Genomic DNA, 56,668 nt, shown 5'->3' with positions numbered 1-56,668 from the left:
ATCCGGTCGAGCTTGCGCAGCACGTCCTTGCCGAACTTCGGCGTGAGAATGATGCCGACGTACGCGTAAATGCTCGCGTCGAGCACGTCCTGACCGAGCCGCACGCTGTATCCGGCGATCACGTTGGTACGCTCGAGCCGCGCGATGCGCGCGACGACCGTCGTGCGGGCAACGTCGAGCTGTCGCGCGAGATCGGCGACGCTTGCGCGCGCATCCGCTTGCAGCAGCGCGACGAGTTGCCGGTCGAGGTCGTCGAGTTGGTCGAGGCGAGGAGGACGCATGAGGCTGGGCCGGCGTGCAACGCGCCGGCGAAATGGAACGTGACGCGATGATAGCGCCGAACGCCGGTGCGCCCAAACGACATCGCACGCGGTCACGGGTTCACGCGTTCGCATCGCCCCGCCTCGTTCGCGCGCGGCGCCCGACGCGCCGATCGAACACCGTCGATCGTCGCCTTCGCCATGTCCCTTTCAATTTCGATTCGTATCGGATGTAAGCAAGTGTCGCTTTCGCTGCTGCACTGCACGCAACGTGCTACTAATAAGGTGCGACGCGAGATGCGCGCTCGCGGCACTGACCGCCGCGCCCGCTCGCACGACACCACCCCGGAGAGCCACCCATGAAGAATATCTCGCTCACCCTCGCTACGCTCGCCGTTGCAGCCAGCGCATTCGCGCAAACCCCGCCGCAACCGCAGACGCCCGCTCCGGCGGCGGCAACGGCCGCGTCGGCCCCGAGCGCCGAGCAGCGTGCGGCGCGCCACGAAGCGCGCATCGAGCAGCGCATCAAGTACCTGCACGACCAGTTGAAGATCACGTCGGCGCAGGAACCGCAATGGAAGACGTTCGCCGACACGATGCGCGAGAACGGCGACACGATGGGCCGCCTCTATCGCACCCGGATGGAAAGCCACAACGTGTCCGCGGTCGACGACATGAAGCAGTACGCGGAACTCGCGCAGGCGAACGCGGACGGCGCGAAAAAGCTCGCCGACGCATTCGCGCCGCTCTACGAGCGCTTCCCGGCCGACCAGAAGGCGCTCGCCGACACGACGTTCCGCAGCTGGCTGCACCACGGCGGCGAACACCGCGGCAAGGGCAAAGCCGCGAGCAAGGAAGGCAAGGCAGCAGCCGCGCCGGCCGCCAGCGCGCCCGCGCAACCCTGACGTCCGCCCCGCCGGCGCCGCGCTGCCCGTCCGGGCCGAACGGCGTCGCGCATCCCGCCGGGAATCCGGCGCGTCACACGGCGCGCCGGATTCGGGATAAGCTCCCGGCTTTTCCCGCACTTCCCCCCTGCCATGCTCGAACTCAAGCACATCGATCTGCGTACCGACCCGCAGGCCCGTCGCGTCGTGAAGGATGAAACCGTCACGGTCGCATTCGCGGATGCCGACGGCGAACTGATGAGCCTCGAAGGCCCGAACCGCTATGTTGCGGGCGACGCGCTGATCACCGGCTCGACCGGCGACCGTTGGGTCGTGTCGCGCGCGCGCTTCGACGCGAAGTACCTGCCCGCCGATCCGGCGCTCGCGCCCGGCGCGCCGGGCGCCTACCGGAACCGGCCGGCCGTCGTGCTCGCCCGCCGCATGGACGAGCCGTTCACGATCGTCCGCTCGGAAAACGGCGACACGCTGAGCGGCATGGCCGGCGACTGGGTCATGCAATATGCACCCGGCGACTATGGCGTCGTGCAGGCGCAGCGCTTCGCGCAGGTTTATCGCGACGCGTAAGCGCGCGTCGCGTGACACGCGCTGCGCCGGCATCGTGCCGGCGCGCGCCGACGTCATCGCTCACGCAAAGTCTTCGTCGAGTTCGAGTTCCGCGTCGCGTTCGACGGCTTCACCCGCCGCGTGCCGCTCCTCGAGCGAGCCCAGCATCGCTTCCGTGTACGCATGCAGCACGGCGTGGCTGCGGGCGCGCTGCATCTGCCTGAGCGCCAGATAGCGCGCCAGCGCGGCCGGCACGATGCGGATATCGAGCGTCATCCGTTTCGGCGTCGAACCGAAACGCATCGCGAGCCACTGCACGGACAGGAAGCGCCCGCGTTCGTCGCTGCTTTCGGCAAAACGCGTCTGCTCCGGAAAGAGATCGCAGATCACGCGCGCGAGCGCGTCGAATTCCGCGCTCTGGCATTCGATCAGATAGTCGTCCATTCCGCCTCTCCCGTCAGGCCGCCGTGCGCGGCGACCGGCACGTCTTCACCAGCACGGCGACCAGGATCGCGGCCAGCACGAAATACACGGCCTCGAGCGATCCGGCCGGCAGCACGCGCACCTGGTACAGCAACGCCGGTGCAGCCGCCAGCGCATGCAGCACGATCGCGAGCGGCAGTACGCCCGCGCGGCCGGCACGCACGCCGCGCCAGACCAGCACCGACAGCGCGAGCTGCACCGCAAACGCCGCGCAGCGCTCGATCAGCAACAGCAGGATCGACTGTGCCGACAGCGTCGCCAGCATCACGTGCAGCCGCACGACGGTATCGCCCGGCAGGTCCGCGAGCTGCGTCTCGAGCTGCCCGCGGCTCGCGAGCCACGCGAGATACGACCACTGGCCCCAGACGAGCACACCGACGAACCAGACTTCGGCACCGGCATGGCCGATCCCGTAGCCGATGCCGCGCCCGTCGCCGGCCGACGCGCCGTAGCGGCGGTTCAGGAACCGCATCCCGAGATAACGGCCGACTTCCTCGAACACGGCGGTCGCGAGCGCGCTGTACGCAACGAATGCGAGCGGCTGCGTGAGCCAGCCGCCGGCGGGCGTCTGGCTCAGCACGAGGCCATGGAATGCACGTTCGACGATCATCGCGAACAGCGTGAAGACGGCGACGCCGACGATCGTGTCGCGGCGGTCGAGCGCAAGCGGCTTGCGCAGGATACGGAAGAGAATGAACGGCAGTAGCGCGATGATCAGCGTGGCGGCGATCAGCACCGCCAGCGTGACGGGAGCGACAGTCATGAATTTCCTTGTTCGGGGCAGCGCACCTGACGCGCCGCGTGCCCCGCATGATACTCAGCTTGCGGTCGACGCGCGCGCAATCAGCTCGCCCGGCAGCATCGCGACGCGCACGTCGCCGACCGCGCCGTCGATGCGCTCGTGCACGAATTCGACGGCCTTGTAGCCGATCTCGTAGGTTGGCTGGCGGATCGTCGTGATGCCGATCAGCTCGGCCCACTCCGGATCGTCGATCGACAGCAGCGCGGCCTGTTCCTGCCACGCGGCGCCGAAGCGTGCGCGCAGGTGGCGCGCGATCGCGAGCGCGACCGGCGCGTTCGCGGCGAACAGCGCCGCCCGCACGCCGCGCTGCGTGGCCGCGTCGACGCGCGCGTCGAGGTCGGCGAGCGCCGCGGCGGCCGCGGCCGGCTCGTTCAGGTCGAGCACGACCGTCGGCGGCACCGGCAGCCCGCGCGCGTCGAGCGCCGCGCGGAACGCGGCCTCGCGCAGGCGCCGCGAGCTGACGTGCTCGAACGGTTGCACGACGAAATGAATCGCATCGAAGCCGCGCGCGATCAGGTGCGCGAGCGCCGTCTCGATCGCATCGGTGTTGTCGAGCCCGATCAGGTCCGCCTCGAAGCCCTCGACCGTGCGGTCGACGAGCACGGCCGGGATGCCGCCGCCGCGCAGCGGGCGCAGCACGTCTTCCTCGGCGCCGAGCGCGTTGACGATCAGCCCTTCGACCCGGTAGGTCGTGAGCAGCTGCAGGAAGCGCCGCTCCATCTCGACTTCATTCGCCGCGTGGCAGATGAGCGGCATGTAGCCGAGCGCGTGGCACGCGGCCTCGACGCCCTGCAGCACTTCGACGGTATAGGGATTGGTCAGGTCGGCCGCGAGCATGCCGAGCAGCCGGTTGCGGCCGCGCTTCAGCCCGCGCGCCATCTGGTTCGGCCGGTAGTTGAGGCGCGCGATCGCCGTCTCGATCCGCTGGCGCAGATCGGCGGACAGCACGTGCGTCTCGCCGTTCAGATAGCGCGAAACGCTGGTCTTGCCCGTGCCGGCTTCGCGTGCGACGTCGCTGATCGTCGCCGGACGCTGCGTGGAAGGTTGCGAATCGCTCAAGTCGTGCCTCGCGACGTACGATCCGCGCCGCTTCGTGTGCGGACGGACCTTTGTTGTTGGATACGAAAGCCACCCGGCGCACGCCGCCGCTCCCCTGCTTCGCGGTCGATCGAAGCCGGCGCATTCGCGCCCGCTCCGGTCGCCTGACACGCACGGCGATCGGCCGCACCGGGCTGGCGCGGATGCCCGCCGCCGGACGCCGCCGGCCGCGTGGCCGGGTCGTCGATGCGCGACGAGCGGGCGATCATAACGCAGCCTGCCCTCCCGCACCAAGACCATCGACTCTAACGGCAGCGGCGGCCCCCGGCCGGCCGCCGCCGCTCAGACGCGCGCGAGCGCGTCCGGATTGACGAGATTCGTGCGCAGCGTGCCGGCCAGCGCGCCGACCAGGTTTTCCGCGGCGCAGCGCGCCATTGCATGGCGCGTCTCGTGGGTCGCCGAGCCGATATGCGGCAGCGCGACGACGTTGCTCATCCGCAGCAGCGGCGAGTCCGCCGCCAGCGGCTCCTTCTCGAACACGTCGAGCCCCGCGCCGCGGATCGCGCCGGCCCGCAGCGCGTCGATCAGCGCGGCCTCGTCGACCACCGGCCCGCGCGACGCGTTGATCAGGATCGCGCCGCGCTTCATCTTCGCGAATTCGGCCGCGCCGATCAGGTGATGCGTTTCCGGCGACAGCGGCACCTGCAGGCACACGAAGTCCGACTGCGCGAGCAGTTCGTCGAGCGTCACGCGGCGGGCGCCGTACTGCGTCTCGGCTTCGGCGTGCGCGGCACGGTTCGTGTACAGCACCTGCATCCGGAAGCCGAGCGCCGCGCGGCGCGCGACCGCGCCGCCGATCCGCCCGAGCCCGACGATGCCGAGCGTCTTGCCCTGCACGTCGGTGCCGTACAGATCGGGGCCGATACTGCGCTGCCAGTGGCCGGCCTTCACCCACTCCGCCAGTTCGACCACACGCCGCGCGGACGCGAGGATCAACGAGAACACGGTATCGGCGGTCGATTCGGTCAGCACGTCGGGTGTATGCGCGAGCACGATCCCGCGCCGCGTGAGATCCGCGACGTCGAAGTTGTCGTAGCCGACCGAGATCGTCGACCAGGCCTTCAGCCGCGGCGCGCGATCGAGCATCTGCGGCGTGACCTTCAGGCTCGCGCCGATCGCGCCGTCCGCGTCGCCGAGGGCGTCGGCGAGCGCGTCGGCGCCGTCGGCCTGCACGAGCTCCGCATGCTCGCGCAGGTACGCGAGAATGTCATCGGGCAGCGGCTTGTACGCGACGATACGAGGCTTCATCGTTTTCATTTTCCTTGCAGCGGCGTCGCGAGCGGGTGCGCATCGCGCGCCTGGGGTTTGACGGACAGCGTGAGGATCACCGCGGCGATGAGCGCGACGCTCATGAACGCATACGATGCGACGGGAGACCCGGTCGCCCCGTTCAGGTAGCCGACGAAATACGAGCCGACGAACGAGCCGAGCGCGCCCATGCTGTTGATCAGCGCCATCGCGCCGCCGGCGACGTTCCTCGGCAGCAGTTCCGGCACGATCGCGAAGAACGGGCCGTACGGCGCGTACATCGCGGCGCCCGCAACGACCAGCAGCGCATACGAGATCCAGAAATGCGACGAGCCGAGCGCATACGACGCGGCGAACGCGGCCGCGCCGACCAGCAGGAACGGCCACACGAAGCCGCGGCGCGAGCCGACCTTGTCGGACGCCCACGACGCGACCAGCATCGCGATCGTCGCCGCGAGGTACGGCAACGCCGACAGCCAGCCGGTCGCGACCATCCCGAGCTCGGAGCCGTTCTTGACGATCGACGGCAGCCACAGCACGAAGCCGTACACGCCGATGCTCCAGCAGAAGTACTGTGCGCACAGCTTGATCACGGCCGGCGAGCGGAACGCCTCGCCGTAGTTGCGCACGGGCTTGATCGCCGCCTGTTCGGCCGCGAGCGCGGCGTCGAGGTCGCGCTTTTCCTGCGCGGTGAGCCACGGCGAATCGGCCGGCTTGTCCTGCACGAGGAACCACCAGCATACGGCCCAGATGATGGCCGGCACGCCTTCGGCGATGAACATGTGGCGCCAGCCGAATTCGTGCACGAGATAGCCCGACACGATCGACATCCACAGCACCGTGACCGGGTTGCCGAGGATCAGGAACGTGTTCGCGCGCGAGCGCTCGTTCTTCGTGAACCAGTTGCTGATGTAGATCAGCATCGCCGGCATCACCGCCGCCTCGACCACGCCGAGCACGAAGCGGATCGCCATCAGCGACGGGATGTTGGTGACCACCCCCGTGAGCGCCGCGCACGCGCCCCACAGCACGAGGCTGACGAACACGAGCTTCTTGACGCTGCGGCGCTCCGCATAGATCGCGCCCGGAATCTGGAAGAAGAAGTAGCCGAGGAAGAACAGCGCGCCGATCAGCGACGACAGGCCCTTGCTGATCCCGAGGTCCTGGTTGATGCCGGCTGCGGCCGCGAACCCGTAGTTCGCGCGGTCGAGGTAAGCGAGGCTGTAGGTGATGAACACGATCGGCATGATCGTCCACCAGCGTCGTGCTGCGAGATTGGCTGCCATCAGAGTGTCTCCTTGGGTGATCGGAGTGGGCGGGTCAAACGCCCGGCTCCGCTCCCGTCCTTTCGGGAATCGACCGGCGTCGGCGCGATGGCGCCTGCTCCGGCCTCATGCAAAACCGTGCACGAAGCACGAATTGGGTCCGCGGATTGTGCCGTGTCCGGCCTCTCATTGCGCGGTGACGGTTTCCTCTAAGCGATCGGCGCGATTGCTGACGTTTTCGAGCCGATCGAGCGCCGTGCGGGTCGGCAAACCTTCCGAATCGCCGATCACCTGAATCGCGAGCGCCCCGATGCGATTGCCGCGCGCGACCGCCTGCTCGACGGAGCGGCCTTCCAGCAGCGCGCTGACCACGCCGACCGCGAAGCCGTCGCCGGCGCCGACCGTGTCGACCACGTTCGCGACACGCTCGCCCGCCACCGTGCCCTCGCGGCCGTCGGCCGTGCGGAAGTACGCGCCCTCGGCGCCCAGCTTGATCACCACGCCGCGCGCCCCCTGTGCCAGGTAGAAGGCCGCGATGTCGGCCGGCGTGTCGTGCCCGGTGAGCTGCTGCCCTTCGGCCAGGCCCGGCAGCACCCAGTCGGCGAGCGACGCGAGCGCGTTCAGCGTCTTCGCCATCACGTCGGCGGACGGCCACAGCGTCGGGCGCAGGTTCGGATCGAACGAGATCGTCTTGCCGGCCGCACGCATCTCGCGCGCCAGCCGGAACGCAAGCTCGCACGACGTCGCGGAGATCGCGGGTGCGACGCCCGTCAAATGCAGGTGCCGTGCGCCGAGCACGTAGTCGGCCACGTAGTCGTCGCACGACAGGTGGCTCGCGGCCGAGCCCTTGCGGAAATATTCGACGGTCGGGTCGCTGCCGTCGTCGTTGCGCGACTTCAGCTGGAAGCCGGTCGGATAGCGCGGATCGACGGTCACGCACGACGCGTCGATGCCTTCGCGCGCGAGCGTGTCGAGCACGTAGCCGCCGAACGAATCGCGGCCCACCCGGCTCATCCAGCCGACCCGGAAGCCGAGCCGCGACAGACCGATCGCGACGTTCAGGTCCGCGCCCGCGATCCGTTTCGTGAATTGCGCGGCGTGCGCGAGGTGGCCGGGCTCGGCGGCGACGAACATCGCCATCGCTTCGCCGTAGGTCACGACATCGAGTGCTGCCTTCATGAGTGCATTCCTCCGTATCCTTCGGGCGTCACGCGGCGGCGAGCCACGCGACGCGCCGGCCGGCATCGCCCGCCAGGTCGGCCGCATCGAACGGGAATTCGATGCCGCGCGGCGCCGCTTGCGGCAGGGCCGCGAGCACGCCCGTGACGAGCGTGTCGCCCGCCGCCGGCGCCACCGCGAAACGGCGCGCGCCCTCGCCAACGACCGCCTTGCAATGAATGTATTCCACATGCGGCGCGAGTGCGTGCGCGCATGCGAGCGGCGCTTCGCCCGGCCACTGCCAGTTGCCGATGTCGAACGTCATGCCGAGCGCATCGGGCGCGCCCGCCTCTGCCAGCGCCGCGAACAGCCCGCTGAATTGCGCGAGCGCGCCGCCCACCGGCAACTGGCCGTTCTCGACCACCACGCGGGCACGCGCGCCGCGCGACAGCGCGACGATCTCGGCTGCGTGCGCGTCGCCGGCGAAGCCGCCGAGCTGGAACTTGACGAAGCGCGCGCCGAGCGCGTCGGCTTCGACGAGCGTGTCGCGCAGCGCGTCGGCATCGAGCGCGCCGGTTTCCGTGTACAACGTGGCCGGCGTCGAATAGACCGACCACAGCCCTTGCGCGGCGAGTGCCGTGCCGAGCTCGGCCAGCGCGCCGGGCGTCGCATCGTCGTCCGATGCGAACAGTTCGCGCCGCACCTCGAAACCGGTCGCGCCGGATGCCGCCGCGGTCGCGATGAATGCACGGTGGCCCTCCTGACGCACGCGGTCCATTCCGAATGCGCTCGCCACGATCACGATGTCTGCCATGTCTGCCCTTTTTTTTCCGGAATGGAACCGGTTCCATTTGCTTGAGACGGATGGTGCGCTTCGCTTCAGGCGCACGCCATAGAGGAAATCCCTAGGACGGGCCGCCGCGCGGAACGGCGCTTGCGCACGTGCATTCGGCTGCGCCCGACCAGCGTCGGCGCCACCTACTCGCCGTCGCGCGTGACGCACATGTCGAGGAACTGGGCGGCCACGCGCGACGGCGCCGCGCCGTGCGGCACCAGGATCGAGAAATGACGCGTGAGCGGCGCGGGGGCGAGCGAGCGCGGCACGAGCACCGCATCCTCGTGACGCAGCGACATCGCGGACACGAAGCCGACGCCCATCCCCGCGCGCACGGCCTCCTTCACGGCCTCGACGCCGGCGATCTCGAACGCGACACGCATCGGCGCGCCGCCGTGCGCGAACGCGCGTTCCACGAGTTGCCGCACGCCGGAGCCCTCCTCGCGCAGCACGAGCGGATGCGCGGCGAGTGCCTCGAGCGTGACGCCGGCTTCGTACTCGGGCGCGGCGAGCGCATGCCCGGCCGGCACGACCGCGACGATCTCGTCCTCGTGCCATGCATGCACGGCGGTGCCGGGCGGCAGCGCCTCGCCAGGCGGCCCTTCGATCATTGCAATGTCGAGCGATGCCAGCGCGGCGACCACGTCGGCCGTGTTGCCGCTCATCGTGTGGATCGCCACCCGCGGCACGCGCGGCTGGAACGCCGCGATCAGGTACGGCAGCAGGTAGCTGGCCGGCGTCGTGCTCGCGCCGATCCGCAGCGTGCCGGCGTCGAGCCCGCGCACCGCGTCGCGAAACGCGCGCGCCTGCGCGAACGTGTCGCGCTGGGCCTTCGCGTACTGCGCGAGCTGTTCGCCGACCGGCGTCAGGCGGATGCCGCGGCCGTCACGCTGGTACAGCGGCTCGCCGAACTCGTCCTGCAGCAGGCGCAGCTGGCCCGACACGGCTGGCTGCGAAAGATGCAGCGCCACGGCAGCGCGGCTGATGTTCAGATGTTCGGCGACGGCCGCGAACGTTATCAGTTGATCCGGGGTCATGGGGATGAATTATCGGCTTTCCGGATAGTTTACGTCACAAATCACAATTTCTCATATCGATATAACCAAATTAGGATTAGGCCATCGCAACCTGTTTTCATCACGGTGCCCCATGTCCACTGCTCCGACTCCTCATCTCAGCCACGCCGCGCCGTCGCTGCGCGGCCAGTTGAACGGCGTGCTGTTCGTCGCGCTGTTCGCCGCCGCCGTCACCAGCCTGTCCGAACTTCCGGCGATCGCCGGGCTCGGCCTGTCGCCGCTGATCGTCGGCATCGTCGCCGGTGCGCTGTACGGCAACGCGCTGCGCGACGGCATGCCCGCGAGCTGGGCGGCCGGCGTCAACTTTTCCGCGCGCAAGCTGCTGCGCATCGCGGTCGCGTTCTTCGGCCTGCGCGTGAGCCTGCAGGAGATCGCGCAGGTCGGACTGCCGGGCCTGACGGTGTCGGTGCTGATCGTCGTCAGCACGCTTGCGATCGGCACCTGGGTCGGCATGAAGGTGATGAAGCTCGATCGCGACGCGGCGCTCCTGACCGCCGCCGGCAGCGCGATCTGCGGTGCGGCCGCCGTGCTCGCGTTCGAGTCGACACTGCAGTCGAAGCCGCACCAGAGCGCGATGGCCGTGGGCAGCGTGGTGCTGTTCGGCACGCTGTCGATGTTCCTGTACCCGTTCGCGTATCACGCCGGCCTGCTCAACCTCGACCCGACCGGCCTCGGCCTGTTCTTCGGCGGCACGATCCACGAGGTCGCGCAGGTGGTCGGCGCGGCGAGCGACATCAGTCCGGAAGTCACGCACGTCGCGACCATCGTGAAGATGACCCGCGTGATGCTGCTGGTGCCGGTACTGCTCGCGCTCGGCTGGTGGCTCGCCCGCTCCGCGCGCTCGGCCGATGCGACCGCCGACGGCGCGCAAGGCAAGCGCAAGGTGGCGGTGCCGTGGTTCGCGCTCGGCTTCCTCGGCTTCGTGATCGTCAATTCGCTGAACGTGCTGCCCGCCGATGTCACGCACACGCTGAACCTGCTCGACACCTTCGCGCTGACGATGGCGATGACCGCGCTCGGCATCGAGACCCGCGTGTCGCAGATCCGCGAGGCCGGCCCGCGCGCGCTGACCACCGGCCTGATCCTGTACGTGTGGCTGATCGCCGGCGGCTACGCGATCACCTGGGCGGTACAGCGCTGGCTTGGCTGAGCCGCGCAGCCACGCCGCGACACGCGCCGCGCCCGACGGGAAGGTCCCGCGGGCGCGGCGCAGTGCTATGCTTCGCGTCGTTTTCCTTCGTCCTCTTCATCACCTTCTTTCAGCCGTGCTCTCGTTCCTGCTGAAGCTGCGCACTCGCGCCCAGACGCTGTTCCGCCTGTCGGACGCCCATACGATGCTGATCTGGTCGGCCGTCGTCGGCGTCGGCGGCGCCTTCGCCACCATGGCGTTCCGCGAAGGCATCGACCTGATGCAGCACCTGATCTCCGGGCACAGCGGCAGCTTCGTGCAGATGGCGAAAAGCCTGCCGTGGTACGTGCGCTTCTGGATGCCGGCCGCGGGCGGCTTCCTCGCCGGCTGCGTGCTGTTGCTCGCGACGCGCGGCGACCGAAAATCCGGCAACACCGACTACATGGAAGCGGTCGCGCTCGGCGACGGCGTCGTGCCGGTACGGCAGAGCCTGTGGCGCAGCGTGTCGTCGCTGCTGACGATCGGCAGCGGCGGCTCGATCGGCCGCGAAGGCCCGATGGTGCAGCTCGCGGCGCTCGCCGCGTCGCTGGTCGGCCGCTTCGTGCACTTCGACCCGCCGCGCCTGCGCCTGCTCGTCGCGTGCGGCGCGGCAGCCGGGATCACGTCCGCGTACAACGCGCCGATCGCCGGCGCGTTCTTCGTCTCCGAAATCGTGCTCGGCACGATCGCGATGGAGAGCTTCGGGCCGATGGTCGTCGCGTCCGTCGTCGCGAACATCGTGATGCGGGAATTCGCCGGCTACCGGCCGCCGTACGAGATGCCGGTGTTCCCGGCCGTGACGGGCGCCGAAGTGCTGCTGTTCGTCGTGCTCGGCGCGCTGTGCGGCGTGCTCGCTCCGCAGTTCCTGCACCTGCTCGATGCGTCCAAGAACCAGTTCAAGCGGCTGCCCGTGCCGCTGCCGGTGCGGCTCGCGCTCGGCGGCCTCGTGGTCGGCGTGATCTCGGTGTGGATTCCGGACGTGTGGGGCAACGGCTACAGCGTCGTGAACCACATCCTGCATGCGCCGTGGACCTGGCAGGCGCTCGTCGCGGTGCTGGTGTTCAAGGTGATCGCGACCGCCGCGACCGCAGGCTCCGGCGCGGTCGGCGGCGTGTTCACGCCGACGCTGTTCGTCGGCGCCGTGTTCGGTTCGCTGTTCGGGCTCGCGATGCACGCGCTGTGGCCCGGCCACACGTCCGCGTACTTCGCGTATGCGATGGTCGGGATGGGCGCGTTCCTGGCCGGCGCCACGCAGGCGCCGCTGATGGCGATCCTGATGATCTTCGAGATGACGCTGAGCTACCAGGTCGTGCTGCCGCTGCTGGTGTCGTGCGTGTTCGCGTATTTCGTCGCGCGCGCGACCGGCACGACGTCGATGTACGAGATCACGCTGCACCATCACCAGGACGCACAGGAACGGCTGCGGCTGCGCACCACCCAGATGCGCGAGCTGATCCAGCCCGCGCAGACAATCGTGCCGCTCACCGCGAGCGTCGCCGACATGACGCGCGTGTTTCTCGAATATCCGGTGAAGTATCTGTACGTGACCGACGACGCCGGGCGCTTCCGCGGCGCGGTCGCGCTGAAGGACATCACGTCCGACCTGCTCGACAAGCGCGACACGACCGACAAGACGGCCGCGCACTACACGCATACGCCGTTTCCGCTGCTCACGCCCGACATGCCGCTCGCGACCGCGCTCGAACGCTTCATGGCGTTCCAGGGCGAACGGCTGCCGGTGATCGAAAGCGAAGCCGAGCCGACGCTCGCGGGCGTCGTCTACAAGACGTCGCTGCTCGACGCGTACCGGCGGATGACCGGCGAGCGGTGACGGGACCCCTGCGTGGCGCCGGACGTGGCGTCGCGGTCTTGTCGATCGCAGCGCCGGCGCAGCACCCGTGGGCCGCGCCCGCTTCTCCGTCCGCCCGCCCGACCGTTCAGTCCGGCGCGCGCCCCAGCACGACCCGTGCGAAGAACCCCGCGAGCACCGATTCGGCCACGTCGGCCGACACGTGCTGCGGGTCGGCCGTGTAGTACGACTGCACGCCGTCGCATAAGCACATCAATCCGAACGCGAGCGTCTCGGCCGGCAGCAGCAGCGGCGTGCCCGCGCGCTCGGCGAAGCGCTGGATGAATTCGGCCATCTGCAGCCGCTTGCCGTGCAGGAACTGGTTGAAGCGCACGCGGAACTTCGCGTCGCGCGCCGCCTGCAGCTTCGCCTCGCCCCACAGCAGCGAATATTCGTCGTCGCGAAAGAGTGTCCGGTAGTACGCGAGCGCCATCGACTCCATCTGCTCGCGCGACCCGCCTATCTCGAAGATCGCCTCGAAATCGGCCTGCACCGAATCGTGATCGCGCTCGAGCAATTCGAGCAGCAGTTCCGACTTGCTGCGGAAGTTCGAGTAGAACGCGCCGCGCGTGTAGCCGGCCGCCGCGGCGATGTCCTCGACGCTCGCCGCGACATAGCCTTTCTTCATAAAAATCCGGTGCGCGGCAGTCAGCAGACGTTCGCGCGTCTGGTCCCTGCTCTGCTCGCGAGTTAAGCGCTGTGGTTTCATGGCGCGCAGTCTAGCACCAACTCCCTTTCAGATTCATCTTTGCACTCAGATACAGGTGTGTATTAGAATCCGCCACAGTTTCCGAACGATCTCGTTCGGCTGTGTTCGTGTGCGCCGGACTGGCGCCACTTGGGGCAAGCGCCCGCCGCGCTTGCCGGCTTCGTTCCGCTCTCACCTCATCTGGGGGTTTCGTGAATCGCTCCGGTTCCCGCGCCGTGCTGCTGATCGGCACCGCGCTCGTCCTCGCCGCCTGTCATCCGAAGGAAGCCGCGCCGCCCGCGCCGCGCCCGGTCGTCGCGCTGCCCGCGCGCGCCGACGGCGCCGCGGCCGCCGCCACGCTGCCCGGCGAGATCCAGCCACGTTATGCGACGCCGCTGTCGTTCCGCATCGCGGGCAAGATCGTCGAGCGCAAGGTGCGGCTCGGCGATACCGTCAAGGCAGGCCAGGTCGTCGCGCTGCTCGATCCGTCCGACGTCGAGAAGAACGCCGCGAGCGCGCAGGCGCAACTCGATGCCGCGTCGCACAGCCTCGCGTTCGCGAAGCAGCAGCGCGATCGCGATCGCGCGCAGGCGCGCGAGAACCTGATCGCAACGGCGCAGCTGGAGCAGACCGAGAACAGCTACACGTCAGCGCTCGCGCAGCGCGACCAGGCGCAGCAGCAGCTTGCGCTTGCGAGGAACCAGCTCCATTACGCGACGCTCGTCGCCGATCATGCCGGCACCATCACCGCCGAACAGGCCGACACCGGCCAGAACGTATCGGCCGGCCAGGCCGTCTACCAGCTCGCGTGGTCGGGCGACGTCGACGTCGTCAGCGACGTGCCCGAAGCCGCGCTCGCATCGCTCGCGCCCGGTCACGCGGCGAGCGTCACGCTGCCGTCACTGCCGGGCCGCCAGTTCGCCGCGAAGGTGCGCGAAATCGCGCCGGCCGCCGATCCGCAAAGCCGCACCTGGCGTGTGAAGCTCACGCTTGCCGCGCCCGATCCGGCCGTGCGCCTCGGGATGACCGCGAATGTCGCGTTCGACGGCGCGCCGGTTGCCGGCAACGCGCCGAGCATCACGCTGCCCGCGACCGCGCTGTTCCACGACGGCCCGCATCCGGCCCTGTGGGTCGTGCGCGCGAAGGACGACACGCTCGAGCTGCGCCGCGTCGACGTCGCGCGCTTCAACGAACGCACCGTGACCGTGTCGAGCGGGCTGCAACCGGGCGAGCGCGTCGTGCTGCAAGGCGTGCACACGGTCAGCGCGGGCGAGAAGGTGCGGCCGGTCGCACCGCTGCATCCGGAGGAATTCCCGTCATGAGCGGCCCCCGCGAAGAAGGCCGGTTCAACCTGTCGGCATGGGCGCTGCGCCACCAGGCGCTGGTCGTCTACCTGATCGCGCTCGCGACGCTCGCGGGCATCCTCGCGTACACGCGGCTCGCGCAATCCGAAGACCCGCCGTTCACGTTCCGCGTGATGGTGATCCGCACGTTCTGGCTCGGCGCGAGCGCGCGGCAGGTGCAGGAACAGGTGACCGACCGGATCGGCCGCAAGCTGCAGGAAACGCCGGCCATCGACTTCCTGCGCAGCTATTCGCGGCCCGGCGAATCGCTGATCTTCTTCACGATGAAGGACTCGGCGCCCGTGAAGGACGTGCCCGAGACCTGGTACCAGATCCGCAAGAAGGTCGGCGACATCGGCTATACGCTGCCGCCCGGCGTGCAGGGCCCGTTCTTCAACGACGAGTTCGGCGACGTCTACACCAACATCTGGACGCTCGAAGGCGACGGCTTCACGCCCGCGCAGCTCCACGACTATGCGGACCAGCTGCGCACCGTGCTGCTGCGCGTGCCCGGCGTCGGCAAGGTCGACTATTTCGGCGATCCTGACCAGCGGATCTTCATCGAAGTGAACAATGCGCAGCTCACGCGCCTCGGCATCTCGCCGCAGCAACTCGGGCAGGCGATCAACGCGCAGAACGACATCTCGTCGGCCGGCGTGCTGACGACCGCCGACGACCGCGTATTCGTGCGGCCGAGCGGCCAGTTCGACAACGTCGCCACGATCGCCGACACGCTGATCCGCATCAACGGCCGCACGTTCCGGCTCGGCGATCTCGCCACCGTGAAGCGCGGCTACGACGATCCGGCCGTCACGCAGATGCGTGCGAACGGTCATGCCGTGCTCGGCATCGGCGTGACGATGCAGCCGGGCGGCGACGTGATCCGGCTCGGCAAGGCGCTCGACGCCGAATCGAAGGATCTGCAGGCGCAGCTGCCGGCCGGCCTCAAGCTGACGCTGGTGTCGAGCATGCCGCATGCGGTCGCGCATTCGGTCGACGACTTCCTCGAAGCCGTCGCCGAAGCGGTCGCGATCGTGCTGGTCGTGAGCCTCGTGTCGCTCGGCCTGCGCACCGGGATGGTCGTCGTGATCTCGATTCCGGTCGTGCTCGCCGTCACGGCCCTGTTCATGTACCTGTTCGACATCGGGCTGCACAAGGTGTCGCTCGGCACGCTCGTGCTCGCGCTCGGGCTGCTCGTCGACGACGCGATCATCGCGGTCGAGATGATGGCCGTGAAGCTCGAGCAGGGTTACAGCCGCGCGCGCGCCGCCGCGTTCGCGTACACGAGCACCGCGTTCCCGATGCTGACGGGCACGCTCGTCACGGTGTCGGGCTTCCTGCCGATCGCGCTCGCGAAATCGAGTACCGGCGAGTACACGCGCTCGATCTTCGAAGTGTCGGCGATCGCACTGATCGCGTCGTGGTTCGCGGCCGTCGTGCTGATCCCGCTGCTGGGCTTCCACCTGCTGCCCGAACGCAAGAAGCACGCGCACGAAGCGCACCTGCCGGACGATCACGAGCACGACATCTACGACACGCGCTTCTACACGCGCTTGCGCGGCTGGATCGACTGGTGCATCGAGCGGCGCTTCGTCGTGCTGCTGATCACCGGCGCGCTGTTCGTCGTCGCGCTGCTGGGCTTCTCGCTCGTGCCGCAGCAGTTCTTCCCGAGCTCCGATCGCCCCGAGCTGCTGGTCGACCTGCGCCTGCCCGAAGGCGCGTCGTTCGCGGCGACGCTGCGCGAGACCGAACGCCTCGAGAAGGTGCTCGACAAGCGGCCCGAGATCGACCATTCGGTGAATTTCGTCGGCAGCGGCGCGCCGCGCTTCTACCTGCCGCTCGACCAGCAGCTGCAGTTGCCGAACTTCGCGCAGTTCGTCGTCACCGCGAAATCCGTCGAGGATCGCGAGAAGCTCGCAGCCTGGCTCGAGACCACGTTGCGCGACCGCTTCCCGGCCGTGCGCTGGCGCCTGTCGCGGCTCGAGAACGGGCCGCCCGTCGGCTACCCCGTGCAGTTCCGCGTGAGCGGCGACGACATCGCGACGGTGCGCGCGATCGCCGAGAAGGTCGCGGCGACGATGCGCGGCGACGCGCGCACGGTGAACGTGCAGTTCGACTGGGACGAGCCGGCCGAACGTTCGGTGCGCTTCGAGCTCGACCAGAAGAAGGCGCGCGAGCTGAACGTCACGTCGCAGGACGTGTCGAGCTTCCTCGCGATGACGCTGTCCGGCACGACCGTCACGCAATACCGCGAACGCGACAAGCTGATCGCGGTCGACCTGCGTGCGCCGCGCGCCGATCGTGTCGATCCCGCGCAGCTCGCGGGCCTCGCGATGCCGACGCCGAACGGCCCCGTGCCGCTCGGTTCGCTCGGCCGCTTCACGCCGACGCTCGAATACGGCGTCGTGTGGGAACGCGACCGCCAGCCGACCATCACCGTGCAGTCGGACGTGCGCGTCGGCGCACAGGGCATCGACGTCACGCATGCGATCGACGGCAAGTTGAATGCATTGCGCGCGCAACTGCCGGTCGGCTACCAGATCCACATCGGCGGGTCGGTCGAGGAAAGCGCGAAGGCGCAGACGTCGATCAACGCGCAGATGCCGCTGATGGCGATCGCCGTGTTCACGCTGCTGATGATCCAGCTGCAGAGCTTCTCGCGCGTGCTGATGGTCGTGCTGACCGCCCCGCTCGGCCTGATCGGCGTGGTCGGCACGCTGCTGCTGTTCGGCCAGCCGTTCGGCTTCGTCGCGATGCTCGGCGTGATCGCGATGTTCGGGATCATCATGCGCAACTCGGTGATCCTCGTCGACCAGATCGAGCAGGACATCGCGGCCGGACACGGACGCTTCGACGCGATCGTCGGCGCGACCGTGCGGCGCTTCCGCCCGATCACGCTGACGGCCGCGGCCGCCGTGCTCGCGCTGATCCCGCTGTTGCGCTCGAACTTCTTCGGGCCGATGGCGACCGCGCTGATGGGCGGCATCACGAGCGCGACCGTGCTGACGCTGTTCTACCTGCCCGCGCTGTACGCCGCGTGGTTCCGCGTGAAGCGCGACGAACGCGACCCGCGCGACGCCCCGCCGCACGACGGCGGCACGCCCGCCGCGCCGTCGGGAGCCTGATCATGGAACTGTCGATGAACCTGAAAACGAAGGCCGCGCGGGTGCTCGCGGCCGCGAGCCTCGCCGGCCCGCTCGCCGGCTGCGCATGGTTCGCGCCGAGCGGCGAGCCGCCCGCGATGCCGTCGCCCGCGCATTACGGCGCCGCGCCGCAAGTGCCGCAGACCGTCGCCGCGCAAGGCGTCGCGCAGCAGTTCGACGTCGGCGCGCAACCGGTGCCCGACTGGTGGACGCAGTACCGTTCGGATGCGCTGAACGCACTCGTCGACGAGGGGCTGCGCAACAGCCCGACGCTCAGTGCGGCCGCGCACTCGCTGGATGCCGCGCGCGAGCAGCTGCGCGGGCAGATCGGCAGCTCGATGCTGCCGTCGATCGACGCCGGCGGCCAGGCCACGCGCCAGCGTGCGCTCGGCGTGCCGATCCCCGCGCTCGGCGCACCGACGTTGCTGTACGACACGTTCGTCGGGCAACTGCAGGCGAGCTATACGGTCGACCTGTTCGGCGTATCGCGCTTCGCGAACCGTGCACTCGCGAAACGCGTCGACGTCAGCGCGTTCCAGCTCGAATCGGCACGCCGGGCACTCGCCGCGAACATCGTCACCGCGTCGATCACGGTGTCGGTGCTCAATGCGCAGATCGCCACCACCGAACGGCTCGTCGCGCTCGCGAACGACCAGGCGCACGACGCGCAACGCCGCTACGCGCTCGGCTCGGCGTCGCGAAGCGACGCACTGAACGCGCAGCAAAGCGCGGACACCTTCGCCGCGAGCCTGCCCGCGCTGCGCCAGCAGCGCGATTCGGCACGCCATGCGCTGGCCGTGCTGGTCGGCCGCACGCCCGACCGGCCGCCCGCCGACCTCACGCTCGCCGACCTGCACCTGCCCACGCAGGTGCCCGTGGTCGTGCCGTCGGACCTGCTGCAAAGCCGCCCCGACATCCAGGCCGCCGACGCGGGGCTGAAGGCGGCCGCCGCCGAAGTCGGTCTCGCGACCGCGCAGCTGTTCCCGCAGTTGTCGCTGTCGGCCGCGATGGGCAAAGGCGGTTTCAGCTGGCCGGCGATGCTGTCGGGCGCCGGTTCGATCTGGAACGTCGGTGCGTCGCTCAGCCAGCCGCTGTTCCACGGCGGCGCGCTGCTCGCGCAGCGCCGTGCGGCGAAGGCGACCTACGAGGCGGCGGTCGACCAGTACAAGCAGACCGTGCTCGCTGCCTTCCAGAACGTCGCGGATTCGCTCGCCGCGCTCGAGCACGACGCTCAGGCGCTCGATGCGTCGTCGCGCGCCGCGCTGTCCGCGCGCGGCGCGTACGACGACGCGGCCGCCCGCGTGCGGCTCGGCGCGCTGCCGCCGTCGGCCGCGCGAGCAAGCGAGCTGCAGTACCGCAACGCGCGGCTCGACGAGATCCGCGCGACCGGCGCACGCTTCGCGGATACCGCGCGGCTCTATCAGGCGATGGGCACGCCGCCGGTCGACCCGACCGGCAAAGCCGGTAAGGCTGAAAAAGCTGAAAAAGCTGGAAAGGCTGACCCGGCCGGCGACATCGGCGACGCGGCTCGAATCGCCCCCACCGCCCAGGCGCGCGCGGCCACGCCCGACGCGCCGCCGTCACCGCAATGACCGCAATGACTGCAATAGCGCGCCGTTTGCGTCAGGCGCGCGGGACCACCCCCGCGCGCCGATCCGCGATCTTCCGCTTGACCCTCACGTAGCGTAACGTTCGAGACTCCAGTGTGCGCACCGAACGGAGGACACCATGCGGCTGAAAGTGGGAGAACTGGCGAAACGCAGCGGCCTGACCGTCCGCACGCTTCATCACTATCACGCGATCGGCCTCCTGACGCCTTCGGCGCGTGCCGACAACGGCTACCGGCTGTACGACCGCGACGACATCGCCCGGCTCCACCAGATCCAGGCCCTGCGTCGCTTCGGACTGTCGCTCGCCGAAATCGGCGACTACCTGAACCGGCCCGGCACCCCGCTCGTCGCACTCGTCGCGAGGCAGATCGCGTCGCTCGACCACCAGCTCGCGCAGACCGCGCAGCTGCGCGAGCGGCTCGTGCACCTGCACGCGCAACTCGCCGCGGGCACGGAGCCGGAGCTGGCCGATTGGCTCACCACACTGGAGTTGATGACCGTGTACGACAAATACTTTTCCGAGGAAGAACTCGCACGCCTGCCGATGTATCGCAAGAGCCAGGCCGGCGACGCGGAATGGACGGCGCTCGTCGCCGACGTGCGTGCGCTGCACGACGCGGGCGTGCCGCCCGAGGACGCGCGCGCACGCGCGCTTGCCGGCCGCTGGATGGCGCTGCTCGTGCGCGACACGAACAACGATCCGCGGCTGCTGGCGAAGCTCAACCTGATGCACGAGCGCGAACCGTCGATGCAGTCGAAACTCGGCATCTCGACCGTGCTGCGCGACTATGTGCTGCGCGCGTCCGCGGAAACGAAGATGCGGATCTTCGAGAAGTATCTCGCGCCGGACGAGATCCGCTTCATGCGGGCGCACTTCGGTGAACGCTCGATGGAATGGCCGCAACTGATGGGCGATGTGCGCGACGCGATCGATGCGGGCGCGCAGCCCGATTCGCCGGAAGGCCGCGCGCTCGCGCAACGCTGGCTCGACCTGTTCCGCAGCTACGCGGGCGACGACCCGGCCACGCACGCAAAATTCCGCAAGGCGATGATGACCGAGCCGGCGCTGACGAAGGACTCGTGGGTCGACGACACGCTGCTCGGCTTCATGCGCGAGGCGATGGCGCAGCTTGCGCCGGCGCGTTGAGGGTCCAACGCCCCGGGGGGCCCGGGCGGTGCGTGGCCGTTGCGCGCCGCCCGGACACGTCGTCAGGCGAACCGGCTCGTATCCGGCCGCGCGTCGAAAACGCCGCGCGATCACGTCTCACCGGCAGCGCCGAGCCGCGTGCTTCCTCACCACTTGCAGCCCGTATCGCGAACCGCATCCAGCGCGAGCATCGGGAGTGCGAGCAAGCCGGCGCCCGAATACGCGCGCCGGCAATCGGCACGCCGTGCGTCCGACACCCCGCTTGCCAGCGTCTCGTCGACCGAATGGCGACGCGCGGCCGGGAGGCCGGACGATGCGCCCAGCGCACCGACCGTGGCCGCCGCAGGGCTGCGCCCCGTCGGGCGACGCGTGCCGATCGTCGCCAGATCACGCCCCCAGTCGACCTCGGGGGTCGGCGCACGCACCGGGCTGCTTTCACCCGAATCCGGCGGGCCGCCGGTCGTTGCCTGCGCCGGCGCGGCCGAAAGCGAACGTGTCGCCCTGCGCGGCGTCGCCGCTGCGCCGGGACGGCTCTTCGGTTCGCGCGTCCCTCGCATGGCGGCTGTCGGACCGGTGCGCCGGTCGACCTCGGTTGCGGGCGCAGGTTCGGGCGTCACGGGAATCAACCGGACGCTCAATGCAATCCGGCCCGACGACGCATCGACCCGGGCTGCAACCGGCCCGCGCGCCGCCGGCATCCGCTGCAGCGCATACCAACCGATCGCATGCAGCAACACGGCGACCACGCCTGCAACTGCCACGATGCCCGGCCGACGCCGCCGCGCCGCATCGACGACCGGCGGTTGCGGCACGTCAATCCGGCTCGCCGCCGCCGTCATCGCTGAACGCGAGCAGGTCGCCCGGCTGACAGTCGAGATACCGGCAGATCGCCTCCAGCGTCGCGAAGCGGATGCCCTTGACCTTGCCTTGCTTGAGCAGCGACAGGTTCGGTTCGGTGATCCCGACGGCCGCCGCGAGATCCTTCGAGCGGACCTTGCGGGTCGCGAGCATCACATCGAGTTTGACCACGATCGACATCGCGCGCCTCAGACGAACTGCCGGTGTTCGGCATCGAGCTCGCTCGCCTGCCGCAGGATGTGCGCGATCACCGCGATACAGGCCGCCGTGAACAGCGCGACGACGTACGGCAGGCTGAAGCCGATGCTGACGACGCGATGGCCGACCGGTTCGCGAAACGTCGCCCACACGCTCAGCAGCGGTTCGCACAGCAGGCTCAACAGCACCCACAGACCGATCGCGCGCCCCGTCTTGCCGAGATGGCCGGCCGCCTGTGCCGAGAAATAGTCGCGCCGTGCGTAGGTCCGGAACAGCTCGCGCAAATGGCGCAGGCCGCCCGCGAGCGCAACGAGCGGGACGCTCGACAGCAGGATGCCGACGGCCTTCTGCCACCACGGGAACGCGCCGACATCGACGCCCAGGTTCGTGACCACCGAATCGGTGAGGCCGAATACGAAGCCGGGCCCGGTGGCCGCGCTCAACGACGGGAACGCCCAGCACGCGGCGTTGAGCACCAGCATGCCGACGATGAACCACAGCGTGACGGTAGCCATGCGCTGACTGATACGGGCAATACGATTGGAATGCATGCGAACCTCCTCGACAGGGTGTGAACACGCATCGATTGTAAGCCAAATAATTATCGTAAAACGATAATTATTTTGTGTAGATCAGTCATTTTTTATCGTCAATCATGATAGACGACTTCCAGGTACGACGCGCCCGCTCACCGGTCGCGCACCCCGAGCCCGAGCGCCTTCATCCGCCGGTACAGCGTGCGCTCGCTCATCCCGACGTGCTCGGCCAGTTGTTTGCGGGTGCCGTCGAACGTGCCGGCAAGCCGCACGAGTTCCGCGTCCGACACGCCGCGCGCGTCCGCCGCACGCGCCTGTGGCGTCGCCGAAGCCGCGACCAGCTCGGCCGGCAGATGCTCGACGCGAATCGTGCCGTCGTCCGCGAACAGGCACGCGCGCTCGAGCACGTTGCGCAGCTCGCGGATGTTGCCCGGCCATGCATACGCGTCGAGGCGCGCGCGCGCCCGCTCGGTCAGCACGAACGTCCGGGCCGCGAACGGCCGCACGCTCGCGTCGCCCGCGCCGGCGCGCGCATTCGCGATGCGCCGCAGGATCGACTCGGCCAGCAGCGCGACGTCGCCACGCCGCTCGCGCAGCGCGGGCAGCGGAATCGGGAACGCGTTGATCCGGTAGTACAGGTCCTGGCGGAACCGGCCGTCGTCGATCATCTCGCGCAGCGGCTTGTGGGTCGCCGCGACGAGCCGGAAATCCGCGCGCAGCGCCTCGACACCGCCGACGCGCCGGAACGTCCCCGACTCGATCAGCCGCAGCAGCTTCACCTGCATCGGCAGCGGCACGTCGCCGATCTCGTCGAGAAACAGCGTGCCGCCCTGCGCGGTCTCGACGAGGCCCGGCTTGCGCTGGTTCGCGCCGGTAAACGCGCCCTTCTCGTAGCCGAACAGTTCGCTCTCGAACAGCGTCTCGGCGATGCCCGAACAGTCGACCACCACGAACGGCCCCATCGCACGCTCGCTCGCCTCGTGCAGCGCCCGCGCGAACAGTTCCTTGCCCGTACCCGATTCGCCGAGCAGCAGCACGGGCAGCATCGACGGCGCGACGCGCTGCAGCGCGCCGAGTGCCGCATTGAACGCGTCGGCGCCGCCGACGAGCCCTTCCGCACTCGGCTGCGCCGACGCGCTGCGCACCGTCGTCAGCCGCTCGACGTAGGCGATCACGTCGCCGCGCGCATCGAAGATCGGCCGCAACTCCACATCGACGTGCTCGGGGCCGCGCGGCGTATGGTGAATGTGCAGCACGCGGTTCAGGCTGCGCGACTCGCGCGCCTGCTTCATCGGGCAATGCTCGCCCGCCTGGTCGCACGGCACGTCGTAATGATGCGAAACCTGGAAGCAGTGCCGGCCGACGTGCTCGACGCCCGCCACGCCGAACTGGCGCCGGTACGCATCGTTCGCGGCGAGGATGCGGTAGTCGGGATCGACGACGATCATCGGCTGCGGATCCTGTTCCAGATACGCGACGAGCGCGCGCACGTCGGGCATGACGTCGCGCGACGGCGCGGGAACGATCGGAATGGTGTCGTGCGGATTCATGGGGAGGCTCGGGAACGGATGGGCGGACGGACTGCCAAGTGGGCTGCCAATTCTGCCATGACACTGCCAGATATGGCAGTCGTCATCGACGGCACCCCGTCGGCGGCGCCCGCGACACACCGCGGCCACGCGAAAAATACGAACCGAATCAAGCACCTGCCACATCGCCCGGCATCGCGGCGCGAATTGGCATGCTTCTTGAACATGGGATGCCCGATTGCAGACGCAGAACCCGATCGAGGACATCCCGTGAGCCATGCCCCCCTGCTGTCGGTCGAAGGCTTTTTCGACCCGGCGACCCACACCGTCAGCTATCTGCTGCTCGACACCGAAAGCCGCGCGTGCGCGCTGATCGACAGCGTGCTCGACTACGACCCGAAATCCGGCCGCACGCACACCGCCAGCGCCGACCGGCTGATCGCACGCGTCGCCGAACTCGGCGCGACCGTCCACTGGCTGCTGGAAACGCACGTGCATGCCGACCATCTGTCGGCCGCGCCGTACCTGAAGGCGCATGTCGGCGGACAGATCGCGATCGGCTCGCACGTGCGCCGCGTGCAGCACGTATTCGGCACGCTGTTCAACGCCGGCCCCGGCTTCGCGCAGGACGGCCGCCAGTTCGACCGCCTGCTCGACGACGGCGACACGCTCGCGCTCGGCGCGCTGACGATCCGCGCGCTGCACACGCCGGGCCATACGCCCGCGTGCCTGACCTACTGCGTCGACGACGCGACGCAGCGCGCGGCGTTCGTCGGCGACACGCTGTTCATGCCCGACTACGGCACCGCCCGCTGCGACTTCCCGGGCGGCGACGCGCGCACGCTGTACCGTTCGATCGCGCGCGTGCTCGCCCTGTCGCCCGACACGCGCCTGTATCTGTGCCACGACTACCAGCCGGGCGGCCGCGACGTGCAGTTCGTGACGACGGTGGCCGAGCAGCGTCGCGCGAACGTGCACGTGAAGGACGGCGTGACCGAGGACGATTTCGTCGCCATGCGCACCGCGCGCGACGCGACGCTCGACATGCCCGTGCTGATGCTGCCGTCCGTGCAGGTCAACATGCGCGCCGGCCACCTGCCCGAGCCCGAAAACAATGGCGTGCGCTACCTGAAGATCCCGCTCGACGCGATCTGAGCCGCCGCCCCGACCGGAGAACCCCGACATGACCATCCGCCCGCTGACCGACCTGCTGTCGGTCTCGCCCCAGATCGCCGCGACCGACCTGCCCGCACTGCACGCGGCCGGCATCCGCACGATCGTCTGCAACCGCCCGGACGGCGAAGGCGCCGACCAGCCGACCGTCGCCGAGATCCGCGCCGCCGCCGCGCCGCTCGGCGTCACCGTGCATTACCTGCCCGTCGATACCGGCAAGGTCACCGACGACCAGGCCGCGCAGTTCGGCACGCTCGTCGCGTCGCTCGCCGGCCCGGTCCTCGCGTACTGCCGCAGCGGCACGCGTTCGGCGACGCTGTGGGCGCTGTCGCAGGCAGGCCGGCGCCCGGCCGGCGACATCGTCGCGATCGCCGCCACGGCCGGCTACGACCTCGGCGCGCTCGCACCGCGTCTCGCACGAGGCCTCGCGCAAGACGGCCGCCAGGCCGCGCCGGCCGTCGACGCGCGGCACGACATCGTGATCGTCGGCGCCGGTGCGGCCGGCGTCGCGGTCGCGTCGAGCCTGCTGGCACGCGACGCATCGCTCGATATCGCGGTGATCGACCCGGCCGATACGCACTACTACCAGCCGGGCTGGACGATGGTCGGCGCGGGCGTGTTCCGGCCCGACACGACCGCGCGCCGGATCGTCGACCTGCTGCCGCGCGGCGTGAAATGGATCCGGGCCGCCGTCGCCGGCTTCGAGCCGGACGCGCACACGGTGGTGCTCGACGGCTGCCGGCGCATCGGCTATCGCAAGCTGGTCGTGTGCCCGGGGCTCAAGCTCGACTGGCACGCGATCGACGGCCTCGCGGAAACGCTCGGCCGCAACGGCGTCACGTCGAACTATCGCTACGATCTCGCGCCGTACACGTGGGAACTGGTGCAGGCGTTCCGCGGCGGCAACGCGCTGTTCACGCAGCCGCCGATGCCGATCAAGTGCGCGGGCGCGCCGCAAAAGGCGATGTACCTGTCGTGCGATCACTGGCGGCGCGCGGGCCGCCTCGGTGCCGCGAACGTCGAGTTCCTGAATGCGGGCGGCGCGCTGTTCGGGGTCGCCGATTACGTGCCCGCGCTGATGGAGTACGTGAAACGCTACGACATCGCGCTGTCGTTCGGCCACAACCTCGTCGCGATCGACGGGCCGGCGCGGCGCGCGACGTTCCGGCGCGCGCTGCCCGACGGCGGCACGGAAACCGTCGAGCGTCCGTTCGACATGATCCACGTCGTGCCGCCGCAGAAGGCGCCCGATTTCGTGCGCGCGAGCCCGCTCGCCGACGCGGCCGGCTGGATCGACGTCGATCCGGCGACGCTGCGGCACAAGCAGTTCGCGGACATCTTCGCGCTCGGCGACGTCACCAACACGACCAACGCGAAAACTGCCGCGGCCGCCCGCAAGCAGGCGCCCGTGGTCGCGCACAACGTGCTCGCATCGCTGGGCCGCGCGCACGGTGACGCCGCGTACGACGGCTACGGTTCGTGCCCGCTCACCGTCGAGCGCGGCAAGATCGTGCTCGCGGAATTCCTGTACGGCGGCAAGGTCGCGCCGACCTTCCCCGCGTGGCTGATCGACGGCCGGCGCCCGTCGCGGCTCGCGTGGCTGCTCAAGGAGCGCGTGCTGCCGCCGCTCTACTGGAAGGCGATGCTCAAGGGCCGCGAATGGCTCGCGAAGCCCGCGATCGCACGCTGACCGGAACCCGATGACACCATGCTGATTTCCCTCGTACTCGGCGGCTTCGTCGGCGCCGTGCTCGGCCTCACCGGCGCGGGCGGCGGCATTCTCGCGGTGCCCGCGCTCGTCGTCGGGATGGGCTGGCCGATGCAGCAGGCCACGCCCGTCGCGCTCGTCGCGGTCGCGGGCAGCGCCGCGCTCGGCGCGCTCGAAGGGTTTCGCCGCGGGCTCGTGCGCTATCGCGCGGCGCTGCTGATGGCCGTCGCCGGCGTGCCGCTCACGACGCTCGGCGTGAAGCTCGCGCACGTGCTGCCGCAACGCGTGCTGCTGGCGCTGTTCGCGCTGACGATGCTGGTCGTCGCGGGCCGCCTGCTGCGGCAGGCGCTGCGTCACGCGCCCGGCGACGCGGACGCGTCGCCGCTGTGCGTCGGCCGCGTGAATCCCGACACGGGCCGGCTCGTCTGGTCCTGGCCGGTCGGGCTCGCGCTCGCGTCGACCGGCGCGGTGACGGGGCTGATGACGGGCTTGCTCGGTGTCGGCGGCGGTTTCGTGATCGTGCCGATGCTGCGCAAGTTCACGAACGTGTCGATGCACGGCGTGGTCGCGACGTCGCTGATGGTGATCGCGCTGGTCGGCACCGGCGGCGTGGTCGCGACGCTCGTGTCGGGCACGCGCGCGCCGCTCGACATGATGCTGTGGTTCACGGTCGCGACCGCGTTCGGGATGGCGATCGGCCGCAGCGCGTCCCGGCACCTGTCCGCGCGGCACGTGCAGGCCGGCTTCGCAGCGGTGCTCGTCTGCGTCGCGCTCGGGTTGCTCGCGAAGGCGGCGTTCGGCGCATAAGCCGCACGCGGCTCGCACACCAAACAAAACGCCCAGGCCGACTCATCGTCGGCACCGGGCGTTGTTCGTTGCGTCGGCAACCTGTGCGCGAGCGCGTCAGACGGCGAACGCGGCCATCCGCTTGCGTTCCTGGCGCAGCATCACGAAGTTCGCGATCACGACGCCCGCCGTCACCGCGACGATGAACAGCGTCGCGAGCGCGTTCATCTCCGGGTTCAGGCCGAGGCGCACGCGCGAGAACACGACGAGCGGCAGCGTCGTCGAGCCGGGGCCCGACAGGAACGCCGACAGCACGAGGTCGTCGATCGACAGCGTGAACGACAGCAGCCAGCCCGCGATCAGCGCCTGCGAGATCAGCGGCAGCGTGATCGTGAAGAACACCTTCAGCGGCGTCGCGCCGAGATCGAGCGCCGCTTCCTCGAGCGACGGGTTCAACTCGCGCACGCGCGACTGCACGATGATCGCGACGTACGAGATGCACAGCATCACGTGGCCCAGCCAGATCGTGAACACGCCGCGCTCGGCCGGCCAGCCGATCCACTTCGCGAGCTCGATGAACAGCAGCAGCAGCGAGATCCCCTGGATCACCTCGGGGATCACCAGCGGTGCGTTGATCATCCCGCTGAACAGCGCAAAGCCGCGAAAGCGCCCCATCCGCGCGAGCACAAAGCCGGCCCACGTGCCGATGAACACCGACGCGAACGCGGTCAGCACGCCGATCTTCAGCGACAGCCACGCGGCCGTCAGCAGCTCGTCGTCCTCCACGAGCGCCGAGTACCAGCGGAACGAGAAGCCCGACCACACGGTGACGAGCTTCGACTCGTTGAACGAATAGACGATCAGGCTGATGATCGGGATATACAGGAACGCAAAGCCGGCGAACAGCGCCGCGAACTGCAGGTAACGATTCGGCTTCATCGACGGCGGCCCTCCTGCTCCTTCGCCTGGAAATGCTGGAACATCGCCATCGGCACGAGCAGCAGCAGCACCATCGCGCAGGTCACGGCCGACGCCATCGGCCAGTCTGCGTTGTTGAAGAACTCATTCCACATCACGCGGCCGATCATCAGCGTGTTCGCGCCGCCGAGCAGTTCCGGAATCACGTACTCGCCGACCGCCGGAATGAACACCAGCAGGCAGCCCGCGATGATCCCGTTCTTCGACAGCGGCAGCGTGATCTGCACGAACGCCCTCCACGGCTTCGCGCCGAGATCGTACGCGGCTTCGAGCAGGCGCAGGTCCATCTTCACGAGATGCGCGTACAGCGGCATCACGAGGAACGGCAGGTACGAATACACCATCCCGATGTACACCGCGTAGTTGGTGCGGTACAGCTCGATCGGCGTATGGGTCAGGCCGATCCACATCAGGAAGTTGTTCAGGAGCCCGTTGTTCTTCAGGATCCCGATCCACGCGTACACGCGGATCAGGAACGACGTCCAGAACGGCAGCATCACGCCCATCATCAGCAGGTTGCGGGTCGCCGGGTTCGAACGCGCGATGTAGTACGCCATCGGATAACCGATCAGCAGGCACAGCAGCGTCGTGATCGCCGCGACCACCACCGAATTCACGTAGGTCGCGAAATACAGGCTGTCGGTGAGCAGGAACGCGTAGTGCGACAGGTTCAGCGCGATGTGCACCACGCCGTCCGCAAACGACGCGAGTTCCGTATACGGCGGGATGCCGAGCTGCAGCTCCGCGAAGCTGATCTTCACGACCAGCACGAACGGCACGAGGAAGAACAGCACGAGCCACGTGTACGGCCCCGCGACGACCGCCGAGCCGCCGGTCAGGTTGAAGCGTCGCACGGGCCATGCGAGCAGGGACTTGAGCGTGCTCATGACGTCAGCACCACGCCAGCGGTCGCGCTCCAGCGCACGTAGATCTCGTCGCCGAGCGCCGGCGTGTCGAGCTCGGAGATCGCGAGGCTCGACACGTTCGCGATCACCGTCTTGCCCGCGTCGAGCTTCACGTGATACAGCGAGTAGCCGCCCATGTACGCGACGTTGGTGATCTTGCCGTGCGCCCAGTTGAACGCGCCTTCGGGCGGCTTGCGCGTGAGCGCGATCCGCTCGGGGCGCACCGACACCGTGACCGGCATCCCGAGCGGACCCGTGATCCCGTGGCTCACGTACAGCCGGCTCGGCAGCTCCGGCGATTCGATATACACGTAATCGGGTTCGTCCTCGACGGTGACGCCTTCGAACAGGTTGGTCGAGCCGATGAACTCGGCCGAGAAGCGGCTGTTCGGATATTCGTAGACTTCGTTCGGCGAGCCGATCTGCACGATCTGCCCTTCGCTCATCACGGCGAGCCGGTTCGCCATCGTCATCGCCTCTTCCTGGTCGTGCGTGACCATGATGCAGGTGACGCCGACCTTGTTCAGGATGTTGACGAGCTCGATCTGCGTGCGCTGGCGGATCTGCTTGTCGAGCGCCGACATCGGCTCGTCGAGCAGCAGCACCTTCGGGCGCTTGACGAGCGAACGCGCGAGCGCGACGCGCTGCTGCTGGCCGCCCGACAGCTGGTGCGGCTTGCGCTTCGCGTACTTGCTCATCTGCACGAGCTCGAGCGCCGTGGCGACGCGCTCCTTCAGCTCCGCCTTCGGCGTGCCTTCCTGCTTCAGGCCGTAGGCGACGTTCGATTCGACCGACATGTGCGGAAACAGCGCATACGACTGGAACATCATGTTCACGGGCCGCTTGTACGGCGGCATCTGTGCGAGGTCCTCGCCGTCGATCAGGATCTTGCCCGAGGTGACCGTCTCGAGGCCCGCCAGCATGCGCAGCAGCGTCGACTTGCCGGAACCCGAGCTGCCGAGCAGCGCGAACAGCTCGCCCTGGCGCACCGTCAGGTTCACGCTGCGCACCACTTCGGTCTCGCCGAACTTCTTGACGACGTCGACGATCTGGACAAAATTCTCGGCGCGCGTATCGGCGCCGGACGAAGGAACGAAGGACGGTGCGCCCGCGACCGGCGCACCCGACTGGCTATTCATGATGTGCTGCTTCTCTCCTGCGTTTGACGAACAAAGCCCCCGGGGACACCAGGGGCTTCATGACTGCTGGCTGACTCCGGTTCGCTTCAGCGGCCCGATTTCAGCTCGGTCCACAGACGCGTCTGCAGACGCTGGATTTCAGGCGGCAGCGGCTTGAGCAGGAACAGCGTCTTCACGACGTCGGCCGGCGGATAGACGGCCGGGTCGTTCGCGACGTCGGGCCGCACGTACTTGCGCGACTCGGCGTTCGCGCTCGGGTAGTACACGGCATTCGTGATCGCCGCGTGCACCTTCGGATCCTCGATGTAGTTGATCCACTGCAGCGCGGCGTCCTTGTTCTTCGCGTCCTTCGGGATCGCCATCACGTCGAACCACACCGGCGCGCCGCCCTTCGGAATGTAGTACTCGACCTTGTACGGCTTCTTCGCCTCGATCGCGCGATGCTTCGCGATCACGACGTCGCCCGACCAGCCGAACGCGAAGCAGATGTCGCCGCCGACCAGGTCGTTGATGTAGCCCGACGAGTTGAACTGCGTGATGTACGGGCGGATCTTCTTCAGCACCTCCATCGCGGCCTTGTAGTCGGCCGGGTTCGTGCTCATCGGATCCTTGCCGATGTAGTGCAGCGCCGCCGCGAACATCTGGTCCGGCGCGTCGAGCACCGACACGCCGCAGGTCTTCAGCTTCGAGATGTTTTCCGGCTTGAACAGGATGTCCCAGTTGTCGAGCGGGACCTTGCCGAGCGCCTGCTGCGCCTTCGTCAGGTTGTAGGCGAGACCGGTCGTGCCGTACGCCCAGGGCACCGAGTACTTGTTGCCCGGGTCCGCGCCGGCGACGAGCGCCATCAGTTGCGGATCGAGGTACTTGAGGTTCGGCAGCTTCGACTTGTCGAGCGGCGTGAAGATGCCGGCGGCGATCTGCTTGCCCGCGTAGTTGCTGGTCGGCACGACGATGTCGTAGCCCGAGCTGCCCGTCAGCAGCTTCGCCTGCAGCGTGTCGTCGCTGTCGTAATTGTCGTAGCGGACCTTGACGCCCGCCTGCTTCTCGAAGTTCGGGATCGTGTCCTTCGCAATGTAGTCCGACCAGTTATAGACATTGAGCTGCGTATCCTTCGCCGCCGCCGCCGATGCACCCACGCACAGCGCGAGCGCTGCGAACCGGCCCACTACGTTTGCTTTCATCCCGTTCTCCCTTCGGCCGGACCGCTTGTCCGGCTGCCGTCTGCCTCGTCATGGCGGCGCGTTCCGGCACGCCGCCCCTCGAAAACCCCGAACGCTACCACCATTCGCGCTCCGTCACAAAAAAATCATGCCCGTGTCGCGCAAACGGAACAGATTCCCGCCGCCGGCCGCTCGGGCGGCCCGCGCAGCGGGGCGTTCCGGGGGAATTCTATCGGGTAATCGGCGTCTGTCCATCGGGAAAAGAAAGCGGTGGCGAAACCGCGTCCGCATACAGCACAAGCGGCACGCGCAACGTGCGGTGTATGCGGCCGTTTCACAGGTGAAATCGCGACACGCTGCGACACGCGCCGCACGCCCTGTCCTGTCCGGCACGGCACGGCGGACCAGCCGTCGCCGGCGGCGATCCGGCCACCGGCCGACCGTACCGTCACGGCAACGCGACCGTACGGCACGGTAGCGGCGTCCGCCGGCCGCCCCGTCCCGATGCATTAAAATGACGCCCTGACGATTTCACTGCGCGAACCCTTCCGATGGCCTCCAATCTCCACGACCTGCCCGACAGCCCCTGCATCGGCGTGTGCTCGACCCTCTTCGACGAAGTCTGCAAGGGCTGCGGCCGCACGGCCGGCGAAGTGTCGAACTGGGTGTTCCTGAGCGACGCCGAGAAGCAGGCGGTGTGGGAGCGCATTACGCGCGAAGGCACCGCGATGCGCTTCCAGTACGACAAGCTGTAAACCGGCCGCACAAAAAAAGAGCGGCATGCCGACTGCCATGCCGCCAACCCCAACTCTGTTCTTGTCCTCGAAGCTTTAGAACTTCATCCCGACGCCCACGCCGACGATCAGCGGATCGATGTGCAGCGTGCCGATGCCCTTGTCGCCGAGCGTCGCATCGGTGCTCATCCAGATCTTCTTCACGTCGACGTTCATGAACACCTTCTTCGTCAACTGCACGTCGACGCCGAACTGCAGCGCCGGACCGAAGCTGCTCTTGTTGATCGACACGCCTTCCCCGCCGACGTTGAGCCCGTTGTTGTAGAAGTACGTGTAGTTCAGGCCCGCGCCGACGTACGGACGCACCTTGCCGGCATGGTTGAAGTGGTACTGCAGCAGCAGCGTCGGCGGCAGCACGCCCACGCCGCCCAGGTTGCCGAGGCTCGACGTCATCTGGTGCCGCGACGTGCCGAGGATCAGCTCCACGCCCAGGTAGTCGCGGATCATGTAGGTGAAGTCGAGTTCCGGCACGATCGCGTTGTTCACGCCGGTATTGATCGCGCCGAGCGTGTCGCTCGCGCGCTCGTTCGGCTGGATGCTGATCGCGCGCAGGCGGACCAGTACGTCACCCTGGTTGATCCCGTCGCCCGGAGACGCCGCGTGCGACAGCGTGGGTATCGTGACCAGACTCGCCGCGACGGCGGCAGCGGTGACACATGTTCGAATCGTTTTATGCATGGTAAAGACCCCTGAAGAATGCATTCCATTTTCCTCGTAGGGTCTTTTCGTCGTTTTGATATCCGTCAAGCCAGCGTAAACCTCGGACGGTTTGTCGCAGTCGCCGCGGCACGGCCCGTCAGCAGCAGATCGAGCAGATCACGCACGCTGCGGATCGCGTTGCCGAACGGCAGTGCTTCGCGGCCGCGGAAGAACAGGCCGTTCGCGACGTCGCCTCGCAACGCGGCCGCGAGCCGCGTGTCGATGCAGAAATGGCCGAACTTTTCGATGCCGTCGCGCAGCCCGCAGACGCTCAGGCACTCGAGCGCGGTCGGGCAGCGCTGCCTGAACGCGCCAAGCTTGTCGCGAATGCGCGTTTCGTTGCGCAGGTAGCGATCGAGCCACGGTGTCTTCACCGCGCGCGCCGGCAGCCCCGTCACGCTGACGAATTCGACGATGTCGTCGGGTAGCGCGTCGGCCAGTACGCGCTTGAAGTTCGGATGCGCGTCACCTTCCTCCGTCACCGCGAACGGCGTTCCGACCTGCACGCCGTTCGCGCCGGCTGCGAGTGCCGCACGCACCGTGTCGTGACTGTTGATCCCGCCCGCGACGATCAGCGGGATCGTGTCGCGCGCCACGCCGAGCGACGCCATCACCTGCGCGGCCTCGTCGAGCACGCGCGCGAAATCGAAACGCGCATCGTGCATGTCGTCGATCTGCGTGACCCCGAGGTGGCCGCCCGCATGCGCGGGATGCTCGATCACGATCGCATCCGGCAGCCGCCCCTTCTTCATCCACTTCTTCAGCACCAGCGCGATCCCGCGGCTGTCCGACAGGATCGGGATCAGCGCGATGTCGCGTCCCTGCGTGAGATCGGGCAGATCGAGCGGCAGGCCCGCGCCCATCACGATCGCGTCCGCGCCTTCGTCGCACGCGACGCGCACGTAGTCCGCATGCGCGCGCACCGCCTTCATCACGTTGACCGCGATCATCCCGCGGCCTTCGCCGTAGGTCTTCGCGAGGCGAATCTCGCGCGCGAGCGCGTCGAGGTTCGCGGCCTCGAGCGTCGCGCGGTCGGGATTCGCACGACAGCGCGCGAGCAGGTCCGCGTGGTGGTGACGCAGGTCGATGCTCGCGATCGTGCCGAGCGCGCCTTCGCGCGCGACGCTGCCCGCGAGGCGGTGCGCGGAGATGCCGACGCCCATGCCGCCCTGCACCACGGGCAGCAACGCGCGGCCGCGAATCGTGAGCGGCGGGAAGGAAGTGCGTGCGGTCATCTGAACCTCGTCGAAACATCGGAAATCGGAAACGCGATGATCGACGATCCACCGACGCGCATCTTGACGGCCGTCAATAAAAAAACGGCACGCGAGCGTGCCGTTTCGGGTCAGGCGCGGTGAGACGCTCAGGCCGGATTCGCCGGCTTGAGCTGCATCGACTTGTATTCGAGATACTCTTCGAGCCCGTACACGCCGTTCTCGCGGCCGTGTCCCGACTGCTTGTAGCCGCCGAACGGCGCGGCGCTGTTCCACGTGCCGCCGTTGATGTCGACCTGCCCCGTGCGGATGCGGCGCGCGACGCGCATCGCGCGTTCGTCGCTGCCCGCCCACACCGCGCCGCCGAGCCCATAAGGCGAATCGTTCGCGATGCGCACGGCTTCGTCTTCGTCGCGATACGTGATGATCGACAGCACCGGCCCGAAGATTTCTTCCTGCGCGATCGTCGATTTCGGATCGACGCGGCCGAACACCGTCGGCTTCACGAAGAAGCCCTTCGCGAGCCCTTCCGGCAGGCCCGTGCCGCCCGTCACGAGTTCCGCGCCGTCGTCGATCCCGCGCTGGATGTAGGCCTGCACGCGCTGCTGCTGCGCGGCCGATGCGAGTGCGCCGAGGCGCGTCGTTTCCTGGCGCGGGTCGCCCGCGACATACGCTTCGGCCGCCGCCTTCGCGAGCGCGCGCGCCTCGTCGTAACGCGCTTCCGGCACCAGCATCCGCGTGTGCGCCGAACAGGTCTGGCCCGCGTTCAGGTAGCACGCGTTGACCGTGCCCTTCACCGCCGTCGCGAAATCGGCATCGTCGAGAATCACCGACGCCGACTTGCCGCCCAGTTCGAGCGCGACGCGCTTCACGCCCGCGGCCGCGAGTTCGGCCACGCGCTTGCCGGCGCGCGTCGAACCCGTGAACGACACCATGTCGACGTCCGGATCGGTCGCCAGCACCTCGCCGACGACCGGGCCGTAACCGCATACGAGGTTGAACACGCCCGGCGGCAGGCCCGCTTCGTGAATCGCCTCCGCGAGCATGAACGCATTGAGCGGCGCGACTTCGGATGGCTTCAGGACGACCGTGCAGCCGGCCGCGAGCGCCGGCGCGACCTTCAGCGTGACCTGGTTGAGCGGGTAGTTCCACGGCGTGATCGCCGCGACGACGCCGACCGGCTCGCGCACCACCAGCGAGTTGCCGACCGTCGCCTCGAATTCGAACGATTCGGCGAGTTTCGCGTATGCCTTCCAGTTGTAGATCGGGCCGCCGACCTGGATCGCACGCGACAGCTTGATCGGCATCCCGACTTCGCCGGTGATCGACTGCGCGAGTTCCTCGCTGCGCGCCTGCAGACGCTCGACGATCTTGCGCAGGTAGTCCGCGCGCGTCGCGGCCGGCGTCGCGGCCCACGCGTCGAACGCCGCGCGCGCCGCGCGGATCGCGTCCTGCGCGTCCGAGGCCGTGCCCTCCGGAATCCGGCCGATCACGGCCTCGGTGCCCGAGTCGATCACGTCGATCGTGCCCGTTCCGGCCGGCTTGCGCCATGCACCGTCGATGTAGAACTGGTTGTAGATTTTCATCGCTTCCTGTCTCCCGGAAAACGGCCATTCTAACGAGTGTGGCGCCGCCCGGCGATGACGCCGGACCAGACCGCGAGCGCCGCCGAACGGTCCGCACGGGCGCCGGCGAGCGGGTGCCGGATACCGGACGCCCGCGGCTGCGGCATCCGCGCCACGCCGGCACGCCACGAGGCCGCACGACGTGGCCCGCATCGTGCTATGTTTTTAGTATCGGCGCCGGCCGCTGCAGGCCGCGCCACCCGGAATCGATGCCTTCGTGAGCGCTGCCATGACCGACGCATCCCATATCCTCGGCTCGCAAGATCGCCTGGAGCTGCTGTGCTGGCTCACCTGCGGCAATCTCGGCGCGTTTTACCTGAACGAAACCTGGCCGGACGCATCGTTCCAGGTGCAGGCCGCGCACCGCTGGCTCGACCGCCATCACCGGCAGGCCGACTGGCTCGCGATCGCGAAGCTGGCCGCGCTGGCGCAGGACATCGCCAAGCGGCACGCCGACTTCGTCGATGCGTCGTGGGCGCGTGACGCGGTCGAGGAAATCGTCGATACCGACGATCTCGATTACCGGGCGAAACTCGTGCAATGGGTATACGAAGACTGCTGCAAGGCGCTTGCCGACAAGCGGCTCGCGGATTGACGCGACGGCACTGGGCGGCGGGCGGTGCGCGAGGTGATGCGCCGGTTGCGGTCGCGGCGGCTGCCGGCCGGAAACGGCGCCGGCGCGTCGAATCGTCATCGAAGGTGCCGCACTCGACCTGACATTTTCCCTTCAATGGCCCGTCGTGCCGATCCGGTAACGGCGAACATCTGCCCGGATACGAAAAACCCGCCAGGCTTGCACCTGGCGGGCTTCCGGTACATCAGGTCGGGCATGGCCGCCCGGGCAATTACTCCTGCCCCTGACTCGTCAGGAACTCCTCGTAATTCCCGCCGAAGTCGAACAGCGTGCCGTCCGTGCGCACTTCGATGATCCGGTTCGCCAGCCCGCTCACGAATTCGCGGTCGTGCGACACGAAGATCAGCGTGCCTTCGAACTGCTCGAGCGCGATCTGCAGCGACTCGATCGACTCCATGTCCATGTGGTTGGTCGGCTCGTCCATCAGCAGCACGTTGTGGCGGCCGAGCATCAGCTTGCCCCAGATCATGCGGCCCTTCTCGCCGCCCGACAGCACCTTCACCGACTTCTTGATGTCGTCCGACGAGAACAGCAGGCGGCCCAGCGTGCCGCGCACCATCGTTTCGTCGTCGCCGTCCTTGCGGTACTGGTCGATCCAGTCCATCAGCGTGATGTCGTTCGGGAACTCCTCGTACGTATCCTGCGGCATGTAGCCGACGTTCGCGTTCTCCGACCACTTCACCGTGCCGTGATCGAGCTGCAGCGCGCCGAGCAGCGAACGCAGCAGCGTCGTCTTGCCCGCGCCGTTCTCGCCGATGATCGCGATGCGCTCGCCCGGCTGCACCGACAGGTTGAAGTTCTGGAAGATCGTGCGCTCGTACTTCTTCGTGATGTCTTCGGCGACCACCGCGACGTTGTGCAGCTTCTTCTCGAACTCGAAGCGGATGAACGGGTTCTGACGCGACGACGGCTTGAATTCCTCGATCTTGATCTTGTCGATCTGCTTCGCGCGGCTCGTTGCCTGGCGGGCCTTCGACTTGTTCGCCGAGAAGCGGCGCACGAAGTCCTGCAGCTCGGCAACGCGCTCCTTCGCGCGCGCGTTCGCCGCGGCCTGGCGCTCGCGCGCCTGTGCCGACGCGAGCATGTAGTCGTCGTAGTTGCCCGGCCAGACCTTCAGCGTGCCGTAGTCCATGTCGGCCATGTGCGTGCACACCGAGTTCAGGAAGTGACGATCGTGCGAGATGATGATCATCGTCGAGTTGTACTCGTTGAGCGTGTGCTCGAGCCAACGGATCGAGTTGATGTCCAGGTTGTTGGTCGGTTCGTCGAGCAGCAGCACGTCCGGCTTCGAGAACAGCGCCTGCGCGAGCAGCACGCGCAGCTTCCAGCCCGGCGCGACGTCGGCCATCGTGCCGTTGTGGAACTTCTCCTCGATGCCGATGCCGAGCAGCAGCGCGCCCGCGCGCGCCTCGGCGTCGTAGCCGCCGTATTCGGCGAACTTGCCTTCGAGCTCGGCCGCGTGCATGTAGTCGTCGTCGGTGGCTTCCGGGTTCGCGTAGATCGCGTCGCGCTCGGTCATCGCGGCCCACATTTCGGTGTGGCCCATCATCACGACGTCGAGCACGCGCACGTCTTCATACGCGAACTGGTCCTGGCGCAGCTTGCCCAGGCGCACGTTCGGCTCCAGCGCGACGTTGCCGGCGCTCGGCTCGAGGTCGCCGCCCAGGATCTTCATGAAGGTCGACTTGCCGCAGCCGTTCGCGCCGATCAGACCATAGCGGTTGCCCTCGCCGAATTTGACCGAGATATTCTCGAACAAGGGCTTCGGCCCGAATTGCATCGTGATGTTGGCAGTAGAAAGCACGGCAGGTCCCGTAAGAGAGAAATCGACGGAAAACCGTGTATTTTAGCAGGTGTCGGAGAAACTGCCGACCGCACTGTTCCGGCCCCGCCAGCCGGGCCGCCGCGCGCGGCGCCGGCGCCTCCCTTCGTGGCCCCTACTTGCCTTCCTTCGCCGCGCGCTTCTGCGCCGCCTTCTCCTTCATTTGCCCGAACAGCTCCGCGCACGGCACGTCGCGGTTGTTGCTCGGCGCGATCAGCGGAATCAGCGCCGCGAACGGGTTGATCAGGCCGAGCCCGACCATCGCGCCGGCGCGCAGCGCGAGCGCGCCCGCGTCGACGCCGACCTTCGGGTTCTTGAACGTGCCCTTCGCATACAGCGGCGAGCGCAGCGAGAAGACCCGGAAACCCTTCGTGTGCGGGTGGATCTTCAGGTCGATCGATTCGTCGCGCAGATTGACCGGGCCGTCGACGTTGATCAGCGCATCGTCCGTATCGAGCGCGAACACCTTCGGGTCGAGCATCCCGTCGGTCGCGACGAAGTCGATCGCCGCGCAGTTGATGTTCACGTCGCGGGTGCCGAACAGCTTCTCGTAAACGACGTTCGCGACGTTCAGCCCCGCCGCCTCCATCAGCAGCAGGCTGATGCGGCCATCCGTGATGAGCGCCTTCACTTCGCCGGTCGAGGTACCCGCGAGCGCGGCCGGCGAGTTGCCGGTCGCCGACAGCGACGCGTCGCCGTTGATCTCGCCGAGCGCGGTCTGCATCACCTTCTGCGTCGGGAACAGCTGCTTGAGCCTCAGGTGACGCGCGGACAGCGTGAAGCGGCCCTTGAGCGGCGTGCGGCTGCCGTCCAGATGCGCGGTCGTCGCGAGCGTGCCGCCCGCGACGCCGAACTTCAGCGGCTCGAGCGTCAGCACGCCGTCCTGCATCAGAACGTGCGTGTACAGGTCGGTAATCGGCAGTTGCGGGCTCTTGATCAGCTTGCGGCCGGTGAACTTCACGTCCGCGTCGATCGCGCTCCAGCGCTCGGTGCGGAACCTCGAAACCGGCAGCACGCGGTCCGGCGGCTGGCGCGTCGTGTCGCCGCGCTTCGCCTTGCTCGCGGCCGTGTCGGCGCCGATCACCGGCGCGAGGTCGGAGAACTGCAGCAGTTTCGACTCGAGCTCGCCCGACAGCTTCGGCCGCGGCTCGCGCTGCGCCCAGGTGAGCGTGCCGCGCAGATCGCTGCCGCCCACGCGGCCGTTGAAGTCCTCGTAGCGGAACGTGCTGGCGCCCTGCTTGATGTTGCCGATCAGCCGCCCTTCGGTCGCATACGGCGGCGTGTCGGGCAGCGTGATGCCGGTAATCTGGTAGAGGTGCGACATCGACGTGCCCTGCAGCCATAACCGCAGGTCGAGCGCCGCGAGATGCATCGGGTCGGTCAGCGTGCCGACGATCGCGAGCCGCGTGTCGCCGGCCTTCACGTCGGCCTGCAGCGGGAACGGCTGCGTCGACTTCTCGATCGCCAGCACGCCGCCCACCTTGCCGGTGCCGCTGATCGGCACGTTCTTGTAGCGGCCGTCGACCTTGAGCCCGAACGCATAGGTCGGGCCGGACGGCTTCGCGGGCGCGGCGGCCGCCGACGCACCGGATGCACCTGACGCACCGCTCGCGCCGGATGCCGGCGCGGCCGTCGATGCAGAGGAAACCGAAGTAGCCGGAGCGGCGCCGGACACTCCCGACGCCGCAACGGCAGACGCCCCGCTCGCCGCCTGCGGCGCCGACGCACCCGACGCGGCTTCCGCATTCGCCTTCGCGCTCAATTGCGCGGCGCCGTGCTTGCCGACGCGCTGGGCCGATGCCGCACGCGACCTCTGTTCCTGTTCCTTCAGCACGTCGCCGAGCGGAATCGGCTGGCCGAGCGTATCGATCGCGACCGTGAGATCGGCCTTCGTGATCGCATCGCGATACGTGACGATGCCCTTCGCGAACCCGAAGCTGTCGAGCCGCACCTTCCACGGCGACGGCTGCGCGGATTGCTTGAACTGGAAGGTCCACGTATTGCGGCCGTCGGCGAGCCGCTCGAGGTCGACCGCGGGATTGACGACATCGATCGACGGAATGACGATTTCGTGCGCGAGGAGCGGCAGGATGGCGAGATCGAAATGCGCGGCATCGACCGTGACGAACCTGGGCCCCTTCGCCCAGTCCGGATTGCCGATCTCGAGTTGCGTGGCCGAGAAGCTCGGCCAGGGTACCCATGCGCGCCAGCCGGTCTCGCCGTCGGGGCGACGCCAGCCGACCTTGAGATCGCCGTTGATCGCAAACGAACGGCCAAGCGCGGTACTCACATGTTCGTTGACCCACGGTTTCGCGCGGTTCCAGTCGAACGTGACGATAAAAATGCCGGCGGCCGCGATGATCAGTGCGACGATGCAGACGATCCATGCAGCCGATTTGCCGATGGCTCGGGCTAGCGTCATGGCGATTCCGTTGTTGTTATGCAGAGTGTGCACGCCATGTCGGGCCACGTGCGTGAATGAACGAAGCACGACACTGGCGGCTTTTCAATCTGTATTATGACGCACGCTCCGACGACGCCTCGGCGCCATTAACGCTTTTTTTCATTTTCGACATGACAGCCCCGACCGGTCTCATCGATGCGCAGCACATCACGCGCCGCGACGCCAGCAGCGGCAAGACCTTGCTGGCGCCGACCGACTTCAGCCTCGCCGCGGGATCGCGAATTGCTATCACCGGTCCATCGGGTTCCGGCAAGAGCGTGCTGCTGCGCGCGCTCGCGCTGCTCGATCCGCTCGATGGCGGTCAGATCCTGTGGCGCGGCCAGCGGATCAGGCGCGGCGCGATTCCGCGCTACCGGCGCAGCGTCGCCTACGTGCGCCAGCGACCCGCGCAGATGGACGGCACCGTCGAGGCACAATTGCGCTATCCGTACTCGCTCGCGATCTATCGCGACGCGACGTTCGACCGTGCGCGCGCCGAAGCGCTCGCGGCCCGCGCCGGTCGCGGCGCCGATTTTCTCGACAAGCGCGCGAGCGAACTGTCGGGCGGCGAAGCGCAGATCGCCGCGCTGCTGCGCGTGCTGCAACTCGACCCCGACGTGCTGCTGCTCGACGAGCCGACGTCCGCGCTCGACCCCGACTCCACGCGCGCGATCGAAGCGCTCGTCGGCGCCTGGTTCGACGCGGCACCCGATGCGCGCGCCTGCATGTGGATCTCGCACGATCCGGCGCAGGCCGCACGGATCGGCACGATGCGGCTCGTGATGCAGGCCGGCGTGCTGCACGCCGCGAGCACGACGGAGGCGGCACGATGAGCCCGGCACTGCAGGATCTGAGTCTCGTCGACGTCGGCATCGCCGCCGCGCTCGTCGCCGTCAATGGCGCGATCTCGGCGGCGCTGTCGCTCGGCCTCGGGCGCAAGCTCGCGCTCGCCGCCGTGCGCACCGTCGTGCAGCTGCTCGCGATCGGCTACGTGCTCGGCTGGGTGTTCGGCCATCCGCACTGGACGGTCGTGTTGCCGCTGACCGCGTTGATGACGCTGATCGCCGGCTTTGCGGGCGCCGGCCGCGGCAAGCACACGTATCGCGGACAACGCGTCGACAGCATCGCGTCCATCTGGTTCAGCAGCTGGTTCGTCGCGGCGATCGGGCTGTTCGTCGTGATCCGCATTCATCCTTGGTACGCGCCGCAATATACGATCCCGATCCTCGGGATGATCCTCGGCAATACGCTCACGGGCGTGTCGCTCGGCGTCGAACGGATGATGGAGGAACTGACGGCACGGCGCGACCGCGTCGAGACCGCGCTCGCGCTCGGCGCGACGCGCTGGGAAGCCGCGCAGGACGCCGCGCGCCAGGCCGTGCGGGCGGGCATGCTGCCGACGCTCAACCAGATGGCCGTCGTCGGTGTCGTGAGCCTGCCGGGGATGATGACCGGCCAGGTGCTGGCCGGCCAGTCGCCGCTGCAGGCCGTGCGCTACCAGATCGTGATCATGTTCCTGATCGCCGCGGCGTCCGCGCTCGGCACGGTCGGCGCGGTGCTGATGACGTATCGCCGGCTGTTCTCCGCCGATCACCGCTTTCTCGCATCGCGGCTCGAGGAACGCGCGCATTGACGCGCGGCGCCGCGACCCGCGCGGCATTGGCGCGGCGTGCGGTCAGCGGGCGCTGCGGCGTTTGCCGAGGGCCTGGCGCAACGCGGCCGTGACGTCGGCATCGGGCGCCAGCCCGTCGACCGACGCGACGAGCCGCACCGCGCGTGGTGTCGTCACATAGGCCTGCGCGCCGACATAACCGCCGCTGCCGGCCGAGCGCGTCGTGACGACGAGCGCCTGCGGCGCACGCGCACCGAGGTCGGCCGTGAAGGCGTCGGCGACGGTGCCGTCACGCGCATGCAGCACGCCGGTTACGTAGTCGTCCGTATCGAAGCCGGGCGCGGCATGCGCGGTCGAATACACGCGCACCGCATAGCTGCCGGTCGAGCACGGCTCGAGTGCGCCGCTCGACACGACGGCGACCTGCTGTCGCGACGGCAGCTCGACTTTCTTCGCGAAGCTGCAATCGTCGGCCGCCTGCGCATGGGTGGCGACGAACGCAGCGGCCGACAGCAGCGCGCGCATGCAATGTTTCATCGGGATGTCGTACTGGGAGAGGGAGAAGCCCGGGAGGATAGCGCGACATCCGCATCACGTCACGCGCGCCGCGGGGCGAATGGCCGCGCTGTCGGTGCGCGCCGGACACGACGCACATCAAACCTCAAACAACGGAAATACGCGAAGCCGCGCGCCACGAAACCGTCACGCGCGGCCCTGCCCGGATCACCGGATACGCATCGCGGTTGGTTGCGCACGCACCGGACGTCTCGCCGGCCCGCGCGCACCGCTCAGCGCTTGATCGACACCGTCACTTTCGTGCCGTCGCTCATCGAGACGGACTTCGACCCGCCATTGGTCGAAATCGACACCCACTTGACCTGGCTCACCGACACGACATCCGGGCACTGCAGCGACTTGCCGCCCGCGCTCACGTTGCGCGTGCCTTTCGGCGCGGCGGCCTGGAAGCTCATCTGCACGTTCGCGATCCCCTTCGCGTCGACCGACGGCGCGAGCCGCACCTGGGTCTGGCGCACCATCGCGCCGTTCGCGTCGCGCGGCAGGTTGTCGGCGTTCGGGCAACCGTCCGGCATCGCGACCGCGCCGCCCGGCGGCACCGACTTCCAGTTGAAGTCGTCCGTTTCGCCCGAGCGGATCTTGCGGGTCTCCTGCGTATTGCCGAAGGTCTTCGAATCGACCTTGACGGTGTATTCGAGCTGCCCTGTCCCGCCGCCCTTCAGGCTGCCCTTGACCGGCGGCGCCGCGAATACGCTCGCGCTGACGCACGCCGCCGCGAACACGGCAGACCACGATGCGGCGACTGACAAGCTGCGTTGGCTCATGCTGACCTCCTTGTAATGCGGCGGCACGCGCGTGCCGCGCGGTTTTCGATGCATGATGCGTTGCCAGTCTACCGCCAAGCGGCATGCAATGCGCCGCAAACGCATCGGGTGTTACCCCGCTTGCGTTCGCGACGCGGCATCCCGTACGCGCGACGCCGGCGCTCGGGAACACGCCGGGCAGACCCAGGTTTTCCGCCCCGAAGGAAGTCCCCTTGGGGGATGCCCATCGGCGCCTGGCGCGAAGCGACGCGTCTGCGGCACTCAGAAGCCGCTCAGCACCAGCTTGCCGATCGCGCGCCCGGCTTCGAGCAGCTGATGCGCGCGCCGCACGTTCGCGGCGTTGATCGTGCCGAGCTGTTCGCCGAGCGTCGTGCGCAGCGTGCCGCCGTCGACGAGCCGCGCCACCTCGCCCAGGATCTTGTGCTGCTCGATCATGTCCGGCGTCTCGAACATCGCACGCGTGAACATGAATTCCCAGTGAAACGCGGCGCTCTTCGCCTTCAGTTGCTCGACCGGAATCGGCTTCTCGTTCTCGACGATCGTGCAAATGCCGCCCTGCGGGCGAATTACTTCCGCCGCGGCAGGGAAATGACGGTCCGTGTCGTTGAAGATCAGCACGTAGTCGACGCTCGGGTGGCCGATTTCACGCAGTTGCGCGGGCAGGTCGCCGAAATGATCGACCACGTTGTCCGCGCCGAGCGAGCGCACCCATTCGGCCGACGCCGGCCGCGACGCGGTCGCGATCACGCGCAGCCCGGCGAGCGTCTTCGCGAGCTGGATCGCGATCGAACCCACCCCGCCCGCGCCGCCGATGATCAGCACCGACTTGCCCGCGTCCGCGCCCTGCGGCGACACGCGCAGCCGGTCGAACAGCGCCTCCCAGGCGGTCAGCGCGGTGAGCGGCAACGCGGCCGATGCCGCGAAATCGAGCGAGCGCGGCTTGAGCGCGGCGATCCGCTCGTCGACCGCGTGGAATTCGCTGTTTGCGCCGGGCCGCGTGATGCTGCCCGCGTAGAACACCTCGTCGCCCGGCCGGAACAGCGTGACCTCGGCACCGACCGCGACGACCGTGCCGGCCGCATCCCAGCCGAGCACGCGCGGCGTCTCCTCGACCTGCGGTTTCGGCGCGCGCACCTTGGTGTCGACCGGGTTCACGGAGATCGCCTCGACCTTCACGAGCAGGTCGCGCGGGCCCGGCACCGGTTGCGGCAGTTCCACGTCGACGAGCGCCTGCGGGTCGTCGATCGGCAGGTAACGGGTCAGTCCAACGGCTTTCATCACGAAACTCCTTCAGGGAAATCGGGCGGGCCGCGGCGCAGCCCCATGCATGCCATCGTAGGCGCCCCGATCCTTCGAGAAAACCGCTATATTTCCTGAAACATTTTCAGGAATTTCAGAATAATGAGGTCCGATCCGATTCCAGCCCCCGACAAGCCGCTCGACCTGCTCGACGTCGGCCTGTTCGTGCGCGCCGCGCTGCTCGCGAACGTGAGCGCGGCCGGGCGCGAGTTCGGCGTATCGGCCGCGGTCGCGAGCGCACGCATCGCGCAGCTGGAGCGCCAGCTCGGCGCGCGGTTGCTGCATCGCACCACGCGCCGCATCAGCCTGACGCAGGACGGCGAAGTCTTCATGGCCCGCGCCGAGGCGCTGCTGTCGGCCGCAGACGACGCGCGCGCCTCGGTCGGCCACGGCCGCAGCGAGCCGTACGGGCGGCTGAAAGTGTCGATGTCGTCGTCGTTCGGCCGCCAGCACGTCGCGCCCGTGATTCCCGCGTTCCTGCGCCGCTACCCGTCCGTGTCGCTCGACCTGCGGCTGTCCGACGAGATCGTCGACCTCGTCGACGACGGCTACGACGTCGCGATCCGCCTCGGTGCGCTGAAGGACTCGACGCTGGTCGCACGCAGGCTCGCCACGAACCGGCGCGTGCTGTGCTGCTCGCCCGCGTATCTCGCCGAACACGGCACGCCGCGCCATCCGGCCGACCTCGCGCAGCACGAATGCGTGATCCTCGGCGACCAGCGCGACTGGTCGTTCGTCACGCCGCAAGGCCCGCTCACCGTGCGGGTCGGCGGCCGGCTCGTCGCGAGCAACGGCGAGGCGATCCGCGAAGCGCTCGTCGACGGCTTCGGCATCGCGATCAAGTCGACCTGGGACGTCGGCCCGCTGCTCGCGAGCGGCGCGCTCGTCACCGTGCTCGACGACTACCCGTTCGCGAACGACGTCGCGATCTGGGCCGTCTATCCGAGCCGCGCGCACGTGCCGCTGAAGACGCTCGCGTTCATCGCGTTCCTGGCCGAACACTTCGGCGATCCGCCTTACTGGGATCGCGACCGGCAATCGCACGAATCACCCGAATAACCCGCACCGTCCGCCGAATCGCCGTGCGTGCGGCACCCGGCACGGCGCCCGCGCCGGCTCCCGGCGGCGATCCGGTCGCGATCGGATACCAACCGGCTACAATGGCGCGTTCGCGACGCAACGGCCCGACGCCGAACGGGGCCCGCGCTCGCAGGCGGCCGCATGCCGGCCGCGCACGCGTTTCATTCGCTTCCAAACATTCCGTCATGACCCACAACCTCGTCATCCAGAGTCTCGCGCCGTTGTCGGACGCGCATCACAAACCGCTGCTCGCGCTGTCGCGCGGCACCCGCATCGTGCAGACCGACGATCACGCGCTGCGCATCGAAAACGCCAACCCCGCGCAGCGTCTCGACATCGACGCGTACTGCGGCACGCATGCGCTCGACTTCGGCTTCGTCGAAGCCGGCCGCGCGCTGAGCGATTTCGGGCTCGTCGTGATGGACATGGACTCGACGCTGATCACAATCGAATGCATCGACGAGATCGCCGATTTCTGCGGGCTGAAGACGCAGGTCGCCGAGATCACCGAGGCGGCGATGCGCGGCGAGATCCGCGATTTCAACGAAAGCCTCACGCGCCGCGTCGCGCTGCTCGCGGGGCTCGACGCGCAGGCGCTCGAGCGCGTGTACGAGGAACGGCTGCAGCTGTCGCCCGGCGCGGAGACGATGCTCGCCGGCGTGAAGGCCGCGGGCCTGAAGACGCTGCTCGTGTCGGGCGGCTTCACGTTCTTCACCGAGCGCCTGAAGGCGCGCCTCGGCCTCGACTTCGCGCACGCGAACACGCTCGAGATCGTCGACGGCAAGCTGACCGGCAAGGTGCTCGGCGAGATCGTCAACGCCGACGTCAAGGCGCGCCTGCTGCGCGACACCTGCGCATCGCTCGGCATCGAGCCGAGCCGCGCGATCGCGATGGGCGACGGCTCGAACGACCTGAAGATGATGGCCGAAGCCGGGCTGTCGGTCGCGTTCCACGCGAAGCCCGTCGTGCGCGATGCGGCCACCGTCGCATTCGACCACGTCGGCCTCGACGGGCTGCTGCGGCTGTTCTGATTTCCGATCCGCGCAAGCCGCCCATGAAAAACGCCCGCGCGATGCAACATCGCGCGGGCGTTTTGTTGTTCCGCTCGGGGTTCGGTGCTCAGCCGAGCGTGGACTGCATCGCGCGCTCGATATCCGCGCGCAGGTCGGCTTCGTCTTCGAGACCGACGTAGAAGCGTACCAGCGTGCCGCGATGCGGCCAGTCCGGGCGCATCGACGCCACGTCGTAAGGCATCGCGAGGCTGCACGCGCCGCCCCAGCTCCAGCCGATCGCGAACAGCTCGAGCGCCTCGACGAAACGATCGATCTGCTCGGCACTGTAGCGCTCGTCGAACACCACCGAGAACAGCCCGCCCGCGCCGGTGAAGTCGCGCATGAACGATGCGTGCCCCGGACAGTCCGGCAGTTGCGGATGCAGCACGGCCGCGATCTCCGGACGCGCCTTCAGCCATTGCGCGAGCGCGAGCGCGCTCTTGCTGTGCGCATCGAAGCGCACCTGCATGCTCGGCAGGCTGCGCAGCACGAGCGAGCAGTCGTCGACCGACACGCCGATCCCGCAGCGCATCCGGGCGAGCTTCAGTTGCGCCTGCAGCGCCGCGCTCGCGGTGATCGTCGCGCCCATCAGCACGTCGCTGCCGCCCGATTGATACTTGGTCAGCGCCTGCACCGAGATGTCGACGCCATGCTCGAACGGCTTGAACGCGAGCCCGGCCGAATACGTGTTGTCGATCGCGGTGACGATGCCGCGCGCCTGCGCGACCGCCGTGATCGCACGCACGTCGGGCACTTCCATCGTCACCGAGCCCGGCGCCTCGATCCAGATCAGCCGCGTGTTCGGCTGGATCAGGTCGGCGATGCCGGCGCCGACGAGCGGATCGTAGAAGCGCGCGGTGATGCCGAAATCCTTCGCGAGCCAGTTGCCGAAATCGGCATTCGGCCCGTAGACGTTGTGCGGGATCAACACGTCGTCGCCCGCCTTCACGATCCCGAAATAGACGTTCATGATCGCCGCGAGACCCGACGGCTGCAGCAGCGCATGCGAGCCGCCTTCGATCTCGGCGAGCCGCTGCGCGAGCGCGAGCGACGTCGGGGTCGCATGCAGCCCGTAGCGCCACTGGTTGTCGTCGTGCCAGACCAGCGCGCGCATCGTCGCGAGATCGGGGAACACGACCGTCGATGCACGCTCGACCGGCGGCACGAACGAACGGAAGCCATCCGGGATGTTGTCGTCGGGTTGAACGATGCGGGTCTGGAGTGCGCGCTTCGGAGTGGATGCAGTCATGGCAGGAGGCCCGGAGAAAGGCCGTTCGGTTGCGGAATAGGTCGCTAGGTTAGCCAAAATCGGCGCTGTTGGCCCGGTACAATGCGCGCCGCATGCGCCGAGCCAGCGCGCGCTCAGTCGTCGGTGCGCAGATTGACAACGTTGCCGACCGTCTCGATTTCCTGCACGCGGCCGTCGCGTACCTGCAGCGCCGCGCGCTTGCCCGGCGCCAGGCGCAGCACGACGGGTTGCGGATCCGATTCGTCCGAGTTCATCCGGTCGGCCTTCAGCTCGCCCGTCGCGTCGAAGCGGCCGATCCACACGCCCGTGATGTTCGTGCCGTCGTTCGATTCCTCGATCTCGAGCGTGTCGCCGTCGCGATCGCCGGCGAGCAGCACCACCTCGCCCGTGTCCGCGAACTGGTATTCGCCGTGCACGCCTTCCTCGTCCGTCTTCGGGCCGAGATGCACGACGATCGGCCGATCGCCGAGCGTGCCTTCGTAACGCGGCAGGCGGGCGAATTCCGGATTCGGCCGCAGCGGCCGGGCGGGCGCCGCTTCATCCTGCTGCGCGCCCGACGCGGCAGCCTGTGCCGCGACCACGCCCGGCATCGTGAGGCCCGCCGCCAGCGCGCCGGCAATCACCAGCGCCCGTTGCCATTGCGAATATCGACCCACCTTGTGTTGCTCCTTGCTTCAGATTCGCTCGAAAATCGCGGCGACATGCTGCGCGTCGCCGCTGCACATCGATCGCCACGCGCACGTGGCGACCGCCGATGCGCAGGCGCCGAGCGCGGTACGCACACCGCTCGCCAGCCGTTCACGTCGCCCGTCATCCGGGCGTTCGAGTGAACACGTCGCGTCGCCGGCGTGCGGGAGCCGCGTCAGCCCTGCATCAGGCGTTCCACCGCGTCGCGGCGCGGAATCGGCGCGACCGCGCCGTAGCCGGTCGTCGACAGTGCCGCCGCCGCGTTCGCATAACGCGCGGCCGCGAACGGATCGTCGCCTGCGACGATCCGCGCAACGAACGCACCGCCGAAGCAGTCGCCCGCGCCCGTCGCGTCGACGGCCGCGACCGCGAAGCCCGGCACCACGCGCCGTTCGTTCGGCGTCGCGACATACGCGCCTTCCTTGCCGAGTTTCAGCGCGACGACCCGCGGCCCGTGCTCGAGCATCGCATCGACGATCGCGTCGCGGTCGTTCGCACCGGTGAGCGCCGTGACGTCGTCCCAGCTCGGCAGGCAGATGTCCGTCTGGCGCAGCGCTTCGCGCATTACCGCGCGGGCGCGTGGCAGCGGCCACAGCTTCAGGCGCAGGTTCGTGTCGAAGCTGACCTGCGCGCCGTTGCTGCGCGCGTGGTCGATCGCCGCGAACGCGGCGTCGCACGCGGCCGTGCCGATCGCGAGGCTGATGCCCGACAGGTGCACGGCCCGCGCCGCGGCCAGCGCATCGAGCGGCAGATCGGCCACCGCGTAGCGGCTCGCCGCGGAACCCGCGCGCAGATAGTCGAACTGGTGGCCGTCAGCACCGTGCGTGACGAAATACACGCCGGTCGGCGCCGTGCGGTCGATCCGTACGTACGTCGTATCGACGTGCTCCGCCGCCCACATCTCGGTCAGCAGGCGGCCGAACGGATCGTCGCCGATCGCCGACACGAAGCCCGTCGACGCGCCCTGGCGCGCCGCGGCGATGCAGAAGTTCGACGTGTCGCCGCCGAAGCCTTGCAGGAACTCCGGCCGGCCCGGCTGCGACTGGTTGAATTCGATCATCGCCTCGCCGAGCGCGAGGATCTGCGGCAGCGCTGCGGTCATCGCTTAAACCTCGCCCCACAGGTCGTGGCCGTCCGCGCCCGTGATCTTCACCGACACGAAATCGCCGACCTTGTAGCGCTTCGACGCCTTGGTCGCCGGCTCGACGTAGACGACGCCGTCGATCTCCGGCGCATCGGCCGCCGTGCGGCCGATGCCGCCTTCCTCGCCGACTTCGTCGATCAGCACCTTGAGGGTCTTGCCGACCTTGCGCTGGATGCGCCGCGCCGACACTTCCTCGGCGACCTCCATGAAGCGCGCGCGGCGTTCTTCGCGCACCTCGTCCGGCAGTGCGCCGTCGAGTTCGTTCGCGGTCGCGCCTTCGACCGGCGAATACGCAAAGCAGCCGACGCGATCGAGCTCCGCCTCGCGGATGAAGTCGAGCAGCGTTTCGAACTGTTCTTCCGTCTCGCCGGGGAAGCCGGCGATGAACGTGCTGCGGATCGTCAGGTCCGGGCAGATCTCGCGCCACTTCTGCACGCGCTCGAGCACCTTCTCGGCGTTCGCCGGGCGCTTCATGCGCTTCAGCACGTCCGGATGCGCGTGCTGGAACGGCACGTCGAGATACGGCAGCACGTGGCCCTTGAACGGGCCTTCGGCCATCAGCGGAATGACTTCGTCGACGCTCGGATACGGGTACACGTAGTGCAGGCGCACCCACGCGCCGTACTGCGCGGCGAGTTCGCCGAGCGCGGCGACCAGGTCGGTCATGCGCGTCTTGATCGGCTTGCCGTTCCAGAAGCCGGTGCGGTACTTCACGTCGACGCCGTATGCGCTCGTGTCCTGCGAGATCACGAGCAGTTCCTTCACGCCGGACTTGAACAGGTTCTCGGCTTCGAGCATCACTTCGGCGACCGGGCGCGACACGAGGTCGCCGCGCATCGACGGGATGATGCAGAACGTGCAACGGTGGTTGCAGCCTTCGGAAATCTTCAGGTACGCGTAGTGGCGCGGCGTGAGCTTGATGCCGGCCGCCGGCACCAGATCGGTGAACGGGTCGTGCGGCTTCGGCAGGTGCGAATGCACGGCCTGCATCACTTCGCCCACCGCGTGCGGGCCGGTGACGGCGAGCACCTTCGGGTGGACTTCCTCGATCAGGTTCGAGCCGCTCGCGCTCGACTTCGCGCCGAGGCAGCCGGTGACGATCACCTTGCCGTTCTCGGTCAGCGCTTCGCCGATCGCGTCGAGGCTCTCCTGCACGGCTTCGTCGATGAAGCCGCAGGTGTTCACGACGACGAGGTCGGCGCCGTCGTAGGTGCCGGAGATTTCATAACCTTCGGCACGCAGCTGCGTGATGATTTGTTCGGAGTCGACGAGGGCTTTCGGGCACCCGAGCGATACGAAGCCTACTTTGGGGGACTGGGACATCTGGAATGTGGGGGCGTGGCGGCAAAAGCGTGAGTTTACAGCTATTTATGGGTCAGCGAGGCAAAAACGGCGGTTGGTGGCGGTGCAGGCGCCGGCTCGAATGAGCTGGCCGGCGGGCGGCCGCCCCCGATGTCGCGCTTGATGCGTCCCTTTCAGTTTGGGGAGGATGGGCGTTGGGCTCCGTCCCGGTACCAGCGCCAAGGGCCTCGCGGGGTGTTCCTTCGCGTAGCCCGGGATTGCCACATGCCGAACAGGTCCGCGCTACGGGCGGAGGGTCGGATCCATCGAGCCGCGAGCCGAGCCGAGCTCAACCCGGCACGGCCTGCGTCGTTACCGGCGCGGAGGCAGCTCCCCCAGCTCGTCACCGACGGCATCACCGTAGCGTCGACAGCACCAATCTTGGGGGCTCCTTGCAGATGGAAAGTCGGCGCCGATCGGCCGCACATCCACTTTCGCCCGCTTCGAATTGGGAAATCGCTGCCAGACCGAAATCGAATGGCTTCGCGTCTTCGTGCAACTCGGACGCGATCGACAAACAATCTACCTGAGCCAGGCCGCCAGTACCGCGACCATGGAAGCGTGGCTTCCGTTTCCGCCGTCTGCGAACACTCCAGCGCGATATCTCCGAAGTAGTCCATTTGAGTGAAGCTTTGCGATCGTCATTGAGGCAGCCTGTCCGCATTGACCTGACCTCGCCGGACGGAGTCTGAAATGCCGCGTATCGACGTCGTTGACGATCCCCAGAGCTGGATGGAACTACAACCTGAACTGGCCGCCGGCCTGAACGCCCTCAGCCACGCAGTGTATGGAAAGAGCCGGTTACCGATGCGAGTACGCGAAGCGGCACGCATGAGGATCGCGGAGGCCAACGAGTGTCAGTTGTGCCGCAACACGCGCGACGCCCAAGGACAAGCCAATGGTGTCGACGACGCGCTGTATGAACACGTCGTCGAATGGCGAACCTGGCCCGGATACAGCGAGCGCGAGCGATTGGCCATCGAGTTTGCCGAACGCTTTGCATTGGATCACGTTGCACTGAGCGCGGATGATGATTTTTGGATGCGTCTGCGCGTGGCATTCGAAGATGCCGAGATCGTCGATCTCGGCATTTGCTGTGCACTGTGGGTCGGTGCTGGCAGAGCCATGCGCGTGCTGGATGTCGGCCAGTCATGTTCGCTGGAGTTGCAGACCTCCACCGCACGTTCCTGAGTAAAGATGGACACACATCGAAGGAGTAAGCAGATGGGTACGATTGCAGTGACGGGAACCGCTTCCGGCATCGGAGCGGCAACGCAGGCGCGCCTGGCGAGTGAAGGGCATCGAGTCATCAGCGTCGACCGTCACGAGGCCGATGTTGTCTGCGACCTGGGCTCCGAGCCGGGTCGGCAGTTCGCGATCGAACGCATCAACGCGCTTTCGGACGGTCGCCTCGATGGCCTGGTGACCTGTGCCGGGGTCGGCGGCTTCCCGCATCGTCGTGGCGCGGAAGTCGCCGCGATCAATTACTTCGGCACGGCCGTTCTGTTGTCCGGACTGAGGCCGGCTCTCGCGGCGTCGGGAAACGCGTCGGTCGTCGTCATCAGTTCCAACTCGTCTACGGCCCAACCCGGGTGGCCCGAAGCACTGGCCGCCGCGTGTCTGTCCGGGGATGAAACGCTCGCCTGCACGATGGCCGACACGTTCGGACCAGTATTGACCTATCCCGCGACAAAGGCCGCGATTGCCCGACTTGTCAGGCGTTTGGCGCCAGGGAAGGACTGGATCGGAAGCGGAATACGATTAAACGCGATTGCACCGGGATTGATCGAGACGGCACTCGCGGCTGAAGGTCGTACCGATCCCGACATCGCACGTCAGCTCGACGCCTTCCCGATTCCCGCTGGCCGCCCGGGAACACCTGAAGAAGTCGCCTCGCTCATCGCGTTCTTGCTCGGAACGGAGTCCCGATTCATGTGCGGCTCGGTGATCTGGCTCGACGGTGGTACGGATGCCCTGCTCCGGCCGGACGACTGGCCAGTGCCGATGCAATTGGCGTGAGCGAGGCTGGCGGATGAGGGCAACGCAATCAAATACGTCCTGAAAGCGGTAGGTTATTAAGGATGGCATATCTTTTTCAGCATCGATTGGCGTAACAGAGCCAGATGCTGATGTGCTATGCCGTTCGGCTCGTAACCAGCTATCGAGCCCGCGCACCGACATCGACCGGATGAGTTCATACGCCTGTCCGGCGTTCGTGCTCAAGCAAACGGTATGAAAATCCCGAGGGGCATGGACTTCCTCTTTGTGGATGCAACTCATGATGCTCACGCAAAAATCCCGACGCTCATTTCTCAATGGAACACCGTTGGGGCGCTTGAAAGCGACGCCAAGCTGCGTTTCTCAGCCAAACTTCAGTCAAGTCGTAGCGGTTTGATCGGGAAGCGTTCGATCGTGATAGTCGAGGCCACTCGCGAAATCGGCGATACCAAGACGACCGAGCGGCGTTACTACTTGTCGTAGCCTGCCTCCCGATGCAGAGTGCATTGGCGTATCGAGAACAGCATCCACTGGGTACTGGACATGGCCTTCGGCACGATTGCAGAGAAATAACCGCCGCCTCGCTTCGTTCCGCGCCGCGCCCGGCTTCGCCCGGGCCGCTGCCATCGCACTGCCACGCATCTCCAACGGGAGACTCACTGCAGCGCTCATGAGAAATCCTCGACGAGTGCGCATTCCGGTGAGCCGCTGCCCGGCGGGTCAGCACGATCCGCAACCGCCGGCGCACGACAATCGCCCCGGACGCGACCCGCCATTATGCGAGAATCGGAACCTCCAACCGCTTCACTCCACGCACGACGGGGTTCGCATGACCACCCACATCACGATCGAATTCACCGAGCACGCCGCCGAAACCATCGGCGAGCAGACCAGCACCAGCTTTTCCTATGACCAGGGCGCCCACGTGCCGCAGCCTGGCGATTTCGTCGAGATCGAGAACTCGCAGCAAACGTTCCTCGTGATCGGCCGCGTGTTTTCGCTGAAGGCGAACTACTGCGCGGTGAAGCTCGTGCTCGACCTGCCGCCGGCGGACGATCAACAGGATTTCGATCGCGCGCTTTGAGCGAAGCCGGCGCGCCATGCCGGCATTGAGACGGCGCGTCGTCGCGCCGTCCGACACAACGGCGGCCGCCCGCGCCCGCGCACGCACGCGCGCCATCAGGCGCGACATGCTCCGCTTGTATTTCGCTGCTTGTCTGGAATTCGATCGACCGGACGACGGTCATGCCCGCCCCCACCCAGGGGCACGGGCATTCGGTGCCGACGATCAGGGACGACCGTCGGCGACATCTCGCGGCAGCGAGCCGCCAATCATCGTCGTGCCCGGGCACGCGACCGGCCGCATCGCACCCGCCGCACGTCGCGGCACCGACGCCCGACGGCTCGCGCCGCCGCGGCCGGCCTGCCGCGACATCGTTACTTCTTCTCCGGCTCCGGCGTGCCCGGTTGCTTGAACGGGAACGTGCTGAACATCGACTTCGCCTGATTCTGCATCTGCTCCTGCATCTGCACGAACATGTTCTTCGACTGCTCGATGTAGCTCGTCATCATCCCTTGCATCATCGGCGCCTGCATGTTCATGAACTGCGACCAGACTTCCGGATTCATCGCGTTGCCTTCGTACAGGTTCTTCGATTGATCCGCGAGCTTGTTCTGGATGTCGATGAACGCCTGGATGTTCTTTTCCAGGTACGTGCCCATCATGCCCTGCATCGCATGACCGTAGAAACGGATGATCTGCGACAACATCGACGACGAGAACATCGGCACGCCGCCGCTCTCTTCCTCGAGGATGATCTGCAGCAGGATGCTGCGCGTCAGGTCTTCGTTCGATTTCGCGTCGACGACCTTGAAGTCCTCCTGTTCCAGCACGAGTTGCTTGACGTCGGTCAGCGTGATGTACGTGCTCGTCTCGGTATCGTAGAGCCGGCGGTTCGGGTACTTCTTGATGAGCCGCTCGGCCGTTTTCTTTGTAGTAGTCATGAAACGCCTTTGGGTGCAGCGTAGCGCAAGTGACAAATCCCCGCCTCCCGGATCCGGGAGGCGGGGGCCTTCGGAAACGCCAGGCTGCACGGCCGGTCCGGCCTGCGCAGCCCGGACGTTCAGCCCATGTGCAGGCCGCCGTTCAGCGAGAAGTCGGCGCCGGTCGAGAAGCCGGAATCGTTCGACGCGAGCCACGCGACGATCGAGCCGATTTCCTCCGGCGCACCGAGACGCCGCACCGGAATCGTCGCGACGATCTTCTCGAGCACGTCCGGACGGATCGCCTTCACCATGTCGGTGCCGATGTAGCCGGGCGACACGGTGTTGACCGTCACGCCCTTCGTCGCGACTTCCTGCGCGAGCGACATCGTGAAACCGTGGATGCCGGCCTTCGCGGTCGAGTAGTTCGTCTGGCCGAATTGCCCCTTCTGGCCGTTCACCGACGAGATGTTGATGATCCGGCCCCAGCCGCGCTCGACCATCCCGTCGATCACCTGCTTCGTCACGTTGAACAGGCTCGTCAGGTTGGTGTCGATCACGGCCGTCCAGTCTTCATGCGTCATCTTGCGGAACACGACGTCGCGCGTGATGCCCGCGTTGTTGACCAGCACGTCGACCTCGCCGACTTCGGCCTTGACCTTGTCGAACGCTGCCTTGGTCGAGTCCCAGTCGCCGACGTTGCCTTCCGACGCGATGAAATCGTAGCCGAGCGCCTTCTGGTCCTCGAGCCACTTCACCCGACGCGGCGAGTTCGGGCCGCAACCCGCGACCACCTTGAAGCCGTCTTTCGACAGACGCTGGCAGATGCTGGTGCCGATGCCGCCCATCCCGCCCGTTACGTACGCAATTCGCTGAGACATAAATCTCACTCCATTTTTTGGTTTCGAGAGCCGCCGGAGGCCCCTCTGACTTCACGTGGCACCGGCCGAAGCCGCAATCGGCCGGCGCCCGGATTGGTTTGGCAGTGACGGACGACCGGTTACGGACGCTCGACCGCGAGCGCGACGCCCATCCCGCCGCCGATGCACAGCGACGCCAGT

At 67.9% G+C, this 56,668-nt stretch carries 53 protein-coding genes (1 of these 53 cut by a window edge); 21 read left to right on the top strand and 32 right to left on the bottom strand.

Features of this window, described 5'->3' with window-relative positions; genetic code table 11:
* Window positions 1-281, bottom strand: partial view of an Lrp/AsnC family transcriptional regulator gene (locus tag U4Z64_RS34230; RefSeq protein WP_006481526.1) — the 5' portion only. It extends 184 nt beyond the left edge of the window; the window shows 281 of its 465 coding nt (coding positions 1-281); its start codon is at window positions 279-281; its stop codon lies beyond the left edge, outside the window.
* 338 nt (window positions 282-619) lie between these two features.
* On the opposite strand from U4Z64_RS34230, the gene U4Z64_RS34225 reads away from it, so the two are divergent.
* Both U4Z64_RS34225 and U4Z64_RS34220 read left to right on the top strand, forming a co-directional pair.
* Window positions 620-1,165: a Spy/CpxP family protein refolding chaperone gene (locus U4Z64_RS34225; RefSeq protein ID WP_321822339.1), complete on the top strand. Its 546-nt coding sequence runs from the start codon at window positions 620-622 to the stop codon at window positions 1,163-1,165.
* 132 nt (window positions 1,166-1,297) lie between these two features.
* Window positions 1,298-1,729 carry a PGDYG domain-containing protein gene (locus U4Z64_RS34220; RefSeq protein ID WP_321822338.1) on the top strand — a complete coding sequence of 144 codons (432 nt, stop codon included), beginning with the start codon at window positions 1,298-1,300 and terminating at the stop codon, window positions 1,727-1,729.
* A gap of 60 nt (window positions 1,730-1,789) precedes the next feature.
* Here the strand turns inward: U4Z64_RS34220 and U4Z64_RS34215 are convergent, their stop codons facing one another.
* The 8 genes from U4Z64_RS34215 to U4Z64_RS34180 all read right to left on the bottom strand — a co-directional run bounded on the left by U4Z64_RS34215 (window position 1,790) and on the right by U4Z64_RS34180 (window position 9,634).
* A complete protein-coding gene (locus U4Z64_RS34215; RefSeq protein WP_321822337.1) occupies window positions 1,790-2,152 on the bottom strand; it encodes a DUF3022 domain-containing protein in 363 nt (120 codons plus the stop codon).
* Between the two features lie 13 nt (window positions 2,153-2,165).
* The gene (locus U4Z64_RS34210; RefSeq protein ID WP_321822336.1) at window positions 2,166-2,954 is read right to left on the bottom strand and encodes a YhfC family intramembrane metalloprotease; all 789 of its coding nucleotides are present in this window, start codon (window positions 2,952-2,954) and stop codon (window positions 2,166-2,168) included.
* Window positions 2,955-3,008: 54 nt separating this feature from the next.
* Window positions 3,009-4,052, bottom strand: a complete 1,044-nt coding sequence (locus tag U4Z64_RS34205; RefSeq protein ID WP_321808962.1) for a LacI family DNA-binding transcriptional regulator — start codon at window positions 4,050-4,052, stop codon at window positions 3,009-3,011.
* 321 nt (window positions 4,053-4,373) lie between these two features.
* Window positions 4,374-5,339, bottom strand: coding sequence for an NAD(P)-dependent oxidoreductase (locus tag U4Z64_RS34200; protein ID WP_321822335.1), 966 nt, complete (start codon window positions 5,337-5,339; stop codon window positions 4,374-4,376).
* Between the two features lie 5 nt (window positions 5,340-5,344).
* Window positions 5,345-6,625: an MFS transporter gene (locus tag U4Z64_RS34195; RefSeq protein ID WP_321822334.1), complete on the bottom strand. Its 1,281-nt coding sequence runs from the start codon at window positions 6,623-6,625 to the stop codon at window positions 5,345-5,347.
* A gap of 165 nt (window positions 6,626-6,790) precedes the next feature.
* Window positions 6,791-7,783, bottom strand: a complete 993-nt coding sequence (locus tag U4Z64_RS34190; RefSeq protein ID WP_321808965.1) for a sugar kinase — start codon at window positions 7,781-7,783, stop codon at window positions 6,791-6,793.
* Between the two features lie 28 nt (window positions 7,784-7,811).
* The gene (locus tag U4Z64_RS34185) at window positions 7,812-8,576 is read right to left on the bottom strand and encodes a sugar phosphate isomerase/epimerase (protein ID WP_321822333.1); all 765 of its coding nucleotides are present in this window, start codon (window positions 8,574-8,576) and stop codon (window positions 7,812-7,814) included.
* A 164-nt stretch (window positions 8,577-8,740) separates the two neighbouring features.
* A complete protein-coding gene (locus U4Z64_RS34180; RefSeq protein ID WP_321822332.1) occupies window positions 8,741-9,634 on the bottom strand; it encodes a LysR family transcriptional regulator in 894 nt (297 codons plus the stop codon).
* 112 nt (window positions 9,635-9,746) lie between these two features.
* Between U4Z64_RS34180 and U4Z64_RS34175 the strand changes: the two genes are divergently transcribed.
* Window positions 9,747-10,823 (top strand): YeiH family protein, encoded by a 1,077-nt coding sequence (locus tag U4Z64_RS34175; protein WP_321822331.1) that lies wholly within the window; start codon window positions 9,747-9,749, stop codon window positions 10,821-10,823.
* Between the two features lie 115 nt (window positions 10,824-10,938).
* Entirely contained in the window at window positions 10,939-12,672 is a 1,734-nt protein-coding gene (locus tag U4Z64_RS34170; protein WP_321822330.1) for a ClcB-like voltage-gated chloride channel protein, read from the top strand.
* Window positions 12,673-12,778: 106 nt separating this feature from the next.
* Here U4Z64_RS34170 and U4Z64_RS34165 read toward each other — a convergent pair whose 3' ends face one another.
* On the bottom strand, window positions 12,779-13,399 hold the full coding sequence (locus U4Z64_RS34165; protein ID WP_321808969.1) for a TetR/AcrR family transcriptional regulator: 621 nt from the start codon (window positions 13,397-13,399) through the stop codon (window positions 12,779-12,781).
* A gap of 191 nt (window positions 13,400-13,590) precedes the next feature.
* Between U4Z64_RS34165 and U4Z64_RS34160 the strand changes: the two genes are divergently transcribed.
* The 4 genes from U4Z64_RS34160 (at window position 13,591) to U4Z64_RS34145 (ending at window position 20,621) form a co-directional block, all read left to right on the top strand.
* Complete coding sequence (locus U4Z64_RS34160; RefSeq protein WP_321822329.1) at window positions 13,591-14,700, top strand: efflux RND transporter periplasmic adaptor subunit; 1,110 nt, start codon at window positions 13,591-13,593, stop codon at window positions 14,698-14,700.
* Window positions 14,697-17,846, top strand: a complete 3,150-nt coding sequence (locus U4Z64_RS34155) for an efflux RND transporter permease subunit (RefSeq protein WP_321822328.1) — start codon at window positions 14,697-14,699, stop codon at window positions 17,844-17,846. The genes U4Z64_RS34160 and U4Z64_RS34155 overlap by 4 nt, the downstream gene beginning before the upstream one ends.
* Window positions 17,847-17,848: 2 nt before the next feature.
* Window positions 17,849-19,456: an efflux transporter outer membrane subunit gene (locus tag U4Z64_RS34150; protein ID WP_321822327.1), complete on the top strand. Its 1,608-nt coding sequence runs from the start codon at window positions 17,849-17,851 to the stop codon at window positions 19,454-19,456.
* Window positions 19,457-19,592: 136 nt separating this feature from the next.
* A complete protein-coding gene (locus U4Z64_RS34145) occupies window positions 19,593-20,621 on the top strand; it encodes a MerR family transcriptional regulator (protein ID WP_321822326.1) in 1,029 nt (342 codons plus the stop codon).
* A gap of 146 nt (window positions 20,622-20,767) precedes the next feature.
* Here the strand turns inward: U4Z64_RS34145 and U4Z64_RS34140 are convergent, their stop codons facing one another.
* The 4 genes from U4Z64_RS34140 to U4Z64_RS34125 form a co-directional block, all read right to left on the bottom strand.
* A complete protein-coding gene (locus U4Z64_RS34140; RefSeq protein WP_321822325.1) occupies window positions 20,768-21,433 on the bottom strand; it encodes a hypothetical protein in 666 nt (221 codons plus the stop codon).
* A gap of 1 nt (window position 21,434) precedes the next feature.
* Complete coding sequence (locus tag U4Z64_RS34135) at window positions 21,435-21,659, bottom strand: helix-turn-helix domain-containing protein (RefSeq protein ID WP_124485430.1); 225 nt, start codon at window positions 21,657-21,659, stop codon at window positions 21,435-21,437.
* Between the two features lie 8 nt (window positions 21,660-21,667).
* Window positions 21,668-22,228: a DUF2975 domain-containing protein gene (locus U4Z64_RS34130; RefSeq protein WP_321808975.1), complete on the bottom strand. Its 561-nt coding sequence runs from the start codon at window positions 22,226-22,228 to the stop codon at window positions 21,668-21,670.
* 137 nt (window positions 22,229-22,365) lie between these two features.
* The gene (locus U4Z64_RS34125; RefSeq protein WP_321822324.1) at window positions 22,366-23,763 is read right to left on the bottom strand and encodes a sigma-54 interaction domain-containing protein; all 1,398 of its coding nucleotides are present in this window, start codon (window positions 23,761-23,763) and stop codon (window positions 22,366-22,368) included.
* 204 nt (window positions 23,764-23,967) lie between these two features.
* On the opposite strand from U4Z64_RS34125, the gene U4Z64_RS34120 reads away from it, so the two are divergent.
* The 3 genes from U4Z64_RS34120 to U4Z64_RS34110 are packed head-to-tail and all read left to right on the top strand — an operon-like array spanning window position 23,968 to window position 27,430.
* A complete protein-coding gene (locus tag U4Z64_RS34120) occupies window positions 23,968-24,897 on the top strand; it encodes an MBL fold metallo-hydrolase (RefSeq protein ID WP_415750621.1) in 930 nt (309 codons plus the stop codon).
* Between the two features lie 28 nt (window positions 24,898-24,925).
* A complete protein-coding gene (locus tag U4Z64_RS34115; protein ID WP_321822322.1) occupies window positions 24,926-26,605 on the top strand; it encodes a TIGR01244 family sulfur transferase in 1,680 nt (559 codons plus the stop codon).
* A gap of 18 nt (window positions 26,606-26,623) precedes the next feature.
* Entirely contained in the window at window positions 26,624-27,430 is an 807-nt protein-coding gene (locus U4Z64_RS34110; RefSeq protein ID WP_321822321.1) for a sulfite exporter TauE/SafE family protein, read from the top strand.
* A gap of 96 nt (window positions 27,431-27,526) precedes the next feature.
* Here U4Z64_RS34110 and U4Z64_RS34105 read toward each other — a convergent pair whose 3' ends face one another.
* The 4 genes from U4Z64_RS34105 to U4Z64_RS34090 form a co-directional block, all read right to left on the bottom strand.
* Complete coding sequence (locus U4Z64_RS34105) at window positions 27,527-28,348, bottom strand: ABC transporter permease subunit (RefSeq protein ID WP_321808980.1); 822 nt, start codon at window positions 28,346-28,348, stop codon at window positions 27,527-27,529.
* Window positions 28,345-29,274, bottom strand: a complete 930-nt coding sequence (locus tag U4Z64_RS34100) for an ABC transporter permease subunit (RefSeq protein WP_321808981.1) — start codon at window positions 29,272-29,274, stop codon at window positions 28,345-28,347. The genes U4Z64_RS34105 and U4Z64_RS34100 overlap by 4 nt, the downstream gene beginning before the upstream one ends.
* The gene (locus U4Z64_RS34095; protein ID WP_321822320.1) at window positions 29,271-30,431 is read right to left on the bottom strand and encodes an ABC transporter ATP-binding protein; all 1,161 of its coding nucleotides are present in this window, start codon (window positions 30,429-30,431) and stop codon (window positions 29,271-29,273) included. The genes U4Z64_RS34100 and U4Z64_RS34095 overlap by 4 nt, the downstream gene beginning before the upstream one ends.
* Window positions 30,432-30,517: 86 nt before the next feature.
* Window positions 30,518-31,612, bottom strand: a complete 1,095-nt coding sequence (locus U4Z64_RS34090; RefSeq protein ID WP_321808983.1) for a polyamine ABC transporter substrate-binding protein — start codon at window positions 31,610-31,612, stop codon at window positions 30,518-30,520.
* A gap of 530 nt (window positions 31,613-32,142) precedes the next feature.
* On the opposite strand from U4Z64_RS34090, the gene U4Z64_RS34085 reads away from it, so the two are divergent.
* A complete protein-coding gene (locus tag U4Z64_RS34085) occupies window positions 32,143-32,346 on the top strand; it encodes a DUF1289 domain-containing protein (RefSeq protein ID WP_321808984.1) in 204 nt (67 codons plus the stop codon).
* A gap of 75 nt (window positions 32,347-32,421) precedes the next feature.
* On the opposite strand, the gene U4Z64_RS34080 is transcribed toward U4Z64_RS34085, so the two are convergent.
* The 3 genes from U4Z64_RS34080 to U4Z64_RS34070 form a co-directional block, all read right to left on the bottom strand.
* The gene (locus U4Z64_RS34080; protein ID WP_321822319.1) at window positions 32,422-33,063 is read right to left on the bottom strand and encodes an OmpW/AlkL family protein; all 642 of its coding nucleotides are present in this window, start codon (window positions 33,061-33,063) and stop codon (window positions 32,422-32,424) included.
* Between the two features lie 65 nt (window positions 33,064-33,128).
* Entirely contained in the window at window positions 33,129-34,319 is a 1,191-nt protein-coding gene (locus U4Z64_RS34075) for a nitronate monooxygenase family protein (RefSeq protein WP_321822318.1), read from the bottom strand.
* A 128-nt stretch (window positions 34,320-34,447) separates the two neighbouring features.
* Window positions 34,448-35,884 carry an aldehyde dehydrogenase family protein gene (locus tag U4Z64_RS34070; RefSeq protein ID WP_321822317.1) on the bottom strand — a complete coding sequence of 479 codons (1,437 nt, stop codon included), beginning with the start codon at window positions 35,882-35,884 and terminating at the stop codon, window positions 34,448-34,450.
* A gap of 268 nt (window positions 35,885-36,152) precedes the next feature.
* On the opposite strand from U4Z64_RS34070, the gene U4Z64_RS34065 reads away from it, so the two are divergent.
* A complete protein-coding gene (locus U4Z64_RS34065; protein ID WP_044848913.1) occupies window positions 36,153-36,518 on the top strand; it encodes a hypothetical protein in 366 nt (121 codons plus the stop codon).
* A gap of 250 nt (window positions 36,519-36,768) precedes the next feature.
* On the opposite strand, the gene U4Z64_RS34060 is transcribed toward U4Z64_RS34065, so the two are convergent.
* Window positions 36,769-38,361 carry an ABC-F family ATPase gene (locus U4Z64_RS34060; protein ID WP_044848912.1) on the bottom strand — a complete coding sequence of 531 codons (1,593 nt, stop codon included), beginning with the start codon at window positions 38,359-38,361 and terminating at the stop codon, window positions 36,769-36,771.
* Window positions 38,362-38,494: 133 nt separating this feature from the next.
* Window positions 38,495-40,801, bottom strand: coding sequence for an AsmA family protein (locus U4Z64_RS34055; protein ID WP_321822316.1), 2,307 nt, complete (start codon window positions 40,799-40,801; stop codon window positions 38,495-38,497).
* Between the two features lie 152 nt (window positions 40,802-40,953).
* On the opposite strand from U4Z64_RS34055, the gene U4Z64_RS34050 reads away from it, so the two are divergent.
* A complete protein-coding gene (locus U4Z64_RS34050; protein ID WP_321808858.1) occupies window positions 40,954-41,655 on the top strand; it encodes an ATP-binding cassette domain-containing protein in 702 nt (233 codons plus the stop codon).
* Window positions 41,652-42,455 (top strand): ABC transporter permease, encoded by an 804-nt coding sequence (locus U4Z64_RS34045; protein WP_321822315.1) that lies wholly within the window; start codon window positions 41,652-41,654, stop codon window positions 42,453-42,455. Before U4Z64_RS34050 ends, U4Z64_RS34045 begins: the two co-directional genes overlap by 4 nt.
* 42 nt (window positions 42,456-42,497) lie before the next feature.
* Here the strand turns inward: U4Z64_RS34045 and U4Z64_RS34040 are convergent, their stop codons facing one another.
* From U4Z64_RS34040 to U4Z64_RS34030, 3 genes are all read right to left on the bottom strand, one after another.
* Window positions 42,498-42,971, bottom strand: coding sequence for a PliI family lysozyme inhibitor of I-type lysozyme (locus U4Z64_RS34040; protein ID WP_321822314.1), 474 nt, complete (start codon window positions 42,969-42,971; stop codon window positions 42,498-42,500).
* A 251-nt stretch (window positions 42,972-43,222) separates the two neighbouring features.
* The gene (locus tag U4Z64_RS34035) at window positions 43,223-43,774 is read right to left on the bottom strand and encodes a DUF6013 family protein (RefSeq protein ID WP_124485415.1); all 552 of its coding nucleotides are present in this window, start codon (window positions 43,772-43,774) and stop codon (window positions 43,223-43,225) included.
* A 261-nt stretch (window positions 43,775-44,035) separates the two neighbouring features.
* On the bottom strand, window positions 44,036-45,052 hold the full coding sequence (locus tag U4Z64_RS34030) for a zinc-binding alcohol dehydrogenase family protein (protein ID WP_321822313.1): 1,017 nt from the start codon (window positions 45,050-45,052) through the stop codon (window positions 44,036-44,038).
* Window positions 45,053-45,175: 123 nt separating this feature from the next.
* On the opposite strand from U4Z64_RS34030, the gene U4Z64_RS34025 reads away from it, so the two are divergent.
* Together U4Z64_RS34025 and serB are read left to right on the top strand one after the other, a co-directional pair.
* On the top strand, window positions 45,176-46,132 hold the full coding sequence (locus U4Z64_RS34025) for a LysR family transcriptional regulator (RefSeq protein ID WP_321822312.1): 957 nt from the start codon (window positions 45,176-45,178) through the stop codon (window positions 46,130-46,132).
* 206 nt (window positions 46,133-46,338) lie between these two features.
* A complete protein-coding gene (serB, locus tag U4Z64_RS34020) occupies window positions 46,339-47,184 on the top strand; it encodes a phosphoserine phosphatase SerB (protein ID WP_044848905.1) in 846 nt (281 codons plus the stop codon).
* An 88-nt stretch (window positions 47,185-47,272) separates the two neighbouring features.
* On the opposite strand, the gene U4Z64_RS34015 is transcribed toward serB, so the two are convergent.
* The 4 genes from U4Z64_RS34015 to rimO form a co-directional block, all read right to left on the bottom strand.
* Window positions 47,273-48,454, bottom strand: a complete 1,182-nt coding sequence (locus U4Z64_RS34015; protein ID WP_321822311.1) for a cystathionine beta-lyase — start codon at window positions 48,452-48,454, stop codon at window positions 47,273-47,275.
* A gap of 113 nt (window positions 48,455-48,567) precedes the next feature.
* Window positions 48,568-49,110 (bottom strand): hypothetical protein, encoded by a 543-nt coding sequence (locus U4Z64_RS34010; protein WP_321799442.1) that lies wholly within the window; start codon window positions 49,108-49,110, stop codon window positions 48,568-48,570.
* A 206-nt stretch (window positions 49,111-49,316) separates the two neighbouring features.
* Complete coding sequence (locus tag U4Z64_RS34005; RefSeq protein ID WP_321799440.1) at window positions 49,317-50,243, bottom strand: sugar kinase; 927 nt, start codon at window positions 50,241-50,243, stop codon at window positions 49,317-49,319.
* Between the two features lie 3 nt (window positions 50,244-50,246).
* A complete protein-coding gene (gene rimO / locus U4Z64_RS34000) occupies window positions 50,247-51,608 on the bottom strand; it encodes a 30S ribosomal protein S12 methylthiotransferase RimO (RefSeq protein ID WP_044848901.1) in 1,362 nt (453 codons plus the stop codon).
* Between the two features lie 711 nt (window positions 51,609-52,319).
* Here rimO and U4Z64_RS33995 point away from each other — a divergent pair.
* From U4Z64_RS33995 to U4Z64_RS33980, 4 genes are all read left to right on the top strand, one after another.
* A complete protein-coding gene (locus U4Z64_RS33995; RefSeq protein ID WP_321822310.1) occupies window positions 52,320-52,817 on the top strand; it encodes a carboxymuconolactone decarboxylase family protein in 498 nt (165 codons plus the stop codon).
* A 33-nt stretch (window positions 52,818-52,850) separates the two neighbouring features.
* On the top strand, window positions 52,851-53,645 hold the full coding sequence (locus U4Z64_RS33990; protein ID WP_321822309.1) for an SDR family oxidoreductase: 795 nt from the start codon (window positions 52,851-52,853) through the stop codon (window positions 53,643-53,645).
* Window positions 53,646-53,876: 231 nt separating this feature from the next.
* Window positions 53,877-54,107, top strand: a complete 231-nt coding sequence (locus U4Z64_RS33985) for a hypothetical protein (RefSeq protein WP_321822308.1) — start codon at window positions 53,877-53,879, stop codon at window positions 54,105-54,107.
* 346 nt (window positions 54,108-54,453) lie between these two features.
* The gene (locus tag U4Z64_RS33980; protein WP_044848895.1) at window positions 54,454-54,708 is read left to right on the top strand and encodes a hypothetical protein; all 255 of its coding nucleotides are present in this window, start codon (window positions 54,454-54,456) and stop codon (window positions 54,706-54,708) included.
* 353 nt (window positions 54,709-55,061) lie between these two features.
* Here the strand turns inward: U4Z64_RS33980 and phaR are convergent, their stop codons facing one another.
* Entirely contained in the window at window positions 55,062-55,628 is a 567-nt protein-coding gene (gene phaR, locus U4Z64_RS33975) for a polyhydroxyalkanoate synthesis repressor PhaR (RefSeq protein ID WP_006478701.1), read from the bottom strand.
* A 119-nt stretch (window positions 55,629-55,747) separates the two neighbouring features.
* Window positions 55,748-56,488 (bottom strand): 3-ketoacyl-ACP reductase, encoded by a 741-nt coding sequence (locus U4Z64_RS33970; RefSeq protein WP_321822307.1) that lies wholly within the window; start codon window positions 56,486-56,488, stop codon window positions 55,748-55,750.
* Window positions 56,489-56,668: the final 180 nt, after the last annotated feature.

Origin of the sequence: Burkholderia sp. BCC1996 (genome assembly GCF_905339955.1) — a bacterium.
GTDB lineage: Bacteria > Pseudomonadota > Gammaproteobacteria > Burkholderiales > Burkholderiaceae > Burkholderia.
This window is presented reverse-complemented; position numbering and strand designations above follow the sequence as displayed.

Coding starts and splice junctions, on each gene's coding strand:
- U4Z64_RS34130 (WP_321808975.1), bottom strand. CDS start 22,228: ATGCATTCCAATCGTATTGCCCGTATCAGTCAGCGCATGGCTACCGTC.
- U4Z64_RS34110 (WP_321822321.1), top strand. CDS start 26,624: ATGCTGATTTCCCTCGTACTCGGCGGCTTCGTCGGCGCCGTGCTCGGC.
- U4Z64_RS34040 (WP_321822314.1), bottom strand. CDS start 42,971: ATGAAACATTGCATGCGCGCGCTGCTGTCGGCCGCTGCGTTCGTCGCC.
- U4Z64_RS34115 (WP_321822322.1), top strand. CDS start 24,926: ATGACCATCCGCCCGCTGACCGACCTGCTGTCGGTCTCGCCCCAGATC.
- U4Z64_RS34075 (WP_321822318.1), bottom strand. CDS start 34,319: ATGACCGCACGCACTTCCTTCCCGCCGCTCACGATTCGCGGCCGCGCG.
- U4Z64_RS34095 (WP_321822320.1), bottom strand. CDS start 30,431: ATGAATAGCCAGTCGGGTGCGCCGGTCGCGGGCGCACCGTCCTTCGTT.
- U4Z64_RS34100 (WP_321808981.1), bottom strand. CDS start 29,274: ATGAGCACGCTCAAGTCCCTGCTCGCATGGCCCGTGCGACGCTTCAAC.
- U4Z64_RS34185 (WP_321822333.1), bottom strand. CDS start 8,576: ATGGCAGACATCGTGATCGTGGCGAGCGCATTCGGAATGGACCGCGTG.
- U4Z64_RS33990 (WP_321822309.1), top strand. CDS start 52,851: ATGGGTACGATTGCAGTGACGGGAACCGCTTCCGGCATCGGAGCGGCA.
- U4Z64_RS34175 (WP_321822331.1), top strand. CDS start 9,747: ATGTCCACTGCTCCGACTCCTCATCTCAGCCACGCCGCGCCGTCGCTG.
- U4Z64_RS34065 (WP_044848913.1), top strand. CDS start 36,153: ATGACCGACGCATCCCATATCCTCGGCTCGCAAGATCGCCTGGAGCTG.
- U4Z64_RS33980 (WP_044848895.1), top strand. CDS start 54,454: ATGACCACCCACATCACGATCGAATTCACCGAGCACGCCGCCGAAACC.
- U4Z64_RS34105 (WP_321808980.1), bottom strand. CDS start 28,348: ATGAAGCCGAATCGTTACCTGCAGTTCGCGGCGCTGTTCGCCGGCTTT.
- U4Z64_RS34015 (WP_321822311.1), bottom strand. CDS start 48,454: ATGACTGCATCCACTCCGAAGCGCGCACTCCAGACCCGCATCGTTCAA.
- U4Z64_RS34005 (WP_321799440.1), bottom strand. CDS start 50,243: ATGACCGCAGCGCTGCCGCAGATCCTCGCGCTCGGCGAGGCGATGATC.
- U4Z64_RS34150 (WP_321822327.1), top strand. CDS start 17,849: ATGGAACTGTCGATGAACCTGAAAACGAAGGCCGCGCGGGTGCTCGCG.
- U4Z64_RS34085 (WP_321808984.1), top strand. CDS start 32,143: ATGGCCTCCAATCTCCACGACCTGCCCGACAGCCCCTGCATCGGCGTG.
- U4Z64_RS34025 (WP_321822312.1), top strand. CDS start 45,176: ATGAGGTCCGATCCGATTCCAGCCCCCGACAAGCCGCTCGACCTGCTC.
- U4Z64_RS34220 (WP_321822338.1), top strand. CDS start 1,298: ATGCTCGAACTCAAGCACATCGATCTGCGTACCGACCCGCAGGCCCGT.
- U4Z64_RS33970 (WP_321822307.1), bottom strand. CDS start 56,488: ATGTCTCAGCGAATTGCGTACGTAACGGGCGGGATGGGCGGCATCGGC.
- U4Z64_RS34155 (WP_321822328.1), top strand. CDS start 14,697: ATGAGCGGCCCCCGCGAAGAAGGCCGGTTCAACCTGTCGGCATGGGCG.
- U4Z64_RS34195 (WP_321822334.1), bottom strand. CDS start 6,625: ATGGCAGCCAATCTCGCAGCACGACGCTGGTGGACGATCATGCCGATC.
- U4Z64_RS34045 (WP_321822315.1), top strand. CDS start 41,652: ATGAGCCCGGCACTGCAGGATCTGAGTCTCGTCGACGTCGGCATCGCC.
- rimO (WP_044848901.1), bottom strand. CDS start 51,608: ATGTCCCAGTCCCCCAAAGTAGGCTTCGTATCGCTCGGGTGCCCGAAA.
- U4Z64_RS34165 (WP_321808969.1), bottom strand. CDS start 13,399: ATGAAACCACAGCGCTTAACTCGCGAGCAGAGCAGGGACCAGACGCGC.
- U4Z64_RS34035 (WP_124485415.1), bottom strand. CDS start 43,774: ATGAGCCAACGCAGCTTGTCAGTCGCCGCATCGTGGTCTGCCGTGTTC.
- U4Z64_RS33995 (WP_321822310.1), top strand. CDS start 52,320: ATGCCGCGTATCGACGTCGTTGACGATCCCCAGAGCTGGATGGAACTA.
- U4Z64_RS34215 (WP_321822337.1), bottom strand. CDS start 2,152: ATGGACGACTATCTGATCGAATGCCAGAGCGCGGAATTCGACGCGCTC.
- U4Z64_RS33985 (WP_321822308.1), top strand. CDS start 53,877: ATGGACTTCCTCTTTGTGGATGCAACTCATGATGCTCACGCAAAAATC.
- phaR (WP_006478701.1), bottom strand. CDS start 55,628: ATGACTACTACAAAGAAAACGGCCGAGCGGCTCATCAAGAAGTACCCG.
- U4Z64_RS34135 (WP_124485430.1), bottom strand. CDS start 21,659: ATGTCGATCGTGGTCAAACTCGATGTGATGCTCGCGACCCGCAAGGTC.
- U4Z64_RS34180 (WP_321822332.1), bottom strand. CDS start 9,634: ATGACCCCGGATCAACTGATAACGTTCGCGGCCGTCGCCGAACATCTG.
- U4Z64_RS34145 (WP_321822326.1), top strand. CDS start 19,593: ATGCGGCTGAAAGTGGGAGAACTGGCGAAACGCAGCGGCCTGACCGTC.
- U4Z64_RS34125 (WP_321822324.1), bottom strand. CDS start 23,763: ATGAATCCGCACGACACCATTCCGATCGTTCCCGCGCCGTCGCGCGAC.
- U4Z64_RS34030 (WP_321822313.1), bottom strand. CDS start 45,052: ATGAAAGCCGTTGGACTGACCCGTTACCTGCCGATCGACGACCCGCAG.
- U4Z64_RS34055 (WP_321822316.1), bottom strand. CDS start 40,801: ATGACGCTAGCCCGAGCCATCGGCAAATCGGCTGCATGGATCGTCTGC.
- U4Z64_RS34090 (WP_321808983.1), bottom strand. CDS start 31,612: ATGAAAGCAAACGTAGTGGGCCGGTTCGCAGCGCTCGCGCTGTGCGTG.
- serB (WP_044848905.1), top strand. CDS start 46,339: ATGACCCACAACCTCGTCATCCAGAGTCTCGCGCCGTTGTCGGACGCG.
- U4Z64_RS34120 (WP_415750621.1), top strand. CDS start 23,968: ATGGGATGCCCGATTGCAGACGCAGAACCCGATCGAGGACATCCCGTG.
- U4Z64_RS34225 (WP_321822339.1), top strand. CDS start 620: ATGAAGAATATCTCGCTCACCCTCGCTACGCTCGCCGTTGCAGCCAGC.
- U4Z64_RS34200 (WP_321822335.1), bottom strand. CDS start 5,339: ATGAAGCCTCGTATCGTCGCGTACAAGCCGCTGCCCGATGACATTCTC.
- U4Z64_RS34080 (WP_321822319.1), bottom strand. CDS start 33,063: ATGCATAAAACGATTCGAACATGTGTCACCGCTGCCGCCGTCGCGGCG.
- U4Z64_RS34210 (WP_321822336.1), bottom strand. CDS start 2,954: ATGACTGTCGCTCCCGTCACGCTGGCGGTGCTGATCGCCGCCACGCTG.
- U4Z64_RS34070 (WP_321822317.1), bottom strand. CDS start 35,884: ATGAAAATCTACAACCAGTTCTACATCGACGGTGCATGGCGCAAGCCG.
- U4Z64_RS34050 (WP_321808858.1), top strand. CDS start 40,954: ATGACAGCCCCGACCGGTCTCATCGATGCGCAGCACATCACGCGCCGC.
- U4Z64_RS34190 (WP_321808965.1), bottom strand. CDS start 7,783: ATGAAGGCAGCACTCGATGTCGTGACCTACGGCGAAGCGATGGCGATG.